Origin of the sequence: Serratia sp. 14-2641, assembly GCF_001692375.1 — a bacterium.
Classification (GTDB): Bacteria; Pseudomonadota; Gammaproteobacteria; order Enterobacterales; family Enterobacteriaceae; genus Chania; species Chania fonticola_C.
Genome location: NZ_LXKR01000001.1, coordinates 346030 through 403700, shown reverse-complemented (window position 1 = coordinate 403700; position 57671 = coordinate 346030). Strand labels below are relative to the sequence as shown.

The following is a 57671-nucleotide window of genomic DNA, read 5'->3' as shown; positions in this document are numbered from 1 at the left end:
CCTGTGTTGCTCCATAATCGCTGCGACCGCAACGGAAACCGGCGGGCACCGGTGCCAAGGTGAAAAATTGCCCCATCTTTCTTATCCTCATGAGTCACGACCATAAAGTTTTGGTTGATCGCGACGAACCTATTTATCTATCCGGCTCGATGTCCGGCCTCGCTTGATGTATGAAACACACGTTGGTAAAACATAATGCAAAAAAAAATAACCGACGCGTTAAAACGTCGGCTATCTGCATTTCGCGTATTTTGCCATAAGATCACAGAAAGACAAGATCCTGAAACCTTCTAATACAAATTCTTTTGCTTAATATCAGGAAAAAGGCCCTTCATTGCCATCAGGGTACCTGAGATCAGGCATTTTTCAGCATCCAGTCGATCTCGGTTTCCGTCACCAATCTCTCAAACTGCATCAGTTCACCCATTTTGCAGGCGTGATAAACCCGTGAAAAGCGTTCACCGAGGTAGTGCTTCAGTTCGTGCTGATGCTCAAATTCGTACAGGGCATCGCTTTGGCGGATCGGGAACGGTAACCCCTCCTGCTCCAAACCGTTGCCGGTCACCGGCTCAGGCAGCGGTAATTCGGTGTCTAGCCCGTACAGCATCCCCGCCAGGATTGTCGCCACCACCAGATAAGGGTTGGCATCGGCACCGGCAACGCGGTACTCCACGCGGTGGTTCTGCGCATCGCCACAGGGAATACGCAACGCCACGGTACGGTTGTTATGCCCCCAGGACGCCTGGATCGGCACATACATCCCCGGCTGGAAACGGCGGAACGCATTCACGTTGGGTGCCAACACCGCCATCGATGCGGGCATCAGGGAGATCATGCCGGCCAATGTCCGCTTAAGCAGCGCCGAGTCTTCGCCATCCGCCTCGGCAAACAGGTTTTTCCCCGCACTGTCTACCACGCTGAGATGGACGTGCATGCCACTCCCCGCGTAATCCTCATAAGGTTTCGCCATAAAGGTGGCATGCATATGGTGATGTTCGGCCACCTGGCGCACCAACCGCTTCAGCGCCAGCGCATGATCGCAGGCTTGCAGCACGTTGTCGGTGTGATTCAGGTTTACTTCGAACTGGCCGGGGGAAGCTTCAGCCACCGCACCATCCGCCGGTAGCCCTTGCATCTGTGCCAGCGTGTCGATGTCGTTGAGCACCCCAGCAAAATGGTTGAGGTTATCCAGCGAATAGACCTGGCTCTGTACGTTGCGCTCCTGGGTGCCTGGTGCACACGGCGGCTGCAGATAACCGGCCGAGTCTCGCTGTCGATCGATGAGATAAAACTCCAGCTCTACCGCTACCACCGGGAACAGTCCGCGCTGGCGCAACGCCTGCCATATTCGGTTCAGTACATTGCGGGGTTCAACGTCAAAGGGAGTACCATCTTCATCCAGCATGGTCAGCAATACCTGGCCAACGTGTTGCGGATCTGCCGCCGACGGCGTCAGCGTACCGGGCACGGGCATACAGATCCGATCCGGCTCGCCCAGTTCCTGGCCCAATCCGGCCTCTTCGACCACGTTGCCCAAAATGTCCATAGCGAACACCGAGGCGGGGAAATAGCAGCCTTTTTCAACTTTTTTCAACCCGGAGACGGGAATGCGTTTACCGCGGAAGGAACCATTGAGATCGGTGAGAAGGATATCGATATACTGCGTGGCAGGATGGCGTTCCAAATAGTGAGCAACCTCACTTTGGAACGCGCTACTTCGCCTTTCTTCATTATGCTGTGCAAAATCTTCTACTACTGCGCTATTGGTTTGCATACATCACCTGCCGTTGTGCTCTTGGGAATGCCTTCGCATCCGCTTGCCGATTGACTTAACACATGGTTTGATTTCTCTGTAGAGTGCGCCACAGGCTGGCGCTCAAAATAACACCCATAATATGAAACATAGCTTTAACATAAATGGTTTGCAAATGTTACAATGGCGTTTGATTATTCGCCAGGGACTGCTAAATTGATAAAATATTGACCGAAAAGGCGTTGTTTGCGCTTTGTTGGTACAGAATTTCTTCCGCCAGACCAGGGGGAAACATGGGCAATATATTTTACAACGACCGCCCAACTACCGATATCATGTGGTTTCGATATCACTCAGACAGGTACCCGGCTCCGGGTGTGATCCCAACCTGTCGCTCCTATCAGAAGGAACTACCGCTATGAGCGAAGTCAGCTTGGCACCAGGCAAGCGCCTGTCGCAGATCCGTCAGCACTTGGGTTTGTCACAGCGCAGGGTCGCCGAACTGTCCGGATTAACCCACAGCGCCATCAGCACCATTGAGCAGGACAAAGTCAGCCCTGCCATTAGTACGCTACAGAAACTGCTGAAGGTCTATGGGCTATCGCTGTCTGAATTTTTTGCTGAACCTGAACGGCCAGATGAACCCAAAGTGGTGATCGAGCCGGACGATCTGATCGAGATCGGCAGCCAAGGCGTTTCGATGAAGCTGGTGCATAACGGCAGCCCTACCCGCAGCCTGGCCATGATGCTGGAGACCTATCAACCGGGCACCACCACCGGTGAGAAGATCAAACATCAGGGCGAAGAGATCGGCACGCTGCTGGAGGGGGAGATTATGCTGACGGTCAACGGCCAGACCTATCTGCTGACCGCTGGCCAGAGCTATGCCATCAACACCGGTATGCCCCACAGCTTCAGCAATACCTCAACGCGCGTTTGCAAGATCGTCAGCGCGCACACCCCAACCACCTTCTGACAAGATCCGCCGGAGGAGTGATGATGGAACATGTTGCCAGCTATTATGCCGCCAGCGCTAACCCCCACGCTCCTTATCCACAGTTGAACGAGGCTATCCGCTGCGATGTCTGTATCGTCGGTGGCGGTTTTAGCGGACTTTCCAGCGCCCTGCACCTGATCGAGGCCGGTTACGATGTGGTAGTGCTGGAAGCCGCCCGCATCGGTTGGGGAGCCAGTGGGCGCAACGGTGGGCAGGTGGTCAACTCCTACAGCCGCGATATCGATGTGATTGAGGCTCGCTACGGCCAGCAGACCGCGGCAATGCTCGGCAGCATGATGTTTGAAGGTGCGGAGATCATTCGCCAGCGAATCGATCGCTACGCCATCGCCTGTGACTATCGCCCCGGCGCAGTTTCCGCCGCCTTAACGACCAAACAATTCAACGCGTTAACAGAGAAAATGGCGCATTGGCAGCGTTATGGCCACACGCAACTGGAACTGCTGGACGGGGAAACCATGCGCCGCACCGTTGCCAGCGAACGCTATGTCGGCGGGCTGCTGGATCGTCAAGGTGGCCATTTGCATCCGTTAAATCTGGCGCTGGGCGAGGCCGAAGCGGTGCGCCGCCACGGCGGGCGGCTATTTGAACAATCGGCAGTCACCCATATCGATTATGGTCAGCCCGCCAAGCTACACACTGCTCTTGGCTCCGTCAGCGCCAGTCTGGTGATCCTGGCAGGCAACGCCTATCTGGGGGAAAAGCTGGAAGCCCGCCTCGGCCGTCTGAGCATGCCTTGCGGGTCACAAATCATTGCCACCGAGCCTTTATCTGCGGATATGGCCCTTTCCCTGTTGCCGGATAATTACTGCGTTGAAGACTGTAACTATCTGCTGGATTACTTTCGCCTGACGGCAGACAACCGTTTGTTATACGGCGGGGGCGTAGTCTATGGCGCACAGGATCCGGCGGATATCGAGGCCAGGATCCGGCCCTTGATGCTCAAAACCTTCCCGCAGTTGAAGAAGGTGCGCATCGATTACCGCTGGACCGGCAATTTCCTGCTGACCCTGTCGCGCATGCCACAGTTTGGCCGCCTGGAAAATAACGTTTACTACCTGCAAGGCGACAGCGGCCACGGCGTGACCTTGACGCATCTGGCAGGCAAACTGATTGCCGAGGTGCTGCGCGGCGACGCGGAACGCTTTGATGCTTTCGCCCAACTTCCCCATTTGCCGTTCTTCGGTGGCCGCCATTTACAGGTGCCATTTACCGCGCTAGGGGCCGCCTACTATGCCCTGCGCGATCGCTTAGGGTTCTGATCCCCCCGCCAAGCCGCTTTTATCGGGTTAAGCGCATTTTGCATGTTGCAAAAATGGCAATTCGTGTTACAAAAGAGTTTCTTTAGCCGTCTATACATCCAAATGAATTTCACGTTGCCGCCACCACGCCGCGATTTGAAACACGAGGGGCGCAACGTCTTCAGCCAAACTATGCCGACCAACACCGCTTCACGCCTGGAGATGCGCAATATCTCCATCGCCTTTGCCGGGTTCAACGCTCTGCAAAACGTCGATTTTACGCTGCAAGGCGGTTCGACCCATGCGCTGGTGGGGGCCAACGGCGCGGGTAAATCCACGCTGATGGGCATTCTCTCCGGCGCGCATAACCATTACCAGGGTGAAATTTTTATCGACGGCCAAAAGGTCGATATTCATTCGCCGCTGCAGGCCCGCCAGCACGGGATCCAGGTGGTGCAGCAGGAAGTGGATGTGGCGCTGATCCCCACGCTGTCCGTCGCGGAAAACATCATGCTGGACTGGCTCAATCAGCCGGGCCATCTGCTGAACTGGCGGCAGTTGCATCGCCAGGCCGCCGCGCTGTTGCAGCAGCTTGGGCTGAATATCAACCCACGCCAACGCCTGGAAGCCTGTACGTTGGCGGAGAAACAGCAGGTGCTGCTGGCCCGGGCGCTATCCCACCGCTGCCGTTTTCTGGTGCTTGATGAGCCGACGGCCCCGCTAGACAGCAATGAGAGCGAACGCCTGTTCCACATCGTGCGCCGCCTGCGCGCCGAAGGTATCGGCATCGTGTTTATTTCCCACCGCATCCACGAATTGAAAACCGTCTGCGACCATTTGACGGTCCTGCGCGACGGTCGTCATGCCGGTGAAGGCAGCATGCAGGGCCTGAGCGGTGAGCAGATCGTCGAAAAAATGCTGGGCCATTCGCTGGACGATATCTTTCCTGCCCCCCGCCCACCGCACGGCTCGCGCCCGTTGCTGCGGGTAGAGGGGTTGCACGATCGCCATAAACTGCGTGACGTCTCTTTAACCCTGCATCAAGGGGAGATCCTAGGCATTGCCGGGCTGGCGGGCGCAGGTAAGACCGAGCTTTGCAAAGCGTTATTCGGTGCAGCCCCCAGTAAATTGACGCAGGGAGAGCTACACGGCAAGCCCTGGGCACCGCATTCGCCACATCTTTCGGTAGAACAAGGCCTGGCGCTGGTGCCGGAAGAGCGCCGCAAGGAAGGCATTTTTATCAACGAAGCCATCCCGATGAACCTCAGCGTCAGCGCCGATGACAGCTTCTCCCGCTGGAGCCTGTTCAGCCGCCGTCGCGAACTGCGCTGGGCGTTAGAGATTATGCAACGGCTTGGCGTGCGGGCCTCAGGCCCACAGCAAAAGCTGGCTCGCCTGTCTGGCGGCAATCAGCAAAAAGTGGCGATCGGCAAATGGTTACGCGGCAACGCCGAGGTGCTGATCTTTGACGAACCCACCAAAGGCGTAGATATCAAGGCCAAACAGGATCTGTTCCGGCTGATCGACGGTTTGGCACGTGACGGCAAAGGCATTATCTATGCTTCCGGCGAGTTTTCCGAGCTGGTGGGCCTGTGCGACCGTATCTGCGTGCTGTGGGATGGCCGCGTGGTGGCAGAACTCAGCGCCGCCGATATTGATGAAGAAACCCTATTACTGTATTCCACCGGAGGAACTCCTGCGTGAGTAAAGAATTATCCCTGAAAACCGTTCTGCCCTGGCGCCACCAGCTGTTTGAGTTTTTGTATAAATGGGGGATGTTGCTCACCGTTGTCGCCTTGATCGCGCTGTTTGGCCTGGCTTCCGACAATTTCCTCGATGCCAACAACATCATCAACATTTTGCGTTCGATCGCCATCGTGACGGTGATTGCCATTGGCGTGTCGATCTCACTTTCGGTGGGCGGCTTCGATCTCTCCGTCGGCTCAACGGCGTCGTTGGCTAATGCGTTGGTGATCTCGCTGTTTGCCTGGTACGGCTTCGGCACTACCGGTGCCATCGTGCTGACGCTGCTGCTGTGCACGCTGGTCGGCCTGTTCAATGCCTTTTTGATCGTGGTGCTGAAGATCCCCGATATGCTCGCCACGCTCGCCAGTCTGTTCGTTATCCAGGGCGTGGCCATGACCTACAGCTACGGCGGCTCCATCACCCAGAATATGGTGCTGCCGAACGGGGATATGGCCGAAGGCGTGATCCCAGAGGTGTTTTCCACGCTGGGCCAGGTGCCGGTGATCGTGCTGATTATGCTGGCGGTGACGGTGATCATGCAGCTTTTCCTGTCGCTGACCAAGCATGGCCGCCGGATGTATGCCATCGGCGGTAACCCGGAGGCCGCCCGGCTTTCCGGTATCCGCACGGTACGTTACAGGGTTACCGCATACGTGCTTTCCTCCCTGCTGGCGGGCCTTGGCGGTATTTTGCTGGCGTCACGTATCGGTTCCTCACAGGTTAACGCTGGTGGCGGTTACCTGATGGATGCGGTAGCAGCAGCCTATATCGGTTTCTCCCTGGCAGGCTCCGGCAAGCCTAATGCTCTGGGCACCCTGGTTGGCGCGATTATCCTGGGCGTATTGCAAAACGGCCTGGTGATGCTCTCCGTGCCCTACTACGCCATGGATATCATTAAAGGGCTGGTGCTGGCATTGGCACTGGCGATCACTTACATCCAGAAACGCTGACCTCCCCCCGGCGCACCACTGCAGTGCGCCGGGCTATCCCCCTCCTTTTCCTCTGGTTTCAATACATTACTGATCAAATATACAAATGATACGAGTTATCATTTGCATTTACATTTCCGATAATTTCCTTACAATGGCCTGACGATTTCCTCACGAAACGGAAATTCTCGCGGCAGCGTGAAAACATATTCTTTTAAATCAAACAACTAACAGGAAAACCTGTTGACCTCGGGACGGGAATATTTAACCCATGGAAAAGCCAAGCTATAACACTTTAACCGCGTTAATCCTCGCATCACTCGCCAGCGGCAGCGCTCTGGCACAAACTGAAGATACCATGGTTGTCACCGCCTCCGGTTTCCAGCAGAGAATTCAAGATTCGCCGGCCACCATTTCGGTGATCCCTCGCCAACAGTTGGAAACCCGCGCCTACCGCGACGTCACCGATGCGTTGAAAGACGTGCCGGGCGTGGTGGTAACCGGCGGTGCCAGCAGCAGCGATATCAGCATTCGTGGTATGTCCTCCAAATACACGCTGATCCTGATCGATGGTAAACGTGTCGATACGCGTGGCACCCGCCCTAACAGCGATAATGCCGGTATCGAGCAAGGTTGGTTGCCGCCATTGCAGGCTATTGAACGTATTGAAGTGGTACGCGGGCCAATGTCTTCACTCTATGGCTCCGATGCCATGGGCGGGGTGATCAACATCATCACGCGTAAAACCTCGACCACTAAAGACTGGGTTGGCTCCCTGCAAGGCGATGCCACCATTCAGGAAGACCGGGATTCCGGTGATATCTACCAGACCAACGCCTACGCCTCCGGCCCGCTGATCGAGGGGCTACTTGGCCTGCGGGTGAATGGTCTGTTCTCCCATCGTGGGGAAGACCACTTCACCAATGGCTTTAACGAACAGCGTATGCGCAGCGGCACGGCGGTATTCAGCCTGACGCCGGATGAAAAGAACGATTTTGATTTCGAAATCGGCCGTTCCCTGCAGGATCGCAACAGCACGCCGGGTAAGTCCGTAGCATTAGAAAACTGCCGCAAAGGCGTCTGTAAACCGAACTCCTCCAGCGACAACCTGTATACCCGTAATAACTACTCGATCACCCATAACGGCTATTACGACTTTGGTAACAGCACCAGCTACATTCAGCGCGAAGAGACCAACAACCCCGGACGTAACATGAAGATGTACAACACCATCTTCAATACCCAGACCCAGTTTGACCTTGGCTCCCACATGCTGAACCTCGGCGGGCAATACCGTTACGAGAAATTGCAAGACGGTGGCAACCAGCTGGAAGCAGCTGACGGTTTAGACCAGTTGACCCGCTGGAGCTGGGCGCTGTTCGCCGAAGACGAATGGGCGCTGACCAACGATTTCAGCCTGACCACCGGGATCCGTATGGATCGCGATCAGAACTACGGCAGCCACTGGACACCGCGCATGTATGGCGTGTGGCACCTGACAGAGATGTGGACCGTGAAAGGCGGGGTTTCTGCGGGTTATCGCTCGCCAGACCTGCGCCAGTCCTCTGCAAACTGGGGTCAGATCACCGGCGGTGGCGTGAGCAACGGCATCATCGTGGGTAACCCGAATCTGAAACCAGAGAAGAGCATCAGTGAAGAGGTTGGCATACTGTGGGATAACCAGGAGGGGCTGAACGCAGGCATCACCCTGTACAACACCGATTTCAAAGACAAGATCACCGAAGTTCGCCGCTGTAATAGTTCAGAGGATCCGGCCTGCACCATCGGTAACACCACTTATGATTTCGTCAGCGACCGCGTCAACGTGGATAAAGCCAATATGCGCGGTGTCGAAGTGACCACCGGCTGGCAGATCACCGAAGACTGGAAGCTGAGCACCAACTACACCTTTACCGAGTCTGAACAAAAGAGCGGTGAGTTCCAGGGCAAGGCGCTGAACCAGATGCCGAAGCACATGATCAATGGCGTGCTGGATTGGCAAGCCACTGAGGATCTCGGCCTGTGGTCACGCGTTAACTTCCGCAGCGAAACCTCGGAATACCTGAGCCGTACCTCAATGGCGGTCAGCACGCCATCCTATACCTTTGTTGATGCCGGGGTGAGTTACCAGGCGCTTAAAAACCTGCAGCTTAGCGGCGGAGTTTACAACATTCTGGATAAAACCGTGGATTACGAACACTACAACACCACGCTGGATGGCCGTCGTTATACCGTGGGCATGACTTACAACTTCTGATTGCCGAGCATAGTTTGTAACAAGGGGCTGCCATCGTGCGGCCCTTTTTTTGATTAGCGCTTAACGGGGGGAATTTTTGCGGGGAGATAACGCGGCGGTAACCCGCCGCGTCTAGTGCTAATCACTTACTTATCAGGGTTCCACTTCGGGAATTCCATTTCGCTGTACTTCACCACTTTGGTTCCGCGCGTCAGCTTATAACCGAACCAGATAATCAGGAACAGTGGAATACCGATGTAGGTTGCCGTCACGCCGTACCAGTCGATACGGTCCGCCAAGAAGGCCTGATAGTTCTGCCCCAGCGTGATGATCAAGCACAGCACGAAGGCAAACATTGGCCCCAACGGGAAGAAACCGGACTGATACGGCAGATCGCTCAGGCTGTGCCCTTGCATCACATAGCCGCGGCGGAAACGGTAGTGGCTGATGGCGATCCCCAACCAGGCGATAAAACCGGTCATGCCCGAGGTATTAAGCAGCCACAGATAAACGGACTGATTACCAAACATCGAGCTAAGGAAGCACAGCGCCGCCACGACGGTGGTGGCATACAGCGCATTACGCGGCACACCGCCTTTTGACAGCTTGGCGAAAATGCGTGGTGCCTTACCTTCCGAAGCCAGCGTGAACAGCATACGGGTTGAGGCATACATCCCGGAGTTACCCGCAGAGAGCACCGCCGTCAGGATCACCGCGTTCATCACCGCCGCCGCAGAGAGCAGGCCAGCATGTTCGAATACCAACGTGAACGGACTGACGCTGATGTCTTTCACGTCATTGCGTAACAGGCTTGGATCGGTATAAGGAATGATCAGGCTGATGATCAGGATCGCAAAGATATAGAACAGCAGAATACGCCAGAACACCTGACGCACTGCACGTGGAATGTTCTTGCCCGGATCTTCCGACTCGCCCGCCGCGATACCGATCAGCTCGGTGCCCTGGAACGAGAATCCGACGATCATCGCCACGCCAATCATGGCCGAGAATCCTCCGGCAAACGGCGCATCGCCGATCGTCCAGTTATGCCAACCGGCATTTTCACCGCCCTTCAAGATACCGAAAATCATCAGTACGCCAAGGCCGATAAAGATAATCACCGTGCTCACCTTGATCAGCGAGAACCAGTATTCCGCTTCACCGAAGCCTTTGACCGAGATGTAGTTAAGCAAGAACATCAGGCCAAGGAACAGGGCGCTCCAGATCCAGCCCGGCGTGTCTGGGAACCAGTAGTTCATCACCAGCTGTGACGCCACCAGGTCGACCGCAATGGTCACCGCCCAGTTGTACCAGTAGTTCCAGCCCAGCGCAAAGCCGAAGCCCTCTTCAACATACTTGGCACCATAGGTGGAAAACGATCCTGAAACCGGCATAAACGCCGCCAGCTCACCCAGGCTGGTCATCAGGAAATACACCATCAGACCAATCAATGCATAGGAGAGTAACGCGCCGCCTGGGCCTGCCTGGGAAACCGTTGCGCCAGAGGCAACAAACAGGCCGGTACCGATGGAACCGCCAATGGCAATCATGGTTAAATGCCGCGCTTTCAGCTCGCGGCGTAATCCGGGTGCTTGCTGCCCCGCTGTTTTTATATCCTGCTGAGCCATTCTTACCCTATCTGCTCGTCAAAAATGAGGGCCGGATTGTAACAAATACCCGCCAGCGAACTAGTAACATTGCCCTGATATAAGATAGCTTCATAATCCGCGGCCAATTATTAGCAGCGGTCCTAATGATGACTTTATGCCACCTTGAGCGGATGTTGCCCAACGCAATAGCTCAAGAAACGCTGTAGCGCATTGGAAATGTGTTTTTGCCGGTGATGGATCAGATACAGCGTGCGCATCAATGGCGGCAGAGGGATACTCAGTTCCACCAAGGCTCCGCTAGCCAGCTGTTCTTCCACAACGCGACGTGACAGGCAACTAATGCCTATACCATGGCGCACCGCGTGCTTGATCGCTTCCGAGTTGCCCAACTCCATCACCAACTGGAAGTTTGGCAGGTGCGCCAATAGCAAATGATCCAGCACTTCCCGCGTGCCAGACCCCCGCTCCCGCAGGATCCAAGGGGCACTGGCCAGCGTTGCCAGGGTCACCGGTTGCTGTAGCAATGGGTTATCCGGCGCGGCAAACACCACCAGCTCATCTTCAAGCCACGGCTGGGTGACCAACTCAGGCATGTGGCACGGCCCTTCGATCAACCCCAAATCAACACGAAAATCGGCTACCGCAACAATCACCTCCTGGCTATTCCCCACGTTCAGTTCCAACGGAGTAGCAGGAAAATCTTTGCGATAGTGGGCAATCATCTCTGGCAGCATATAGTTGCCGATGGTGCTGCTGGCGGCGATACGTAACGCGCCGCTGTCATGCAGGAACAGCTGTTCAATTTCCCCAGCCTGTTCCAGCAGAGCCAGCGCTTTGGGGTATAGCAAGCGGCCATGTTCGTTGATCACCAGACGTTTACCCACGCGATCGAACAACAACACCTTCAGTTGTCCTTCCAGATCGGCCAGCGCCGCGCTGACCGCCGATTGTGATAAAGCCAGTACCACTGAGGCCTGAGTGGTGGATCCGCTTTTCAGCACCTCGGTAAAAACTTCCAGTTGGCGCAAAGTGATATGCATAACAGCCTCGACATAAAGAGAATGGTTATACCCGTCGTCTTTCAAGCTGCAGCGTTGTTACCTGCGCTTGTCCACCCGGTCACTTACAAAAGCAAGCTCTTGAGGATGAACAAGCTTGTCGCCTGTCAGCAACTTGAAATCCATAGGGTAAAAGACAAAACCATTTAAATTAAAACACCAAAAAACAGTCACACGGCGTCGGTAAGCTCACCGCCCTGCCTTATAAGGTTATCACGTTTACAGGATTAGGCTTGGCGACGTAGCCGAACCGTCCAGGTGATAAACCACTTATTCCGATAGGTTATAAATATATAATCAATTTCTCTTTTAGGTCACCTGCTTTTATCATTGCACTCAGGAATTTAGCAGAGGACAGAATAATCATGGCGAGTCACAGCACTCAACCCTATCCCGAACAGCGTTTTCCCCTGTTTGGACTACCACGGTTGATACCAGGCTTACTGCTGACCGGTGCGCTGACCGCGTTTTCGGTCTGGGCGGGCGATGTTCCCTGGATTGCCGGGTTGGGATTAGGCGCCCTGACGCTGGCGATCCTGTTCGGCATCCTGGTTGGCAACACTCTTTATCCCTGGTTGCAGCCTAGCTGCCATACCGGCGTACAGCTGGCTAAACAGCGGCTGCTGCGCCTGGGGATCATTCTTTATGGCTTTCGTTTAACCTTCCAGCAAATTGCCGACGTGGGGGCCAGCGGGATCATTATCGATGCCCTGACCCTGAGCAGCACTTTCTTGCTGGCCTGCTGGTTGGGTAAAAAAGTGTTCGGCCTCGATAGCCAAACCACCATGCTGATCGGTGCCGGTAGCAGCATCTGCGGAGCCGCAGCCGTAATGGCCACCGAGCCGGTGCTGAAGGCGGACTCCAGCAAGGTTGCCGTCGCAGTCTCTACCGTAGTGGTGTTTGGTACGCTGGCGATCTTTGCCTATCCGTGGCTGTATCAACTGAATGAGCACTTCCAGTGGCTGCCGTTGACGCAGGAAACCTTCGGCATCTACGCGGGTTCGACAATCCATGAAGTGGCTCAGGTGGTTGCTGCTGGCCATGCCATCGGCCCGGATGCGGAAAACGCGGCGGTGATCGCCAAGATGATCCGCGTCATGATGCTGGCCCCGTTCCTGCTGTTGCTGTCTGGCTATATCAGCCGCCGGGCCGGTAGCGGCAGCAAGAGTGAAAAATCGGCCATCACCATTCCGTGGTTCGCCGTATTGTTCATCGCCGTTGCCGGGCTGAACTCGTTCAACCTGATCCCGGCCACGCTGGTACAGCATCTGATCACCATCGACACCTGGATGCTGGCCATGGCAATGGCCGCTTTAGGGCTGACCACCCACATTAGCGCGGTACGTCAGGCTGGTGTGAAACCCATCTTGCTGGCGACGCTGCTGTTCGTCTGGCTGATCGTTGGCGGCGGTGCAATCAACCTGTTGGTGCAGCACCTGTTGTGATCCCCCCTCTTCAGGCCCGAGCTTTCGGGCCTGCTTGTTTTGCCCCCGCCATTCAATCCTTCGCTTATCAATGCCATAATGGCAGCGTTAACACAGGAGAATGAAAATGAAGTTTGTCGGTGCACACGTCAGCGCTTCTGGCGGCGTAGATCAGGCCGTGATCCGCGCACACGAATTAGAGGCGACCGCATTCGCCCTGTTCACTAAAAATCAGCGTCAATGGAAGGCCGCCCCGCTGCCTGCCGACGTGATAGACAAGTTTAAAAGTGCCTGCGCACAGTACGGCTACGGCCCAGGGCAGATCCTGCCGCACGACAGCTATCTGATTAACCTCGGCCATCCGGTAACGGAGGCGTTGGAGAAGTCCCGCGAGGCATTTCTTGACGAGATGCAACGCTGTGAGCAACTGGGGCTGACGCTGCTGAACTTCCACCCAGGCAGCCACCTGATGCAGATCGATGAGGATAAATGCCTGGCAAGGATCGCCGAGTCAATCAACATCGTGCTGGATAAAACCCAGGGCGTCACCGCCGTGATCGAGAATACCGCCGGGCAAGGCAGCAATCTGGGGTTCAAATTTGAACATCTGGCGGCGATCATCGACGGTGTAGAAGACAAGAGCCGCGTTGGCGTCTGTATTGATACCTGCCACGCTTTCGCCGCCGGTTACGATCTGCGTAGCGAAGAGGATTGCCAGAAGACGTTTAAAGAGCTGGCCGATGTGGTGGGCTTTAACTACCTGCGCGGTATGCATCTTAACGATGCCAAGAGCGAGTTTGGCAGCCGCGTTGACCGCCACCACAGCCTGGGTGAAGGCAATATCGGTAAGACCGTGTTCAGCTATATCATGCGCGACCCGCGCTTTGATAATATCCCGCTGATCCTGGAGACGGTGAACCCGGATATCTGGGCAGAGGAAATTGCCTGGCTGAAGGCGCAGCAGTAATTTTTCTGCAGACATAAAAAAACCGGCATTTTTCAGATGCCGGTTTTTTATTTTGTGGTTGTCGTTACGCGACCGTGGCTACCGGCGCTTCAGAGCGTTTGAGAACCGCATAGGCTACACCCGCCAGCAGAGTACCCGCCACAATCGCCAGCAGATACAGCAGCACCGGCGAGATAGCACCTGGGATCAACAGCACGAACAGACCACCGTGTGGTGCCATCAGTTTTGCACCGAAGGCCATCGACAGCGCACCGGTCAAAGCACCACCTGCGATACAGCACGGCAGAACGCGCATCGGGTCACGGGCGGCAAACGGAATTGCCCCTTCAGTGATAAAGCACAGGCCCAACACCAACGCGGCTTTGCCCCCTTCCTGCTCGGACTTCTCGAACTTGCGACGAGCCAGAATGGTCGCCAGCCCCATCGCCAGCGGTGGCACCATACCTGCCGCCATAATCGCCGCCATCGGTGCGTAGACCGAAGAACTCAACAACGCCACACCAAAGGCATAAGCCGCCTTGTTAACCGGGCCACCCATATCGGTACACATCATCGCACCGAGGATTGCGCCCAGCAGTACCGCGTTGGCGGTGCCAAGCGATTGCAGCCAGTTGGTCAGGCCAACCATGATCTTGGCGACGGGCGTGCCCACCACGTAAATCATGATCAAACCGGTGATCAGGCTGGCAACCAGCGGAATAATCAGGATCGGCTTGAGCGCTTCCATACTCGGTGGCAAACGCAGCTTGCCGCTGATGGCCTTGGCCACGTAACCCGCCAGGAAACCGGCAATGATACCGCCAAGGAAACCCGCACCGGTGCTGACCGCCAACATACCGCCAATCAGGCCCGGAGTCAGGCCTGGACGATCCGCAATGGAGAACGCAATGTAGCCAGCCAGAACCGGCACCATCAGCGCAAAGGCCGAACCACCACCGATCTGCATCAGCGCAGCAGCCAGCGTACCCTTGACTTCAAACGCCTTGATACCAAACACGAACGACAGCGCGATGCACAGACCGCCCGCCACCACCATCGGCAGCATGTAAGACACGCCGGTCAGCAGGTGGCGATAAGGACCTGCGCTCTCTTTCTTCTTGCCTGAGCTCGCGGTGCTGCCACTTTTTTGCGGCTGGAAGATCTCGGCTTCTACCTGTGCCTTATCCAGTTCCTGCGCGGTTTTCTTCAACGCCAAACCGGTCGAGGTACGGTACATTGGCTTACCGGCAAACTTGTCCAGATCCACTTCGATGTCTGCCGCGACAATCACCAGGTCGGCCGCAGCCACTTCTTCTGGGGTGATTGCATTCCCGGCACCGACGGAGCCACGGGTTTCCACTTTCACCCACCAGCCACGTTTCTTGGCTTCGCTCTCGATGGCTTCGGCCGCCATAAAGGTATGTGCAACGCCGGTCGGGCAAGCGGTAACGGCAACAATGCGTTTCGGACCGGCAGATTTTGCCGGTGCTACCGCCTGGGCCGGAGCCTGATACGGTTTGGCTTGCGCCTGTGCTGTGGCCAGGAAGGCTTCAGGTTCACGCACCGCGTGTTCCACATCACCGATATAAACCTGTTTGCCGTTCAGCTCAGCGTCAGCAGGTGCAGCAACACCCGCTACCACCACCAGTTCAGCCTCGTTGGCCGTGTTAACCAGCGTCAGGCCGGTTTTGGCCGCAGCGGCCTCAAGCATGCGTTTCGCCAGGTGGCTACGAGCCTGCCCGAGCGAACTGTCTATCATCAGCAGCGTTTTCATTCTGACTCCTGCGATTAATTAAAGGGTTTCAGATCGACGCGCGCCATCATCGCGGCCAACTGCGGGCGATCGGTGATGCCAACGTTGCTCTGGCTCACTGCCAGGGCAGCCACGGCAGTGGCCAAGCGCAAGGTATGTTCGCTGGATTCACGCATCAGCAGGCCGTAGATCAGGCCGCCGACCATGGAATCACCGGCACCCACGGTGCTGACCACCTCACAGGCTGGCGGTTTGGCGATCCAGGCGCCAGAGGCGTTAACCCACAGCGCGCCTTCGGCACCCAGTGAGATCACCACGTGGGCAATGCCCTGTTCACGCAGGGCGTGAGCGGCTTCCACCACATCTTCCAACTTCGGCAAGGCTTTGCCTGCCCAGATTTCCAGTTCACGACGGTTAGGTTTTACCAACCACGGCGAGGCTTTCAGCCCGGCCACCAGCGCTTCACGGCTGCTGTCAAAAATGATGCACGGACACTGCGCACGCAGGCGGGTCATCCACTCGGTGAACGCTTCCGGTGCAACCCCGGCAGGCAAGCTACCGCTGACCGCCACCATGTCGAACTGGCCCAGCCAGCTCAGGGAATCCACCACAAAGCGTTCCCAATCCTGCGGCGTCACTTCAAAACCGGAGAAGTTGAAATCGGTCACTTCACCGTCTTTTTCCGTCAGCTTAACGTTGATACGTGTACGCCCAGGGACCACCTGGAAACGGTTGGCAATCCCCAAATCGCTGAACAGCAGTTGGAAACCATCCTGGTTGTCTTTACCAAGGAAACCGCCAACGGTGACGTCGATACCTAAATCTTTCAGTACCTTGGCAACGTTGATCCCTTTACCTGCCGCATGGAGACCGGCAGTTTTTACCAGGTTAACCTCGCCCCGTTCGATCTCCGGGCAAAAGCCCACCAGATCGTAAGCCGGATTCAGGGTTATGGTTGCTACTCTTCTGCTCATGCTGCACCCTCGCCAAGACCTTCACTGATGGCTTCGCCGATGGCTTTCAGCGCGGCTTCAGCATCGTCACCACTAGCGGTAAAGCGCAGGTGATGACCTTTTTTCACTCCCAGTGCCACGACCTTCATCAGGCTGCGGCCGTTAGCCGGTTTACCACTACCGTCGAGATTGGTAACGGTAATTTCACTGGAGAACTGTTTGATTACGTTGACCAGCGCAGTGCCTGGGCGGGCATGCAGGCCATGCTCATTGCGCACGACGTATTCCGCACTCAGAACCGCGCTCTCTTCGGCTACTTCGCTGGTCAGTAACGCCAGCACGCCCACCGCATCGGCGTTCAGCAAGCGTTCAGCTTTTTGGCTCACTAACAGATCGCTTAAGTAGTTCAGCACCGTCAGCGGTTGTTGATCGGCGACGGCGACGGTCAGCAACAGCGCGACCTTTTCGCCTTCTTCATCAAACGCCTGTGCCGGGCGGCTGACGGTGGCGGCGCTAGTCAGGTTGCCTTCGGTGCTGTCACTCAACCAGATCCCCTGCCCCAGATTCAGCGGCTTGCGGGTGATCACATCGCTGACAAACTGGGCGTTAACCGCCCCGATTTTTTGCAGACGGCCCGCGTTCAAAGCTTGCAGCGTCATCAGCGAATCGGCGGCCACATCAAGAGCAATCAGTGAGGCATCAAACTTGAATTCAGCCGCCAGCTTCTCGCCCATCAGCAAACTGCGCAGTTCTTCGGCTGAAGTCGTTTTTGCCAGCTGTTCGGCGACGCTGTCATCACTGAGCACGTGCGTGAGCTGACGCAGTAATGCCAGGTGTTCATCAGAACGCGCAGCAATGCCGATCACCACATAGGCCGTCTGGCCTTCGCCCCACTCGATACCCTGTGGAAACTGGAATACCTGAACACCGGTGTTCAGCACCAGATCGCGGGTATCTGTAGTGCCATGTGGAATGGCGATGCCGTTGCCCAGATAAGTAGAGGTTTGCAGCTCGCGCTGCAGCATGCCGTCAACATAGGCGGCGCTGACGCATCCGGCAGAGGTAAGCGCTGCCGCTACCTGCCGGATGGCTTCCTGTTTGCCGCTAGCGGCAGCTCCCAGGTGAATATCTTGCTGTGACAACTGGAACATGGTTCTCCTCTCCTGCTGAATTGAATCGTTTCAGCCAAGTTAAGAAAAAGGAGCGTTACCCATCGCCTAACCAGGCCATCGATGACGCTGAAACGTTTCAATGAGTGTGTGAGCAGCTATCACCGAAAGCAAGTTTTCTCGATCTCGACGTGATAGTTTTTTGACCTTACGCACACTTTTCTGGCTAAAGCCCCCATGTGAAGGGGAAAATGGCATACTGTGCTGAAACAGTGCTGAAGGAAGATAACAACATGGTTGCCACCGGTATCGGGGTCATAATCGTTAACGCTCAAGGGCAAATCCTGCTGGGGAAACGCTGCAGCACCCATGCCCCTTTTTGGTCGATCCCCGGGGGTCATCTTGACGCGGGGGAAACCTTTGAGCAGTGTGCCCAACGCGAAATCGCCGAAGAGACCGGTTTGCAGATAGCTCCGCCAACCTTTATTGGCATCAGCAATAATCTGCAAACCTGGCGGGCAGAGGGAAAACATACGGTGTCGATCTGTATGCTGGTTCAGCATCCAGGTGGGGAAGCTGAACTAAAAGAGCCGGAAAAATGTGCCGAATGGCGCTGGTGCTCCCCGCTCGACCTGCCGGAGCCCCATTTTGAAGCGAGCAAAACGGCGATCCACCTATGGTTAAGCCAACAGGTATATCTGCCTATATTGTGACGTTATTCCCTGTCATTTCTCCTCAGTTCATCTCAAACAGAGCATTATATAAATTAGAATATAACGCTACTTTATTGCTCAATCACTCTACTTTTCACTGTAAATACCCCTAAGGTATTAGGTTTCTTTTGCGAAAATACCTATACTTATCCAGGTGTTTTTGACCTGGTGTCGAAACCTTTTTGGCAAGTTTTTCCTTGGTATTTCATAACTATAAGTGGGTTCAATATGAGCAAAAAACAAGCTGGCTTTGAAAAGCGACGCCGGTGGGGATGGCTTTGGATTTTGGTGATCGGGATTATTCTCGGTGCCGCACTGCTGGCAGGGACCGCAACGGTCTTCCATAAAACCAGCGATACCGCCTTCTGTGTCTCCTGCCACACCATGCAACAACCTCTGGCCGAATATCAAGGCAGTGTCCACTTCCAGAACGCCAAGGGGATCCGCGCTGAATGCGCCGATTGCCACGTCCCTCATGAGCCGCTCGATTACCTGTGGACCAAGATCCGCGCGGTGAAAGACATTTACGGCGAAATGACCGGTAAAATCGACACTCCGGAAAAATACGAAGCCCATAAGCTGGCCATGGCGCAATCGGTGTGGAAAACGCTGAAAGAAAACGATTCGGCCACCTGCCGTTCTTGCCATAGCTTCGATGCCATGGATATTACTGCCCAGCGTCCTGAAGCCCGAATTCAACACCCGGTGGCCATCAAGCAAGGCGAAACCTGTATCGACTGCCACAAGGGCGTTGCGCATATCCTGCCGGATATGAGCGGTGCCGCACAGGCCGGCGCTGCCGAACTGGCGAAAGCCGCGGCGGAAACCTCTCCAACAGCGACCACGCTGTTTACCATCGCTACCGAACCGTTCTTCCTGAAAGCCGACGATACGCATAATGCCGGTAACCTGATGCCTTCAACCGAAGTTCACGTCGTGAAACAGGAAGGTGACAAGGTGTTGGTTGACGTCAGCGGCTGGCAACAGGATGGCGTCAGCGAAGTATTCTACGCTGCGCAAGGTAAACGTATCCTTAGCGTCCTGCTGGGCGAAGACGCGCGCAAACTGCTGAAAACCGGCAGCACGATGACCGACGCCGAAACGGGCCTGGTCTGGCATCAGGTTTCATTGCAAGTGTGGTTGCCACGTAAGCAACTGATCGACGATCAGCAGAAAATCTGGCGTTACACCGCCGATATGATGTCCGCCAACTGTACCGGCTGCCACGGCCTGACCGCCCTTGATCGCTTCAACGCCAACCAGTGGATCGGCGTGATTAAAGGTATGGCTCCTCGCACCTCGCTGTCACAAGAACAACTGCGCGTTCTGACGCAGTACGTTCAGAAACATGCCAGCGATATGCAACCTGCCACACCGGCCAAAAGTTAAGGGAGAAGCGAAATGAGCAAGTACCAACAACAACCATTGGCCATGAGCCGCCGTCGTTTCCTGACCGGTGCCAGCGCCCTGGCCGCCGTGCCTCTATTTGCGGGTCTGTGGCCTAAATCGGCGTTGGCGGAAGCCATCAGCCAGGCATTGCCACAATTTGTGGCCTTACGTCAGGCGCAGAAAGGCATCCTGACCGGGGCGCACTGGGGCGCATTTGAAGCCATCGTGCAAGACGGAAAAATGGTCGGCGTGTTGCCGGTCAAAGACGATCCTTACCCGAACGATCTGATCACCATGGCCCCCCACCAGGTGCATGCGGAAAACCGTATCAAGTACCCAATGGTACGTAAAAGCTGGTTGGAAGGCGGCCCAGGCAGCCGCACCGAGCTGCGCGGCAACGATGAATGGGTGCGCGTCAGTTGGGAAAAAGCGATCGATCTGGTCGGTAACGAAATCGTCCGTTTGCAAAAAGATCACGGCCCGCAGTCGATCTATGCCGGTTCTTACGGCTGGAAAAGCGTGGGCATGCTGCACAACAGCCGTACCCTGCTGCAACGCCTGATGAACCTGAGCGGCGGCTTCCTCGGCTACGCTGGTGACTATTCTACCGGTGCTGCACAGGTGATCATGTCGCACGTGATGGGGTCAATGGAGGTTTACGAACAGCAAACCGCCTGGCCAAACGTCATCGACAACAGCCAACTGGTGATCCTGTGGGGCTGTAACCCGATGGTTACGCTGAAAAACAGCTGGAACGTACCCGACCACGTCGGCCAGACCGGCTTTGAGGCGCTGAAGAAGAAAGGCACCCGCATCATCAGCATCGATCCGGTGCACAGCGACAGTGCCAAATATGTCGGCGCACAGTGGATCGCTCCGCGTCCGTACACCGACAGCGCGATGCTGATCGGTATCGCCCACACCCTGTTGACCGAAAAGCTGCATAACCCGGACTTCCTGAAAACCTACACCGTAGGCTTCGACAAGTTCCAGGCCTATCTGCTGGGTGAAACCGACGGTACGTCGAAAACTGCCGAGTGGGCTGCCGATATCAGCGGCGTCGATGCCGAAGTGCTGCGCCAGTTGGCGCGCGATATGGCGAAACAGCGCACCATGATCATGGGCGGCTGGGGGATCCAGCGTCAGCATCACGGTGAGCAACAGCACTGGTTACTGGTGACCGTGGCGGCCATGCTTGGCCAGATCGGCCTGCCAGGCGGCGGCTTTGGCTTCAGCTATCACTACTCTTCCGGCGGCAGCCCAACGGCCAAAGGCGGCATCCTCTCCGGTATCTCTGCGGGGAATGCACCGAAAAATTCACCAACGCCAATCCCGGTGGCTCGTATCGCCGAATGCCTGACCAACCCAGGCAAGACCATTCACTTCAATGGGACCGATGTCACTTACCCAGACGTGAAGATGGTGTACGTGGCCGGTGGTAATACCTTCCACCAGCATCAGGACACCAACAATCTGGTCAAAGCCTGGCAGCGCCCGGAAACCATCGTGGTTAACGAACCGTACTGGACGGCGACCGCCAAGCATGCGGATATCGTGCTGCCCGCGACCACCAGCTATGAGCGTAACGATCTGGAGATGGGCGGTGACTACTCGCAGCTGTACGTCTTCCCGATGCATCAGTGCGTGCCGCCGCAGCATGAGTCACGCAACGACTTCGACATCTTCGCCGCTTTGGCCGCCAAGCTCGGCGTGCTGGATGCCTTTACCGAAGGCAAAGACGAAACCCAGTGGCTGAAAGGCATGTACGACGACATGAAGTTGCAGGCCCGCGCCGCCCGCGTTGCCCTGCCGCCGTTTGACATGTTCTGGGAGTCGAACAACTACATTCGTTTCCCGATCCCGCAGGAAAACAAACAGTGGGTACGTTTCGCCGATTATCGTGAAAACCCGCTGCTTAATCCGTTGGGGACTCCTTCCGGCAAGATTGAGATCTACTCCGATGCCATCTCGAAGATGGAGTATCTTGATTGCAAAGGTATTCCAACCTGGATGCCGCCACATGAATGGTATCGTGGCCCAGAGGCAGCCAAATACCCGCTGTCACTGAATACCGCGCACCCGACCAACCGCCTGCACTCACAGCTCGACAACACGCCGCTGCGTAAGAAGTATGCGGTGGCCGACCGTGAAGCGATCTTGATCCATCCAGAGGATGCCAAATCGCGCAATATCACCAACGGCGACCTGGTGCGGGCGTTTAACGACCGTGGGCAGATCCTGGTTGGTGCCATTGTCAGTGAAGACGTGCGCCCAGGTGCGGTGCGGATCAGCGAAGGGGCCTGGTACGATCCGGCCGATCCGTCAACGCCGGGGTCGATCTGTAAGAACGGCAACGTTAACTGCCTGACTTTCGATATTGGCTCATCCAACCTGGCACAGGGCAACTGCGGCCAGATGGCACAGCTGGAAATTGAGAAATATCAGGGCGAAGTGCTGAAGAACACCGCGCACGACGTTCCTGCTGGCGCATAACCACTAGCCACCAGAGCAGGGTGATGGTGACATCACCCTGCTCTTTTCTGCCGACAGATACCATCTAGTTACCCATTCCTTGATTGAAACAGGTTTTTGTTTTTTTTAAACGAGCGTATTATGCGCGCGTCTCCCTTCTCTTTGGCTATTCATTCAGCTTATGCGTACTTCAACTGCGGCGACACGACGCTTGCCCGATTTAACTTCGTTGGCATTTCTGGTCGTGGCTTTTCTCACCGGGATTGCCGGTGCCTTACAGACGCCCACGCTGAGTCTGTTCCTCTCCACCGAAGTGAACGTACGGCCAACGATGGTCGGGCTGTTCTTTACCGGCAGCGCGGTGATCGGCATTTTGGTCAGCCAGTTTCTGGCCAGCCGCTCAGATAAGAGGGGCGATCGCAAATCACTGATCTTTCTCTGCTGCATGTTGGGTGCCTTGGCTTGTGCGCTGTTCGCCTGGAACCGTAACTATTACCTGCTGCTGTTCGTCGGCGTGTTGCTGAGCAGCTTCGGCTCGACCGCCAACCCACAGATGTTTGCCCTGGCACGAGAACATGCCGAGCACACCGGCCGGGGAACGGTGATGTTCAGTTCTATACTGCGTGCTCAGGTTTCGCTGGCCTGGGTGATTGGCCCACCGATCGCCTTTGCCCTGGCCTTGGGGTTTGGTTTTAAGGTGATGTATCTGGCCGCCGCTGCAGCCTTTATTCTCTGCGGAGCGCTGGTATGGAAGATGTTGCCCTCCATGCCAAAAGTGCAGAGTACCGGCGGGGCGACGCTGGAAGCCCCCCGCCAGAACCGCCAGGATACGTTATTGTTGTTTATGGCCTGCACGTTAATGTGGACGGCCAACAGCATGTATTTGATCAATATGCCGCTGTACATGGTGCGGGAACTGCAGTTACCGGAAAAACTGACGGGAATACTGATGGGTACCGCTGCCGGGCTGGAAATCCCGACCATGTTGCTCGCAGGCATGGTGGCCCAACGCTTTGGCAAGCGCTTCCTGATGCGTTGTGCGGTGATTGCCGGTGTGCTGTTCTATGCCGGGCTACTGTTTATAACCGGTACTTGGCAACTGATCGCCCTGCAACTGCTGAATGCGCTGTTTATCGGGGTGCTGGCGGGGATTGGTATGCTCTATTTTCAGGATTTGATGCCCGGCCAGGCCGGGGCGGCCACCACGCTGTTTACCAATACCACCCGCGTTGGCTGGATTATTGCCGGTTCGATCGCCGGGGTCGTGGCTGAAATGTGGAGTTATCACGCGGTATTTTACTTTGCGTTGGCGATGGTCCTGGGTGCGGTGCTATGCCTGTGGCGGCTGAAGGACGTTCAAGGCGCGGTATCCGCCTCCAACTTGGCAAGATAGATCAGCGCCTCATCACGGCGATCGTGGCACATTTCACGGCTGGCCTGCAGGCTGCCGCAAACTTTGGGCCTCAGCGGCGAATGAAATATTCCACAACGCAGTTGCTGGTCCAGATGGATGCAACGGGTATTGGCCGGTTTGCCGTTGGGCATACCAGGGATCGGGCTGGAAATCGAAGGTGCGATACAGCAGGCACCACAGTCGGCACGGCAGTCCATCTGCGATCCTATAGGGGCTGATTATGTGGCTGAGACAATAGCAGAACGCCGCATTAAGTTATACTCATTCACAATGCTTACCAATAGTGCTAGAGTTTATTTTTCAATGGAGTGGAAAGCTTAGAACTATCAATGGAGTGAGATCATGTCAGATAAAAATTTCAACCCAAGTTGGGAAGGCTACATGGGGGATTTCCTGAAAGGTAATGTCGGGATCAACCAGCTAAAACCCCAACATGAGTTTCTTGACTCTATCGGCTTAGAGAAAGCATTAAGCGATAGATTACCAAGACATAATATGATAGTTGTTAAGCATTTAACGAGATTGGCATTGGCATCAATTCTTTTTAGTTTACCGGTTTCCTTGTATGTAAACTACAAACTTAAACATGATGGCTACTTGACCTGTGACAGAATTTCCTGGATGTCACCAACGACTTATGTGAAAGATTTATCACTTTGTCGATGAGTGGCATTTCCCGCTATACCCGCCAATTAGACAAAAAATACATCAGGATACGTAAAGTGACGCCCCTCACCCTAACCCTCACCCCAACCCTCTCCCACAGTGAGGGGACTGAATGTGCTACAAATTAACGTCAGTAACTGGCCTCGGCACCGCAATAACTCCATCTCGCATAGGGCAGATTTTAATGTGCCACTGATAAACTCCAGCACCGGACTACAGCCCCCTTATTATCAGTCACCAAGCATGCAGCAGACAGACTTCTGCCCCTGACCACAACGCTATTGCATCCCCTCACCCCGTGGGAGAGGGCTGGGGTGAGGGGAAAACCACCAAAATAACGCCCTAAGCGCTGAAGATTGCACCAATCCCACCAAATATCCGCTTTACATGCACACATCGCGCACGTACCATTGAGCTAGTACAAAAGAACTCAAGGCCAACGGCCAATCAGGAGCAATAATGTCTGCGGACACCATCCAGAAGCTTTCCCGCCCTTCCGTCCTCGGTGGCGCGATGATCATTGCCGGCACCGCCGTAGGTGCTGGTATGTTCTCTATCCCTATCGTAACTTCTGGCGTGTGGTTCAGCGGCTCCGTGGCGCTGCTGATTTATACCTGGTTCTGTATGCTGATCTCCGGGCTGATGATCCTGGAAGCCACCATGAATTATCCGGCGGGAGCCAGCTTCCACACCGTGGTCAAAGATCTGCTCGGCAAAGGCTGGAATACCCTTAACGGCCTGTCGATCACTTTCGTACTCTATATTCTGACCTATGCCTATATCTCGGCGGGCGGTTCGATCATCGCCCATACGCTCGAAGGCGTCTTCGGGGCCAACCAAACCCTGTCTGGATTGGTGTTTGCCATCGTTGTGGCCTTTATCGTCTGGTTATCCACCCGTGCCGTGGATCGCCTTAGCACCATTCTGATCGGCGGCATGGTGATCACCTTTGTATTGTCCGTCGGTGATATGTTCACCCACGTGCAGCCTGCCGTATTGTTCAACCAGGGCGGCAGCGACGCCAACTACCTACCCTATGCGCTCGCGGCATTGCCTTACCTGCTGACCTCGTTCGGCTACCACGGCAACGTACCTGGTCTGGTGAAGTATTATCAAAAAGACAGCGGGGCCGTGGTGCGCAGCCTGGTATACGGCACCTTGCTGGCGCTGGCGATCTATATCCTGTGGCAGTATGTGATCCAGGGCAATATCGCCCGTGATGCCTTCAAGCAGGTGATCGCCGAAGGGGGCAACATCGGCAGCCTGCTCAAGCAGATGGGTAACGTTTCCAGTAGCTATGCCGTAGGCCAACTGCTTAACGCCTTCTCTTATATGGCGCTGGCCAGTTCATTCCTGGGGGTGTCGCTGGGGCTGTTTGATTTTCTCGCCGACTTCTTCAAGTTCAAGGATAACCAGGCAGGCCGTACCAAATCGGCACTGGTGACTTTCGTCCCGCCAACCCTGGCCGCGTTACTGTTCCCGAACGGTTTCCTTTACGCCATCGGCTTTGCTGGCCTGGCCGCCACCATTTGGGCGGTGATCGTTCCTGCCATGATGGCACGCGCCAGCCGCCGCCGTTTCCCACAGGCCAGCTACCGTGCTCCCGGCGGCCAAGGCATGATCCTGTTCATCATCCTGTTTGGGGCGATTAACGCCGTGGCCCACGTGCTGACGCTATTAGATCTGCTGCCGGTGTTCAAATAAGCCTCAGGGGCGGCCACGGCCGCCCGTTTTCCCCACTCTTTTTGCGCGCGGCTCTTGCCTGAAAAGCACGGCGCGAGTAACTTGTCGCAACTTCCTAAAATCTATGTTGACAGGGTATTCCAATGGCAAGAGCGAACGAAATCAAGCGCGGTATGGCGATCAATTACAACGGCAAACTGCTGCTGGTAAAGGACATCGATGTCCAGAGCCCAAGCGCCCGTGGTGCCAGCACGCTGTATAAAATGCGCTTCTCCGACGTCCGTACCGGGCTGAAGGTAGAAGAGCGTTTTAAAGGCGATGATATTCTGGACACCATCAGCCTGTCCCGCCGCAAGGTAAACTTCTCCTATATTGACGGCGAAGAGTATGTTTTCATGGACGATGAAGACTACACCCCTTATATCTTCAAGAAAGATCAGATCGAAGATGAGCTGCTGTTCATCCCTGAAGCGGGCTTGCCGGGTATGCAGGTACTGACGCTGGATGGCCAGGTGTTGGCGTTGGAGCTGCCGCAGACCGTGGATATGGAAATTGTTGAAACCGCTCCGGGCATCAAAGGAGCTTCTGCCAGTGCGCGTAACAAACCGGCCACCATGGCGACCGGCCTGACCATTCTGGTACCGGAGTACCTGAGCAGCGGTGATAAAATCCGCATTCATATTGCAGAACGCCGCTATATGAGCCGCGCAGACTAGTCAACGGTAGGGGCGCAACCTGAGTGCGCCCTGCTTTTACTAGAGTAATTCCGGGAAAAACCGCCGCTTTAACGCCAGCTCGACCCCACGAACCTCCGCCAAACCTTTCAACCGACCGATGGCCGAATAGCCCGGATTGGTTTTCTTCTTCAGATCGTCCAGCATCTGGTGACCATGGTCTGGTCGCATTGGGATAGGCCGCAGATCGCCCGCTTTATGACGGCGCTGTTCTTCTGCCAGAATAGCTTCAACCACCGCTACCATATCCACATCCCCTTGCAAGTGCGCCCCTTCATGGAAGGTTTTAGGGTTTTGCTCACGGCAGGTGGCGCGTAGGTGCGTGAAGTGAATACGATCGCCAAAGGTTTCAATCATCCGCACCAGATCGTTGTCCGCACGCACCCCGTAAGAACCGGTACACATGGTGAAGCCGTTATAGATGCTATCTACCGTCTCTTTCAGCCACTGCATATCTTCGATGGTGGAAACAATACGTGGCAAGCCTAGGATTGGGCGAGGTGGATCATCGGGATGCACTGCTAACCTGACACCCACCTCTTCCGCTACCGGCACGATAGCGCGTAGGAAGACGGCCATATTTTCGCGCAACTGCGCCTTATTGATATGATCGTACTCCGCCAGCCTAGCGCGGAACTGATCGAGCGTGTATCCCTCTTCCGCCCCAGGTAACCCGGCAATGATGTTACCGGTCAGCTTGGCAATATCTGCCGTACTCATCGCCTTGAAATAGCTTTGTGCCTGGGCTTGCTCTTCGTCGGTGTAATCTTTTTCCGCCCCACGACGGCACAGGATATGCAGATCGAAGGCTGCAAAGGCGATCTGATCAAAGCGTAAGGCCTTGGAACCGTCCGGCAGTGGGTATTCCAGATCGGTACGCGTCCAGTCGAGGATCGGCATAAAGTTGTAGCACACGGTATCAATGCCACATTCCGCCAGGTTGCGCAGCGATTGTTGATAGTTGGCGATATGACGTTGGTAGTTGCCGCTGTGGGTTTTAATTTCCTCGTGCACCGGGATACTTTCCACCACCGACCACACCAGACCTTTTTCCGCCAACAGAGCCTGCCGCGCCTTGATCTGTTCAACCGGCCACACTTCACCATTAGGGATATGGTGTAACGCGGTCACTACACCGGTAGCACCAGCCTGACGTACATCATCCAGCGAAACCGGATCGTTCGGCCCATACCAACGCCATGTTTGTTCCATTGATTTATCCTTGTAAAAGTCGCTCTGTCATCGTTGAAGCGGTATCGGTGGTGAGGTAGATCGCAAAATCAAATCAATCCTGTTATACCACATTGCAGTAGATATCATTCATCTTTAACCTTACTGATTAGCGGCGTGCTGTCAAAACAGAAACGTCGATTGATTGATCCAACTCACGATCCTGGGATATTTTGGACTGACCAATTTCATTCACCTCTCTACCGCCCTACACTGGCGGTTGTTAACAGATACGCGAGAGCCGGGCATACACCTGCGGCTTACTGGTCTGATAGCTTTATACCAGCGATCAACCGGCCCTTGCTCTCGTCATGGAGCCATTAATGAAAACTATCGCCAACTCACCGTTGCCCGCCAAGACACAACTGCCCCAGTACGATCGCCAAAACCTGCGCAGCAGAATTGTTCACCTGGGCTTTGGGGCTTTTCACCGCGCTCACCAGGCATTGCTGACCGACAGAGTACTCAACCGTAACGGCGGTGATTGGGGGATTTGCGAGATCAGCCTGTTCGGCGGCGATAAGCTATTCCAGACCCTGCGCGAACAGGATCATCTTTACACCGTGTTAGAAAAGGGCGCGGCGGGCGATCAGGCCATCGTGGTGGGGACCGTTCATGAAAGCGTACATCGCAAATTGGAAGGCATCGACGCCGTGCTGGAAAAGCTGGCCGAGCCACAGGTGGCAATCGTCTCCATGACCATTACGGAGAAAGGCTACTGCATCGAACCGGGTAGCGGCCAATTGGACCTGCAACACGACGCGATCAAAGCCGATTTGGCTAATCCGACCCAACCCACCACGGTGCCGGGGATCCTCGTGGAAGCACTACGCCGGCGTCGAGAGCGCCATCTCCCCGCCTTTAGCGTGTTGTCCTGCGACAACATTCCAGAGAACGGCCACGTGGTACGCAATGCGGTGACCGGGCTGGCCAAAGCGCGCGATCCACTGTTAGCCGAGTGGATCGCACAACACGTCACCTTCCCCAGCACCATGGTCGATCGCATCGTTCCGGCCGCTACGCCAGAAACGCTGGATGAAATTGCCGCAGCCCTGGGTGGCGTGCGTGATGAATGCGCTATCGCCTGTGAACCCTTCATTCAATGGGTGGTGGAAGATAATTTTGTCGCTGGCCGCCCACGCTGGGAGGATGCCGGTGTGCAACTGGTGGACGATGTTCTGCCGTTCGAGCAGATGAAACTGCGGATGCTCAACGGCAGCCACTCCTTCCTGGCCTACCTGGGCTATCTGGCAGGTTACCAATACATTGTTGACTGCATGGCGGATGAGCATTATCGCCGCGCCGCGCATCATTTGATGTTGAACGAGCAGGCTCCGACGCTGCAGGTCGCTGGCATCGATCTGGCCGCCTACGCCGAGCAGTTGATCGAGCGTTACAGCAACCCGGCACTGCAACACCGCACTTGGCAGATCGCTATGGATGGCACGCAAAAGTTGCCTCAGCGCCTGCTGGAGTCGATCCGTTGGCATCGGCAATATGGTGGCAGCCATGCGGGGCTTGCGCTTGGCGTAGCAGGCTGGATGCGTTATGTCGGAGGGATTGATGATGCCGGGCAACCGATTGATATCCGCGACCCGATGCTGGCCACGTTGCAGCAGGCCGTTAGCAGCTCACAGGACGGTGAACCCCGCGTGGCTGCATTGCTGGCGTTGAAAAGCGTGTTTGGCGAGCAGTTGCCAGCGGATAGTGCGTTTGTCGCGGAGGTAACACGGGCCTATCTGTCATTGCGCGATCGAGGAGCGCGCCAGACGGTAAAAGATTGGGTAACCACCCAGTTGAATTGATCTCTATCGGCCGCCATGCCAATCAACCAGGCATGACGGCCGTTTGACTGAATGTGGATTAACGGTATTCCACCGTCATTATTCCGAGTTTTTTCTGCTGATCCAACCACTTGATCTCGCTCTTGCCGAGATTCATTGGCAGCTCTTTACTACCGCTCTCCAGACTCGCTAACTGATGTTTGCTGGTATAGTCTTGCCCGTCGCGATAGCATTGCGTTTGTGCCGTTGAGTCAGCGACTTCCACCGTGCAAGGGCCTTCGACAATGGCGCCATAGAAGTGGATCACGCCACCGGTAGCGGCATTGGCCACGCCTGCTGCCAGCCATGAAAACACCATTCCTGCGATCAAAAACAACCGTAAGCTTTTCATGGTCACCTCACTTGTTATTAAGCCAATATAAACCTGAAAAAAGTTCTTGGATTAAGCGCAAGTTAGAGAGGTTTCATCTATTTATCATCAAGTTAGATTGGACTCCACCTCTCTGGCGGCGCATAATTTATTGCCGCAAAATACAGATTTCAAGTCGGAAAAGTCTTAATTTGATACCCAGCAACGGCCAGTTGGCAGACGGCTTACCGTGCGCAATCCTGGTCAGTCGGTTGGGCAATGAAAGGTGTGGATAAAACGAAACAAAGTGCGGGATCTGGGGATGTCATGCCGAGCCCCACTCGGCATGACAGAGGACTTAACGATAAATTACCGTCATTATTGCGAGTTTTTTCTGCGGGTCTACCCACCGCATTTCGGTGGTACCGATATTCAGCGGAAGCTCTTTACTGCTGGCATCAAAACTTGCCAGCCTTTGCGTGCCTGTGTAGTTATGCCCGTTACGATAGCATTGGGTATTCGCCGTTGAGTTACTAACATCTACCGTACAAGGCCCTTCGACAATGGCACCCACGAAGTTGATAACGCCACCTGTGGAACCCGCATGACTTGCTGCCATCCATGAAAACAACGCTCCTGCGATCATAATTAACCGTAAGCTATTCATGGCAACCTCACTTTTGTTAAGCCACTTTAAAGATAGGTTATTTTTTTAGGAATAATCGCAAGGATAGGCGGTTTTTTTCATGGTTAATCGGTGCATTAAGGTCGTGGAAACAATACGGTACGGTACAATTGACTTTGTTAATGCCACGTTTTTTATGGGAAAAGTCCTAACTTTTTAGCGAAAAAAAAACGCCAAAAATGGGCGGTTTTCATGTTTAAATTTGTGATCTGCCCCTCCTATTGGCCAATAGCGATAAAAAAGCCAATAATTGCCCACTTTTAATCAATTGAAAACATCATTAACGGGAATTTCCAAATGACAAAAACCAATCTGATAACCGGCTTTCTCGGTAGCGGGAAAACCACCACCATTCGACACCTGTTGGCCAATAAGCCGGAAAATGAGCGTTGGGCCGTGCTGGTCAACGAGTTTGGCGAGATTGGTATCGATGGTGCCCTGCTGGCCGATAGCGGAGCGGTATTGAAAGAGATCCCCGGTGGCTGCATGTGCTGCGTTAACGGGCTACCTATGCAGGTAGGGTTGAATATGTTGCTGCAACAGGCCAAACCCGATCGGTTACTGATTGAACCTACTGGATTAGGTCACCCCAAGCAGATCCTGGCGCTGTTGACCCAGGAAACCTATGGCGGATGGATCGATTTGCTGGCAACGATCTGTGTGCTTGATCCCCGCCAACTCGGCGAATCTCGCTATAGCGAAAATGAAAATTTCCGCGATCAGTTGGCCGCAGCCGACGTCATCATCGCCAATAAAATGGATACCTGGCAGCCGCAAGATGCCCAGGCACTGGAAGCCTGGCAAACGCTGCATGGCCAGCAGCGGCCGGTCTTTTCCATCGAGCAAGGGCGCATGGATATCACGCTGTTGGATCAACCACGCACCAATTGCACAGAATTGCCGGACGCACAGCATCATCATAGCCACGCCAAGACCCAAGGATTGGCGGCGTTGCGTTTGCCTGAAAACTCCCGCTGGCGCCGCGCTCTTAATCAAGGCCAAGGATTCACCAGCTGCGGCTGGATTTTCGATGGGGAAACCGTCTTTGATACCGTCGGCATGATGGAATGGATCAGGTTAGCTCCGGTTGATCGGGCCAAGGCGGTAGTACGCATTGCCGAAGGCAGTTTGCTGATCAACCGCCAAGGGCAGGATCTCAGTATCGAGACGCGGCCCGCCGCTCCACTCGACAGCCGTATCGAATTGATCCACAGCGACGAGGCCAACTGGAATGCTTTGCAATCGGCCTTGTTTAACATTCGTTTAAGTTAATGCTTTTAACGTTGGCATTATTTTTTTGATTTTTACAGGTTAGCCATGACACGCCGCAATTTACCCTTCATCCTCATGCTCAACGTTTTGGGCATCGTGCTATTTCTTTCCTGGTATTTACCCACGGATCACGGGTTCTGGTTCAAGATTGACTCAGCAATCTTTTTCTTCTTCAACCAACATCTGGCCAGCGATGCCTGGTTTCTGAGAATGGTGGCGATCACCAACAATCGGATATTCGACGTCATTTCGCTCATCGCCATGGGGCTGCTGTACCTTTACTTCTACCTCAAGCAGGATGCCTTTGGCCGCCGCCGTCTGATCGTTACCGGCGTCGTGATGTTGTTAACGGGAGTGGTGCTCAACCAGTTTGGTCACCTGCTGCCGGTAAAACACGCCAGCCCTACCCTGACCTTTGACAATATCAACCGGGTCAGCGAACTCACCGGGATCCCAACCAAAGACGCCTCCAGCGACAGCTTCCCTGGCGATCATGGCATGATGCTGATGATTTTCTCCTGCTTTATGCTGCGCTACTTTAATCGCACGGCATTTGCCATCGCGCTGCTGATCACCCTGGTCTTCTGCCTGCCACGCATCATGATCGGCGCACATTGGTTTACCGATATTGCCGTCGGCTCGCTGTCGGTGGTGATGGTCGGTACCAGTTGGTGGCTGATGACACCGGCCAGCGATGTTGTGATCCACTGGTTGAACTGCCGATTACCCGGTAAGTATCGTCCAACGCAGCCATAACTTTAGATTATGATAGCCGGGAGGCCAGCGCCTCTCGGTGATTTACCTGTCGCATCTTGGTTACTCAACAACCACACCGTTAACATGCCTACCCCATTAATTAACCTCAATCCAACATAACCGCCAAACCGCGTTTTTTTATATGAAGATTTACATTATGTTACATCACAATTTCATATAAAGAATGTCGGAAAAAGGCTCGCAATCCTCACGTCATTCCGGTACTCTCGGATGCGTTTGTGCCTGGTTTGGCTTGGCTCGTTAGTAAAAATCCGAAAACTGTGCGTTCCTGCACATTTCCGATGCTAACTGATTGTCCTTCCTGCCAGTGCCAACTAGTCTCGTTCCGTTTGGTATTTTTCAGATAACGACTTGCGTCGTTAAGGACTTCAAGGGAAAACAATTACAATGGTCAAATCTCAACCTTTTCTGAGATATTTTTTGCGGGTATTACCTGCAATTGCGGCAGCCTTGGTGCTCTCCGCCTGTAGCTCAACAAACACTTCGAAGTTAGATAGATCACAAACTGAGATGCATGCAGTTAATGACAAAAATGGTCTTTTACTGCAAGCCTCTCAGGATGAATTCGAAGCGATGGTGCGTAACGTTGACGTCAAGTCAAAGATTATGGACCAGTATGCTGATTGGAAAGGCGTCCGCTACCGTTTAGGCGGTGAAAGCAAGCGCGGTATTGATTGCTCGGCGTTTGTGCAACGTACCTTCCGCGAACAGTTTGGTATGGATCTGCCCCGCTCAACCTATGAGCAAGAAGATATGGGCAAGCAAATCCAACGCGCCAAACTGCGCCCAGGTGATTTAGTGCTGTTCCGCGCCGGTTCTACTGGCCGCCACGTCGGCATCTATCTGGGTAACGACAAATTCGTTCATGCCTCTACCAGCAGTGGTGTGACAATCTCTAGCCTTTCGGATAACTATTGGGATAAACGTTATCGTGAAGGCCGCCGGTTACTGGGTAAAAGTTCCAGCTAACGGCGTAGTATCTGAATCTGGTCCTGAAAGCCAAACAAACGAGACGAGAACGCTGCCCCAGGGCAGCGTTTTTTTTCACGGTAACGCTGGCGCCGAACAAACCCGCATCGTTATTTTCGATTATCACTGTGCCATAAACCACGCAACGGTTGAAAAAATAGCCTATTATCGTCAAGTGACAGGCCATTTCGTAACGCGCTATTTACGCTGTGCCTAAACAGACAGCCTTAGTGCAAGCCAAACGAATAATGACGCAGGCAGGATTGGTGGGATATATTAATCACCAGCAATATAACAATAATATTTTTATGCTGCGCTCAGGGGGCGAGTGATGGGATTGAAGGGAGCATTTGCACGCCATGCATCCAACACCAGGCGTAGCCTGACTAAAAGCTGTATTGTCGCGGTCGTTTTCTTCATTGTTTTTACCTCTGTCACCTTATTTCTGATCAATCATCAACGCTCGCAATATCAGCATAAAATCGAAAACCGTACGCAAAAATTTGCCGTTAATTATCTCGATCATCTGCAAGAAATGATGCAACAAATCATGCCGCTTACCGGTAAACCCTGCGAACAGGCCCAGTCCGATCTGACCTATCGCGCCGCTTTTACCGCCGGCGTACGCACCTTTGTTCTGGTAAAAGACGGTTTTGCCTATTGCTCCTCGGCAACCGGTAACATGATGCTGCGGATGAGCCATATTTATTCCGAGATCGACTGGCATAAACCACTGGATATGGCATTACAACAAGGCACACCGATGGTGCCTGGAAAACCGGCGATTGCCGTGTGGTTGCGCCAACCAGGGCCAGGCAACACCGGCATATTAGCCACGCTGGATCTCACCTTGGCCCCCTACCTGCTACTCAGTTCACGTGATAGAGATACTCCCGGATTTGCCATCGTGATTGGGGGGCATGCGGTAACCACCTTCAGTTCGAATATGCTGCCACTGGCGCAATTACCTAAAAGCCACGCCAGCCAGCTAGCCGTCCCGGGCTATCCACTGAGTATGATCTTCTATCACCAATCCCTGACGGCTAATGATATCCGTTTGACCGTGTTGGGTAGCCTGGTGCTTTCCCTGATGGTAGGCGTGCTGTATTACTACATGCAGATACTGCGTCAAAGCCCCGAACGCGCGCTGATGAGAGGCATCAAACACAATGAGATCTTTGTTGAATATCAACCAGTGTTCCACTCCGCAACCAACACCATCGCCGGTCTTGAGGCATTGATCCGCTGGCAGCATCCCACCGAGGGGCGTATTCCACCCGATCTGTTTATCCCCTATGCCGAAAGCGAAGGGTTGATCGTGGCGTTGACCCGCCACCTGTTCCGTAGGATCGTGGCCGATATCCCGCAATTGGTACAAGCTCTGCCACGGGGCGCCAAACTGGGCATCAATCTTGCCCCTTCTCACCTTAATGCGCCTTCTTTCCATGACGATATCACCGAACTGCTGGCGAAATTGCCAACCGACTATTTCACCGTGGTGTTTGAAATCACCGAGCGCGGCATGGTGGAAGAACAAAACGCCTTGGAAGAGTTTGAGTGGCTGCACCGCCAAGGCGTTGAGATCGCCGTGGATGACTTTGGTACCGGCCACAGCGCCTTAATCTATCTACAACGCTTCACCCTGGATTACCTCAAGATCGACCGCGGTTTTGTCAATACCATCGGCCAGGATACGGCGACCGCTCCCGTCCTGGACGCAGTGATCTCGCTGTCTAAAAAACTGAACATGCTGACCGTGGCCGAAGGAGTTGAAACTGCCGAACAGGTGAGTTTTCTACAAGAACGCGACGTTAATTTTATGCAGGGCTATTATTTCAGTAAGCCACTGGGTATTGAGGAGTTTGTGGCCTTTTGCCAGAATAAGGCCGTTTTTGATTATCGGGCCGCAGTTAATCCCTGATATTTAAACTTCTTTACTCAGAAAACCAGCCTGAAATGCTATGCTATCGGCTGGATTAATTGACTTATATCCGACGCATTCCAAGTCTTGGTTTGAAAGGCGACGGGTATAGATAGCAGGAGCTTACCGTAGAGATGTCCGTACGCATTTTTGCTGCCTTGGTGCTTTCGGCACTCAGTTTTAGCATGCAGGCCGAAACCCTTAATGAAAGCTACGCTTTCGCCACGCTCGGTGAGCCGAAATATTCCACCGACTTTAGCCATTTTGACTACGTGAACCCCGCTGCCCCCAAGGGTGGCGATGTTCGGCTGGCAGCCATCGGCACCTATGATAACTTCAACCGTTTCGCTTCGCGCGGCGTACCCGGTGAAAGAACCGGGGAACTCTACGATACACTGTTCACCAGCTCGGACGATGAGCCTTCCAGCTATTATCCGCTGATTGCGGAATCGGCTCGTTACCCGGCAGATATGCGTTGGATGGAGCTGGATATCAACCCGCGTGCACGCTTCCATGATGGTAGCCCGATCACCGCCGCCGACGTGGCCTTCACCTTCAACAAATTTATGACCGAAGGGGTGCCGCAATACCGTTCCTATTACAAAGGCGTGAGCGTAAAAGCTCTCTCACGCCTGACCGTGCGTATTGAACTGCCCGAGCCAGATAAAGAAAAAATGCTCAGTCTGCTGAGCACTAGAGTGTTACCCCAAAGCTTCTGGAAAGATCACAAACTTAATGAGCCACTAAACACTCCGCCCCTCGGTAGTGGCCCCTATAAGATCGGCAGCTACCGTTTGGGCCAATATATTACCTATGAGCGCGTACGTGACTATTGGGCCGCCAATCTGCCGGTGAATCGTGGGCGCTATAACTTCGATACGCTGCGCTATGACTATTATCTGGACGATAAGGTGGCGCTGGAAGCCTTTAAGGCCGGGGCTTACGATTTCCGCGTCGAAGGCTCGCCAAAAAGCTGGGCCACCCAGTATCAGGGCGGCAACTTCGCGCGCAACTACATCATTAAACAGGATGAAACCAATCAGGCGGCACAGAATGCCCGCTGGTTAGCGTTCAATATCCAGCGCCCGATTTTCGCCGATCGCCGGGTGCGGGAAGCCATTACCCTGGCCTTCGACTTCGACTGGATGAACAAGGCGCTGTATTACGATGCCTATCAGCGCGCCAACAGCTATTTCCAGAATACAGAATATGCGGCCACCGGCTACCCAGACGCTGCGGAACTGGCCTGGCTGGCCCCGCTGAAAGGCAAAGTGCCAGCAGAAGTGTTTACCTCAATCTATCAGCCTCCAACATCCGACGGCAGCGGCAATGACCGGGCAAACCTGCTGAAAGCCACCGAATTGCTTAAGCAAGCTGGCTGGGAAGTGAAAAACCAGCAGTTGGTTAACAGTCAAACCGGTAAACCCTTTACCTTTGAACTGATGCTGTGGAGCGGTAGCAATTTTCAGTACGTACTGCCTTTCCAGCACAATCTGAAGCGGTTGGGTATCGATATGCAAATCCGTGAGATTGACGTCAGCCAATTCACCCGCCGCATGCGCGAACGTGACTTTGATATGATGCCAACGGTCTACCCCGCTATGCCATTCCCCAGCGCCGATCTGCAGATTGTCTGGGGCTCCCAATACATGGACTCCAGCTACAACAGCCCTGGCGTCAGCGATCCGGCTGTCGATGCCCTGATAGAACAGATCATGAAGCATCAAGGGGATGAAAAAGCGTTACTGTCCCTTGGCCGTGCGCTGGATCGGGTGTTGACCTGGAACATGTATATGCTGCCGATGTGGTACTCCAATCACGACCGTTACGCCTATTGGGACAAATTCTCTTCGCCAGCGGTACGCCCGGCCTATTCGATCGGGTTCGACAACTGGTGGTTCGACGTCAACAAGGCGGCACGCTTGCCGGCGCAACGGCAATAAGGAGCCTCAGGTGGCCGCTTATCTGATACGCAGATTACTGTTGGTGATCCCCACGCTGTGGGCGATCATCACCATTAACTTTTTCATCGTGCAAATCGCCCCCGGTGGGCCGGTCGATCAGGCCATTGCCTCTATTGAGATGGGGCAAACCAGCGGATTTGGCGGCGGAGGCGCGGGTGAAGGCCTTGGGCACATGAAGGCTGGCGCGGGCAACGTGGCCGAAGGCCAATACCGTGGCTCACGTGGCCTGGATCCCGAAGTGATCGCCGAGATCACCAAGCGTTACGGCTTCGACAAGCCGCTCCACGAACGCTATTTCACCATGCTGTGGAACTATATGCGCCTAGATTTCGGCGAAAGCCTGTTCCGCGGTGCCTCGGTGATGCAGCTGATTGGCCAGAGTCTGCCGGTTTCCGCGACCCTGGGGCTATGGAGTACACTGATCATCTATCTGGTGTCGATCCCGCTGGGTATCCGTAAGGCCATCCACAACGGCAGCGCCTTTGACACCTGGAGCAGCACGCTGATTATCATCGGCTACGCCATTCCGGCATTCCTGTTCGCCATCCTGATGATTGTGCTATTCGCCGGTGGCAGCTATCTGGACTGGTTCCCGCTGCGCGGGCTGGTTTCCAGCAACTTCGACACGCTGCCGTGGTACGGGAAAATCTCCGATTATCTGTGGCACATTACCCTGCCAGTGCTGGCAACGGTGATCGGCGGCTTTGCCGCCCTGACCATGCTGACCAAAAACTCGTTTCTTGATGAGATCCGCAAACAGTACGTGGTCACCGCCCGCGCCAAAGGGCTGGACGAGAAGAAAATCCTTTACCGTCACGTGTTCCGTAACGCCATGCTGCTGGTGATCGCCGGTTTCCCGGCCACCTTTATCAGCATGTTTTTCACCGGTTCGTTGTTAATCGAAGTGATGTTCTCGCTCAACGGCCTCGGGCTGCTGGGCTACGATGCCACCCTGCAACGCGACTATCCGGTGATGTTCGGAACGCTTTACATATTTACCCTGATCGGCCTGCTGTTGAATATCGTCAGCGATATCACCTATACCCTGGTCGATCCGCGCATTGATTTCGAGGGCCGTCAATGAGCCGCTTAAGCCCCATCAATCAGGCCCGCTGGGCACGTTTTCGCAGCAACCGCCGTGGTTACTGGTCGCTGTGGATTTTTCTGGCTGCCTTTGCACTCAGCCTGGCCGCCAACCTGATCGCTAACGACCGGCCGTTGCTGGTGCGTTATGAAGGCCGGCTGTATGTGCCCTTTATGGTCAACTACAGCGAAACGACCTTCGGCGGGGAACTGAATACCACTACCGATTTTCAGGATCCCTTTGTTATCAAGCAGATTGAGCAACACGGCTGGGCCATCTGGGCCCCGATCCGCTTTAGCTACAACACCATCAACTTTGCCACCGAAGTGCCCTTCCCATCGCCTCCGTCACGCCAAAACCTACTTGGCACCGACAGTAATGGCAGCGATGTGCTAGCCCGGGTGCTGTACGGTTTCCGTATCTCAATGCTGTTCGGGCTGGCGCTAACGCTGTGTTCCAGCGTGATTGGTATCTGTGCGGGAGCGACGCAGGGCTATTACGGCGGCCGATTCGATCTTTGGGGGCAACGGCTGATAGAGGTTTGGTCGGGGATGCCGACGCTGTTCCTGATCATCCTGCTGTCCAGCATCATCCAACCCAATTTCTGGTGGCTGTTGGGCATCACCATTCTGTTTGGCTGGATGAGCCTGGTGGGCGTGGTGCGTGCTGAATTCCTGAGAACCCGTAATTACGACTACATTCGTGCCGCCAGAGCGATGGGCGTACCGGATCGCGTGATTATGTATCGCCATATGCTGCCTAACGCCATGGTGGCCACGCTGACCTTCCTGCCGTTTATTCTGTGTGGTTCAATCACCACCCTCACCTCTCTCGATTTCCTCGGCTTCGGCTTGCCACTCGGTTCGCCTTCGTTGGGTGAGCTCCTTTTACAGGGCAAAAACAACCTGCAAGCACCGTGGTTGGGCATTACCGCCTTCCTGGTGCTGGCGGTGCTGCTCTCACTGTTAATCTTTATCGGCGAAGCGGTGCGCGACGCCTTCGACCCAAGCAAGGCGCATTAATATGACCACTCCTCTGCTCGCTATTCAGGATCTCAGCATCGCCTTCCGCCAGGGAGGCAGCTTGAATCAGGTGGTCAACGGCGTCTCGTTACAGGTGGAACAAGGGGAAACGCTGGCGTTGGTGGGTGAATCCGGCTCAGGCAAAAGCGTCACCGCTCTCTCCGTGCTGCGGTTGTTGCCTTCCCCGCCGGTGGTATATCCCGGTGGGGATATTCTGTTTAACGGCAACTCACTGTTACATGCATCGGAAGCCGAACTGCGCAAAGTGCGTGGCAACCAGATCTCGATGATTTTCCAAGAACCAATGGTGTCGCTCAACCCGCTGCACACCATCGAAAAGCAACTGGCCGAAGTGCTGATGCTCCACATGGGCATGCGCCGTGACAGCGCCCGCGCCGAAATCATTCAGTGCCTGGATCGGGTGGGTATACGCAATGCCAAAGGGCGCTTGAAGGATTACCCGCATCAACTCTCCGGCGGAGAACGTCAGCGCGTGATGATCGCCATGGCGGTGTTGACTAAGCCCAAGCTGTTGATTGCCGATGAACCTACCACCGCGCTAGACGTGACCATTCAAGCGCAGATCCTGATGCTGCTGAAAGAGTTAAAGCAGGAGCTGGGGATGGGATTGCTGTTTATCACCCACAACCTGAACATCGTGCGCCGGTTGGCGGATAACGTGGCGGTAATGCGCCAAGGGTTGTGCGTAGAACAAAATAGCCGTGACGGCCTGTTTAGCGCCCCACAACATGCCTATACCCGTCAGTTATTGGCTGCGGAGGACGTGGGCAAGCCTCTGCCGCTACCGGCCAGTGATAAGCCTATGCCGCTGCTCAAAGTGGAAAACCTGCAGGTCAGTTTCCCGATCAAACGTGGCCTGTTACGGCGCATTGTCGATCAGAACTACGCGCTGAAAGATCTGAGCTTCGAAATACAGCCTGGGGAAAGCGTGGGGCTGGTGGGTGAGTCGGGTTCAGGCAAGAGCACGACTGGCCTGGCACTACTGCGCCTGTTGAGCTCCAAAGGTGCGATCTGGTTTGATGGCCAACCGCTGCATCAATTTAATAACCAGCAGATGTTGCCTTACCGCAGCCGGATGCAGATCGTGTTCCAGGATCCCTATTCCGCGCTGAATCCACGCCTGAACGTGCTGCAAATCATCGCCGAAGGGCTGGAGATCCACCAGCAACTGACCGCAGAGCAACGCGAACAGCGGGTGATTAAGGCGTTGGAGGAAGTCGGATTGGATCCGGCTCTGCGCTATCGTTATCCCACAGAGTTTTCGGGTGGGCAGCGCCAGCGTATCGCTATTGCCCGCGCGCTGATCCTGCAACCACAGCTGTTGATCCTGGATGAACCGACGTCCTCGCTGGATAAATCAGTGCAGGCCCAGATCCTGACGCTGCTGAAGTCGCTTCAGCTTCGTCACCGGCTGGCCTATCTGTTTATCAGCCACGATTTGCAGGTGGTACGATCGTTGTGCCATCAGGTGATCGTACTGCGTCAGGGAGAAGTCGTAGAGCAGGGTGACTGCCAAACGATTTTCAACGCACCTGCTGCTGCCTATACACAGCAGTTATTGCAGTTGGTTGATTAGAGGCATCATTCAGAAGGGGTACTGCGCGCTGAGCTGCTCGGCAATCGCCGCACCGACGTTTTTCAAGCGGCACATGGCGGCACTTTCATCACATTGATGAACGAACAGGCAAGGCTCGCCTTCCCATTCAACGATGGAGCAGTTGACCTGGATCTCTTGCAGAGACAGGTTGAGCTGCTGCATGACCCGCCAGGCTTCACGCCCGTCATGGCTGAGCAGCTTGAGGCCGATCAGATCGTTATCTTCGTCTATGCCGCTAAGCGGAATAGGTTCAACCTTGCTGCCGGTAAAACCTGATAGCCAACGATAACTTTGCGGCAAGCGATGCACTACCGAAAGCTGGAAACTATCCACATGAAATCCCTAGTATGAAAAGAAGAAACACTTTTTACATCACAGGATGACTTAGTTATAGCCGGGATCATCCGACTTTGCCGCCCACAAATGTTATTTTTAAGTAAAATTTGCAACAAACAATTAACCACATCCTGCGCTTGCTGATATCACTCAGTTTTTCTCCACCGTAAAAGGTTCTCTCACGGCGTTTTGCGACTCAGCTCGCATTTTTGCGTTATATGTAACCCTTTCCCGCCGCGATCTCAACATTTTTTTCTTGCAATGCGGTTACTTTACAATCGGTATAATTTTACATTGTGCAAACATCTCGCTCAAATGCCTAAGGCTGGTTAAATCAATAATATTTTGATTTAAAACAATATTAGTCCGATTAACCGCCAAGGAAACGCCCCATCAGCCAACGGGTTGCACCTCTGGCTACTTGAGAAAATAAAGCTGCTATATTTAACAAAAAAACTACAGTTTGTTTGACCGCCGTTTAGTTAGCCTGCATATATTTAGCAACAAACTTAAAATTGCAAGCGGGTAGATTAGGGTCTAATTGCCTTTGATCTCCCTCACCCCAAGGAGAGGAAGCTGGGCCGGAGCTGTAATCAAGTGCAGAAGTCAGTCTGTGGCTCGTCCAGTAACATCAAGGGCTGAAATCAGATGCAGGGCTTAACCTGAGACACAATCGGTCCCCTCTCCCTATGGGAGAGGGTTCGTGTGAGGGGCAAATCAGGCAGGATTATTGCGCGGACGGCTGGCATAAAAATAGAACAACACCGCCACGATGCTGCACAGGGCCATAGATGAAACCATCGGCCAAGCGCTCTTACCTGGGGCCAAGGACAGTATTGCCCCGACCAGCGCGCCAATGCTGAAGCGCAACGTCCCAGCCAGCGAAGAGGCAGTTCCCGCCATATGAGGGAAATCGTCCAGGATCACCGCCATCGCGTTAGACGAGATCATGGCGATACAGCCGAGATAAACCGCCACCCCGAGCACCAAAGCCCAGAACCCCAGTCCGCCAGCGGTGACGGCCAGCAACCATACGCCCATCGTCAATTGCACAAATAGACCAAGGCGGAACATTTTGACCGCCCCCAGGCGGCGCACGTTGCGGCTATTGATCAGGGTCGTCAGGAACAGAAACACGATGTTCAGCGCAAAGTAATAACCAAAATGCTGCGGTGAAACGTTATTCAGCTCGATATAGACAAACGGCCCGGCGCTGAGGAAAGAAAACATCCCGGCAAACGAGAAAGCACTGGCCAGCATATAGCTCAGCACGCGCTTGTGGCGGAACAACGAGCCGAAGTTCCTCAGCGTGGTGCGCAGATGGAATTTTTGCCGCCGCTCCTTGGGCAACGTTTCCTTGATAAAGAACGCCACCAGTACCGACCCCAACAGCGCCGCTGCCCCCATGGTCCAGAAGATGGCATGCCAGCTGAACCATAGCAGCAGCACGCCACCGATCATCGGAGCCAGCAATGGCGCAATGGTCATCACCAGGATCACGAACGACATCATGCGTGAGAACTCGTCCTTGGTGAACATGTCACGCATCAGGGCGTTGATCACCACGCTTGCCGCCGCCGCGGCCAGCCCGTGCAGGAAACGCAAGTTGATCAGTTGCTCCACCGATTGGGCCATCGCACAGGCCCCTCCGGCGATAGCAAAAATCAGCGTGCCCCACAGGATCACCGGTTTGCGACCAATGCTGTCAGACATCGGCCCATAGAACAGTTGGCCAACGGCAAAGCCCAGCATGTAGGCGCTGAGCGTCATCTGCACCCGGCCCGACTCCACGCCAAACTCCTGGGCGATTATCGGCATGCTGGGCAAGTACATGTCGATCGCCAACGGCATCAGCATGGACAGCAGGCCCAGAATAAAGATCAAACCGAGGTGAGAGGTCCGGTTCTGTTGCACGTTCAACGACTCCTTGGTCGGTCGCAAAAATTAATCCAGCAGGTGCGGAGCGCCTACGCTGGCAATCTCTTCTTCGGTCAGCGGGCGATATTCTCCCGGTGCCAAATCGTCATCCAACACAATGGCACCAATGCGCTCACGGTGTAATTCGATGACCCGGTTACCCACGGCTGCAAACATGCGCTTCACCTGATGATAACGCCCTTCACTGATGGTCAGGCGCACCAGGGTATCTTCGATTTTTTCCAACTTCGCGGGCTTGGTCAGATCTTTTTCGTTATGCAGCTGCACGCCTTGCTCGAACTGCTGAGCGGTATCGGCGGCCAACGGATGTTCCAACGTCACCAGATAGGTTTTCTCACACTGGTGACGCGGTGAGGTGATGCGGTGCGACCACTGACCGTCATCGGTCATCAGTACCAGGCCGGTGGTATCAATATCCAGCCGCCCTGCCGCATGCAGCTTGTACGCGACGGGTTCATCCAGGAAATAGAGCACGGTTGGATGATCCGGGTCGTCGGTAGAGCACACATAACCCTGTGGCTTATTGAGCATGAAGTAACGTGGCCCGTTCAGCTGTGACAACACGTTGCCATCAAACCGCACTTCCTGTTCCGGAGCCAGTTTAAGAGCCCCGCTCTTGACCACTTCACCGTCTACGGTGACACGTTTTGCACGGAGTTCACGCGCTACCAGCGCACGGCTGATACCCAACTGCTGAGATAAAAACTTGTCCAGTCGCATTGAATCTGCTTTGCCTGTCGTTGTTATGATCGCATTGATCTGGTTGCTAAATATGACGCCCCGTTGTCGCACCAGGTGCAAAAAACAGGTTCGAAGAGGATGTTCGCGTAGGGAAGCCGCTTAGTATAGCGACGGAAACGATGCCATAACAGGAGTAATTTCCATGCTTCTCGCACTGCGTAGCCGCAGAGGGCATAATAATAGAAATTTTTCCGCCGTCTGAGGAGCAAAATGTCACAATTTCAGTGGAATGTTACAGCCCACTTCAGCGAGCGGTACTAACGCATGGCTTTTACCCTACGCCCCTATCAGTTGGAAGCGGTCGACGCCACCATCAAGCATTTCCGCCAGCATCCTGAACCGGCTCTGATCGTGCTGCCAACCGGCGCAGGCAAAAGCCTGGTGATCGCCGAGTTGGCAAAACGCGCCCGTGGCCGGGTGTTAGTGCTAGCCCACGTTAAAGAGCTGGTGGCGCAAAACCATAGCAAATACTGCGCTTACGGCCTGGAGGCTGACATCTTCGCCGCCGGGCTACAGCAAAAAGAGAGCAGCGGTAAGGTGGTGTTTGGCAGCGTGCAATCGGTAGCACGTAATTTGTCGCTGTTCGACGGCGCATTTTCCTTGCTGATCGTCGACGAATGTCACCGCATCAGCGACGATGACGACAGCCAATACCAACAGATTATTCAACACCTGCAAAAAACCAACCCGCAGCTGCGCCTGCTTGGCCTGACGGCCACCCCTTACCGGCTGGGCAAAGGTTGGATCTATCAATATCACTACCACGGCATCACCCGTGGCGACGGCAACAGCCTGTTTCGCGACTGCATTTATGAACTGCCGTTGCGTTATATGATTAAACACGGCTTCCTGGTGCCGCCAGAACGGCTGGATATGCCGATCGTGCAGTACGATTTCAGCCGCCTGGAGGCCAGAAGCAACGGCCTGTTCAGCGAAGTGGATCTTAACCGCGAGCTGAAACAGCAAAACCGCATCACGCCGCACATCATCAGCCAGATCGTCGAATACGCCGAAACCCGTAAAGGCGTGATGATTTTCGCCTCCACGGTGGAACATGCTCGTGAAGTGCATGGTCTATTGCCAAGTGGGGAGGCGGCTCTGGTCAGTGCCGAAACACCGCCAGGCGAGCGTGACGCGCTAATCGAAGCCTTTAAGCAACAGCAGTTGCGCTACCTGGTTAACGTGGCGGTGCTGACGACGGGTTTCGATGCACCGCATGTCGATCTGATCGCTATTTTGCGCCCTACCGAGTCCGTCAGCCTGTATCAGCAGATCGTCGGGCGCGGTTTACGGCTGGCCCCGGGCAAGACCGACTGCCTGATCCTGGACTACGCAGGCAATCCCCACGATTTGTTCACGCCGGAAGTCGGCGTCAGCAAACCCCACTCAGACAGCCAACCGGTGCAGGTCTTTTGCCCTGGCTGCGGTTTTGCCAACCTGTTTTGGGGCAAATGCACCGAGAACGGCGACATCATCGAGCACTACGGCCGCCGCTGTCAGGGCTGGCTGGAAGATGATGAGGGGCATCGCGAGCAATGTGACTACCGCTTCCGTTTCAAATGCTGCCCGCACTGCGGAGCAGAGAACGATATCGCGGCACGCCGCTGCCATCAGTGCCAGGAGGTTCTGGTCGATCCGGACGATATGCTGAAAGCCGCGCTGAAACTGAAGGATGCGCTAGTCCTGCGCTGTGGCGGAATGGAACTGCAAAGCGGCAAGGACGACAAAGGGGAATGGCTGAAAGCCACCTATTATGACGAAGATGGCACCAGCACTAGCGAACGGTTCCGCCTGCAAACGCCCGCACAACGCAAAGCCTTCGAGATGCTGTTCCTGCGCCCGCACCAACGGGCACCTGGCGTCCCCTTCGGTTGGCAAAACGCGGCGGACATTCTGGCGCAGCAGGCGCTGCTGCGCCATCCAGACTTCGTCGTCGCGCGCAAACGCGGCCAGTTCTGGCAGATACGTGAAAAAGTTTTTGATTATCAGGGCCGCTTTCGCCGTGCCAATGAGCTGTATTAGCCCCGTGCGGCAGGTTTTCATTGCCCAGCGGGCGGCTTTCCGTTAAAATGCCGCCCGCTTTACCTGGGTTCGCCCAGTGTGAAAGCAGGTTATCGAGCCTGTTACTGGGTCGCCTGTAGCAGGGTAAATTTTCTTTTAAGAGAAAAAACAATGTTCACTATCAACGTACAAGTACGTAAAGACCAGGGTAAGGGTGCGAGCCGCCGCCTGCGTGCAGCAAACAAATTCCCAGCTATCATCTATGGTGGCGAAGAAGCTGCGATTGCTATCGAACTAGACCATGATTCTGTAAAGAACATGGAAGTTAAACCAGAATTCTACAGCGAAGCAGTAGTTTTGGTTGTCGACGGTAAAGAAACCAAAGTTAAGGTTCAGGCTGTACAGCGTCACCCGTTCAAGCCAAAACTGGCTCACATCGACTTCGTTCGCGTTTAATCGCCACGTTATCGATTTTCGGGACGCCGAAGTGAAAAACGCCGCAATTGCGGCGTTTTTTATTGGCTGTCATTCAGCGATGCTTACTTGCCACCCGTGCGACGTTGTAACTGATCGCGCAGATTCGGTGGCGTACCTCTGATCGTCAGGGTATCGGTGGCCGCATCCCAGAAAATGCGCTCCCCCAGCAGCATCGCATCAAAGTTCAGGCTGATACCGCCGCCGCTGCCGGCAAATTTGGTCAATTGGCGTAACGTGCCGCGATCCGCCGGGAAGCTATCTTCCAGCTCGTAGCCCTGTTCGCTGGAAAACTGCAGGAAATCCTTCTCGCCCACCGGGGCTATCTCTTTCGACAGCTCCTGCAGCTCGATCTCTTCACCGGCCTGCAACTGCTCATTACAGTAGCTGTAAACCTGCTGACGTACCGTCTGGCGTTCGTGTTTGCCTAGTTGAGCATCGGCACAGTAATCATCCACCGCCTGTAACAAGCCACGGTTTTGCGCTTTGGTATCCAGCCCTTCCGACGCCGCCAGGAAATCCATAAAGAAATCGGAGACCTTGCGCCCTACCCGTCCTTTGAGGAATGTCAGATAGCGCGTTGATTGCGGGTTGGTTTCCCATTCGGTCAGATCGATACGCGCCACAATGTCCGCGTGGTTGATATCCAGATAGTGGGTGGTGCGGATATCCAACTCTTCATTGACACGCGTACTGTTGCAGCTGTTCAGCACCGTGATCAGCAAGTATTCCACCGCCAGATAGCGATAATGGGCGAACAGCACCACGCCACCGTCGGCAAACGGATATTTGGCCAGTTCGTCGCGCAGACGGCCGGTGGCAGCACGGCTAAATGCGAGGAAGTCGTCATCACCCTTACGGCAGTTACGCAACGCGTCCGCCAGTTCGCTCTGCTCGTTGAACAGGCCGTAAGCCTTACTCTTGGCGCTGTAAACGCGATGCAGCTCTGCCATCATCTCTTCCACCGCCGCGTTGGTGGTAAGAAGGGAATCGCGCAACACCACTTCCAGCGTCTGCTCATCGCGTTTTACCAACTGGTGCAGTGCAATCTGCTCGATATCCAGACTCATGATCAATCCTCCTGTTCTTTGAGCGCGTATTCAAGCACTGAAGAAGCCGAAAGACAACGGGCATGGCAATGCCTTAACGATCTTCACGCTATAAAAGAGCGGAAAATCACGGCCCCATACGGTAAGATATGGGACTTTGTCGAGCTTTGAGCACAATATTTATGCCACAATCATCTCGTTATAGTGACGAACACGTTGAACAACTGCTCTCTGAGCTGGTCAACGTTCTGGAAAAACACCATACTCCCACCGATCTCTCTTTGATGGTATTGGGCAACATGGTAACCAATTTGATCAACACCAGTATTGCTCCCGCACAGCGGAAGACACTGGGCAGATCGTTTGCTGAAGCCCTGCAGGCTTCTATCCGTGAAGATAAAGCGCATTAATAATTACTTATGGTGACAAACCGTCAGCGTTATCGTGAAAAAGTCTCCCAGATGATTAGCTGGGGGCACTGGTTCGCCTTATTTAATATTCTGCTCAGTATCGGGTTGGGCAGCCGCTACCTGTTTGTTACCGACTGGCCGTCCTCACTGCTGGGGCGAGTCTATGCGTTGGTCAGCCTGATTGGGCAGTTCAGCTTTATTGTCTTTGCCGCCTACCTGCTGATCATCTTCCCGCTCACCTTTGTGGTGATGTCGCAGCGCCTGCTGCGATTTATTTCCGCGACGTTGGCCACCACTGGGCTGACGTTGCTGCTGGTCGACAGCGAAGTCTTTACCCACTTTCACCTGCACCTTAATCCGGTGGTGTGGGAGTTGGTCATCAACCCGGACCAAAGTGAGCTGGCGCGCGACTGGCAACTGGTGTTTATCGCCGTACCGGTGATATTCCTGATCGAAATGCTGTTTGCCACCTGGAGCTGGCAGAAACTGCGCAGCCTGAACCGGCGCAACTTCGGTAAGCCGCTGGCGGTGTTGTTCATCTGTTCGTTCTTTGCTTCGCACCTGATTTATATCTGGGCGGATGCCAATTTCTATCGGCCGATCACCATGCAGCGCGCCAACCTGCCACTCTCTTACCCAATGACTGCGCGTAAGTTCCTGGAAAAACACGGCCTGCTCGATCAGCAAGAATATGAGCGCCGCCTGATGCAACAGGGCAATCCAGAAGCGGCGGCCGTTGAATACCCGCTCAATAGCCTGAACTACAGCGATAAAGGCAGCGGCTACAACCTGCTGATGATCGTGGTGAACGGCGTGCGTACCCAGGATCTGGCGCAAGACATGCCGGGCCTGAGCCGCTTTGCCCAGGAAAACATCCGCTTCAGCGACCATTACAGCTCCGGTAACCATGCGGACACCGGCCTGTTTGGCCTGTTCTACGGGATTTCACCTACCTATCTGGATGGCATTCTGGCCGGGCGTAAACCGGCCGCATTGATTAGCGCACTGAGCGATCAAGGCTATCAATTCGGCCTGTTCTCTTCAGACGGTTTCAACGCCACGCTTTACCGCCAGGCGCTATTGACCGATTTCTCGCTCCCGCCGGAACCGTTCGTGCAGAGCGATGCTGCCACCACGCATCAGTGGCAGAGCTGGTTGGCCACTCAAAGCGGAAATAGCCCTTGGTTCTCCTATATCAATTTCAGCGGTGCAAAGTTCCCAGAAGGCGACAATAAGCTCTCGCCGGAAGCCTTTACCCAGCTCTATCGTACAGGCGCGAAAGACGTCGATGCACAGATTGAGCAGGTGCTGGCAACGCTGAAAGAAAAAGGCCTGCTGGATAAAACTGTGGTGGTGATCACCGCCGAGCACGGCATAGAGTTCAACGATACCGGCAAAGGCAACTGGGGAGCGGGCAGCAGCTTTAACCGCAGTCAGTTGCAGGTTCCGTTGGTTATTCACTGGCCAGGCACGCCAGCACAAACCATCAATAAGCTGACCAATCATAACGATGTGATGCGTACGCTGATGCAACGTCTGCTGCATGTGAAAACACCGGCTAACGACTACTCTCAGGGCGAAGACCTGTTTGCCGCACAGCGAAAAAACAATTGGCTCGCCACCGGTGACGGCAGCCAGTTGGTGATCACCACGCCAACACAGACGCTGACATTGGATGGCAATGGCAACTACCGTGCCTACGATCAAGACGATAACGAGATCAAAGACGAGAAACCCCAGCTAGCGCTGCTGTTACAGGTGCTGACCGATGTAAAACGCTTTATCGCCAACTAACTGCTTAAATCTAGAGCAATCGGTGAGGTAGCTGCTTGAATTTACATCTGAAAACGGTAGTATAGGGTTCTGCGTCGGCATGTAGCGCAGCCTGGTAGCGCACCGTCATGGGGTGTCGGGGGTCGGAGGTTCGAATCCTCTCATGCCGACCAACTATTTATAAAAAAACCAACCAGTTACGGTTGGTTTTTTTATGCCTGGAATTTGGCCATGGTACCGCCCCTTCAACAGGCCATACCAATGTGTCATCTCAGGTCGTTCGCCAGATTGTGTCTCTCAATGGATAGCGTGACTGTTCACAAACACACCACTAATCAGAGACCACCAGCGATTAATAAGCCCACGAGTTTCAGCTCTGCGGGCAGGCGACCAGATAGAGATCGTGGACGGGCATACTCGCATCAAAACCACGTATTCTCTCTGGATCATCAATAGCCGGGTCAGCAAGCTGCTTGGCTACGTCGTCTACACTGACATCTTCAACATAAAAAGTCGCATCAGTCATTTTATTGCAGTTAAAATAGGTCCCCATTAATACCATTTTCCCAGGGGTCGTATAGCTCTCCTGTTTATTAACCAGTGCAACAACACCATCCGCTCGTTTAGCGACGACAGCATAGCTTTCCTCAGAACGGTCAAAAACATAGGCATCATTTTCTGGATAAGTCGACCATATAGTAGACTTTTCAGCAAACAACTCTGCCAAATTAATCGCTGGCTTTAGTGCATTTTTGTTATCAGCATCTTGGGCAACTGCCGAAGTCACCACGCCGATGGTGCCAACCGACAGCATACCTAAAAAGAGTAGTGTTTTTTTCATGGTATTAATTCCGTTTTGAAAAAGTTTTAAATACAACAGATTAAATAATAACCTTATGACATGTAAAAGAAATATTGCACAACCGATCATCTTTGCACTCAATTATGATGGGTGCATTCAAACGGACGCGCAAAGATCAATATGCATAATAAAAACCAACGGTTCATACCTTGACAATTAGTGTATAACGGCAATAGCAAGCTGCCACAGCCCACTCGGTTGCGCTGACGTACAACGCGCCATGCCGTGCCTGACGCACAAGTAACTAAAAATCAAACACCTATGTGCTCGATTTTGATGGACGGTGCACTTCACGCCCCTCTTCGGAGATACCCCACCGTCGCAAACAGGCAAAGCGAATAGCCAAATAGCTCACAGCCCTCTTCCACCATATTCTTCACCACGCGGTTATACCCATCGAGCATCAGGTCATGCCATAGCAGTTGCATACCAAACAGACGTGAAAATACTAATATGCATAACAACCCGGAAAACATCATGCCGTAACTTGGGTGACTGAAGAAATGTGCTAGTCCACGTAGCGTAGCGGGCAGCTCTTTGAGTGCATAAAGCACACAGATCAGCGTTACGGCTAAGGCAAACCACACCCAGGCACCATGCCTCAGCATATCGAACACAAAGTCCATCTCGCGGATCAGCATACATAGGAAGAAGCCACCGATTAATACCCTGGCATACCGATGCTCCGCCTGACGATAAGCGGAGATAAAGAAGCTGAGGGCTATCGCCACCAGTATGATCTCTTGGGTTACCTCGGTGAGCGACGTCTCGGAGACAAAGTTATGCAGCCAATGAACGTCAATGAAGATAAGGCCTATCAACAATGCTAGACAGATACCTGATAGAAGGAAGACACACAGCTTTCTAATAATTATGGATAAATCTTGTTGCATATTAAGAATGATTATCAATTTCAAGGTGGCTCTATACTATTAATCTCAGCCAAGGATACCGTGGCAAATAGTGCGTAATGGCGATGTTGGCAACTCTATAGAGCACACATTCCCCAAAATAGACCATGATAAAATTTTCCCCTCCCCCTCTTGCACTCACCCCGCCCCTTCGGTCAGAATAACTGTATACATAAACAGTAACGTTAGGGTTGGGCTATGTTCGTTGAATTGGTGTTTGATAAGCGTAATGTCGCAGGGATCCCCGGTGCCGATGAAATCATCAAGGCCGAGCTGACGAAACGGGTACATCGCATCTTCCCGGATGCAGAGGTGAAGGTAAAACCCATGCAGGCCAACGGTCTTAACTCGGACGCCAGCAAAAGTGACCGCGAGAAGTTAAACCGTATGCTGGAAGAGATGTTCGAAGAGTCTGACCAATGGCTGGCCACCGACATTTAAAGGGTCATAGGGCGCGGTCATTGACTGCGCCGCAGTATGGATGCCCAAATACAAAAAACCCCAGCATTTCTGCTGGGGTTTCTTATATGGTGCCGGCTACCGGAATCGAACTGGTGACCTACTGATTACAAGTCAGTTGCTCTACCTACTGAGCTAAGCCGGCGAAATCTGTCGGAAGGGGTACTGTTTCCGTGGAGCGCAATATAATACAGCCAGACTGGAACAATCAAGCGTAATCAACAGATTATTTATCTTGTCGATTAAAAAACGGCTTATATGCCGAATTTCTCACCGATGGCCCGTTCTTCGCGACTTAATGTCTGATTAATATAGTCCACAAACAGCTCCAAAGCCGTGCTCCGCTGCCTCCCCAGTGGTAATTGCAGCTGCAAGGTCCGCGGGCTTTGCTGCTCGACAGCAAAAGATTTCAGGATCAATCCTTGCGGCTGCAACAACGGCATCGCGGTAAACTGGCTACAGATGGTCACCGCCAGCGGGGAGCCTTGTAAAAAATAGTACAGCGTTGAGAAGTTATCACAAGTTAGCACTGGTTCAATGAAGGTGCCATTCATCTGGCAAGAGATATCAAACAGCTGACGTACGGTGGAGCCCGGCTCTGGCAGACACACCGGATACTGACAGAGATCCGCCAGAACCACCTGTCTGTTGATGCCGCGCGCGATAAATGTGAGGTAAAAAGCGAGATATTTGAAGGGAGAGAACTTTTCACCTGCTAAAAAGGAATTACAGAAATGTGAGGCCAACGATGTGCCATCCATGGCACTAATGCTCAACTAATCTGCGTTACCTGAAGATTACTTAGTGTTGTGTACTTCAGCGAATAGATATGTCCGCCTGTTACTACTACTTGTGATGCCCCATTAACCGTCCCTGTCGGTACCTTGATTGTCGCTGCCAAGCTACCAACCAGTACCTCAATGGAAAACTGCCAGAAAAGGTTACGCGAGCTAGGACTAGGGAAATACATATCAGCAGCAGCAGTAAACGAAATACCGATGTAATCAAAAGTATCAGGCATTTGCCACCCCCCAGCACCTTTCGGGTTAACAAGCATCCTCCTGCCAATAACCGAACCATACGCACCATTCAACCGGACCAAGCCATCATTCGCGGGGAAGAAGGCGGGATGACCATCAAGCACATCAAAACCAGTTGAGTTTTCATCCACAATAACATTTGAGATTCTGTTTCGAGCCCGAAAGTTGAAGCCTCGTTGTATATTGACTTCAGGATGATCATTATAAATACGCACGTTCGAGTATGATGAGGCACCACCATTTACCGCATATTTAACTTCAGATGCGCCTTTACCGTTACTATAGATAGAAAGGTTGCTAAGTGACTGCTCGCCACCTTCTTGTAACGTAACTCCATGGCCGCCGTTTAGTCCTATATTGCCACTAATTACAAGTGATTTGCTTCCCGACAAGTCTGTGAAGCCATCTGCACCGTTGCTTTCAATCACGTCATTAAATGAGGCGGCATGCTGTAGCAGAGGGTAACCAAAAGCGAACAATGAGCCACAATTGAACGTAACTCCTCGGCCCCCATTATTGGAGTAGTGGTTACCTGATGATGTGATTTTATGGGCTGCTGCTTCAAACCTGGCTCCATCCAACACGTTATATCTAAAGTTATTGTTAAGGATATTATGATTATCTATAGCGGTGTGTGCCATCAGCCCATGCATTCTAGCGTTAAAACCATTACAGTTTTGAATCCAGATGTTCCGGAGCCTATTGTTCAGACCGCCTGCACCTGCAACAGACTCAGTATGATAATTATGCCCGACTGTTGCAATCGCGACCCTTCCGTTTGCGGCCTCTGTTGAACCAGAAAATTGCACCTCACAATCTACAATTCTGATAGTGTCACCAGTGATGGGTACAATACCTGATTGCCAACAGTGCCTAACATTCTTGATTGTCAGTGTTATATCATACGGAATGCCTTCATCAAGAGACGAAACACCATCCTGTATATAGTGTCGAATGACAACCCCATGCCCAGGGTAATGATCTATCCCATTCCCCAATACTTTAAGGTGCTTACAGTTTGCACCAATACGAACAGCGCAATCATCAATGTAACCTGATGCCATCGTCGTATTTTGCATATTTCCGACTATCTTGGGTAAAATGAAGGTGCCTTCAGAGTTAACGAATACAATAGCAGTAATACGAGGGACGCCCGCAGGCACAACAAAAGTAGCCTTGCTAAAGTCTGCATATCCCCGGAACCCATCTATTAATAACACGTAATTGTATGTCATCCATGACTCATAACCCGCTGATGGTCGGTTAAAGTTTTTTAACAAATATGTACCAGTAGCCGGTGCCATTTCCACCTTTGCATCAAAAAGCCTTTGCAATGCATCTGTATCTACATCTTCATCGCCCCCCAGCGCGCCAAAATCTTCAGGGGTAAAGCTTTTTTTCAGCGATTTTACCCGTGCTCCATTCTTTGCTATGACAACAGAACCGCCATTATCCTGACTGGATGTGTCATCAGCATCATAGTAAAAGTGACCATGTTTCGTATCAAACCATGAGTAGTAGTTTGATACGAAAATCAATTGATTGTCGAACTCGAACTCTGTTTCACGTAAGGCATCAATTGATGGGCACTGCCCGATATACTTATAGCCATCGGGTTCTGAAAGCTTTCCGAACTGTTTCGTAACCTGTTCGAGGACATAATTTTTAGATGCAATAACAATGTCATCATTTAAAATTAACTCAAGCACTGCGGCATTATCGACATCCAGAATTGCCTGGATAAAAATCTGCTTTCCTATGCCAGATGACAGAGGGGATTTGAAGGTGTCATCCATACTACCCACGGCAATTAACACACCATCTTTGTTATGAACGCCCCATTCGCGAATAAACCACCCTCCAACGTTGGTAGGAATAATTCCTTCGATAACGATTTGTGAGGAGTTGTCGGGGTTGCTGTAAATATCATTGATAGTGCCGCGCCATTTTTCGCCTTTCAGCGATGTTTGCTCAGGCGCTGGATCATATTGCTCCCCACCACCATCACCAACGGCTATTTTAAATTCTGCGCCAACGATAGCAGTACCATCAATGACGGCTTGAGCAAAGTAGGCTTCACCCGCTGCCGTCAAAATTGAATAATGTTGAGTGTCCATAGCTGCTATCTCACTTTCTGTTTTGGATAAATAGTAATAAATTCGCCATTCAGAGAGGCGGTGTTATAAACAATACCTGTTTGCGTAGTCACTTCAGCTTCTACCGGTGCAATACTCGTTATGCGACCAAAACGGCCTAACTCATCGTCTGCTGGTCTTGCTGAGTCCAACATTAAAACGGCGTTTGTTTCCAGTCCAGCCAATGATGTGCTGTTGTTAATCAACGCCATTGCAGAAATCGGATCAAACTCCAGCTTATAAAGCTCGACTAATACCGGAATGCCGTTCTCGGCCAGATTGATACCCTCATAACGTAATGCTAGCTGTTCTGGTTTTTTCGTGTACAACGCCGTATTGATATTACCTGCATAGGTATAAAATACGGATAAAGGCTGCACCGTAGGTGTTATCAAGAACTCTATGGTGCCAAATAGCGTATCAAGCGTGTAATCAATACCGGCGTTCAACCCGTCAATCACCAGACGGCGGATATTAGGATAGCGCAATGAATAACGCCCTCCCGCAATGACATTCTTTAAGGTTTCTGTCTCACGGCCAGCCTCAGCTGTAACAACATTACCTTGCAATATTACGGAAAGATTTTCTGGACTGTGCTCATGCCAAACAGCAGACACAGTACCTGATTGTTCGATAATGTAGTATTCGGATACCGCCAGTTGACCGCCATAAGATTGCTTTTTAGTTTTGCGATCAACGACCAAAGATACAGTGAGTTCGGAAACATCACCGGCCCAGCGCCAATTTAATGACGAGCCATCATTGAGCCTACGGGCTAAATACACTTTACCCTGGCCATAATAGTACGTTTCATTCATGGCTCGTCCTCTGGCTCTGGCGGCTCAACCGGAACGACGGGAATATACCAACCACGCGGTAGAATAGCCTGGTAACGATACAGCGATTCTATGCCATCTCGTGTACTACTGAGCGTTAGGATATGCACAGCAGCACCGATGGCAATAATACCGGCTGATTCATACGGCAGTTCAACGCTCGCTTCTGTTGTCTCCAATGACCAAACGACCTCTGACGAGTCCTGGTGAGTGAGCGTAATGGTGTATGCCACGCCAGGCTCAGGACCAATACTTCCTTCAGTACAATCAAATAACCGATCTGCCTGTAATACACGGTCACGGTGCGCATACGAAAGTACGTAGATGCCTGCCCGTTCAACAACTGAAGGATAGCTAACGCCGTTCACCCGAATATCACCGGGTATATAGGGGCGAAATTGACGCTGGTTCATCTGCACACTGGATATTGGAGCCAGCGAAGCATCCAGTGTTGCAATACTGGTTCGCGTCAGCAGGCGCACGTCGACCGATTCGCCAGGCATATACTCTTGACCATCAGTTTCAACAATACTCCCCAGGAACCGCAGATGTGTATCTGCAGCATGCCAGCGCGGCAAGGTATCCGCACAGCCACGGCCAACCATCAGTTTGCCAGAGACCAGGTCAACGGCATCAACCCTGACGACCTCATTACCGATGATGATCCCGCCACCAACTACGGGTGGGAACGTCATTGAGACATGCAGCTCGGTGTCCAAGGGGCCTACCTCAGTGAGCAAGGTCGCGGACGTCGTCCAGTCGCCACGCCCCCGATCAGCAAACTTAGCACCGGCAGCGCGAGACTGCAGATGATAGTTGACTGAGAACGATGTCGGCGCGGTGGCCATCACCCCCAGATAACACGCCTCTGGACTGACGAACGACAGGTCAGCAGCACTCAGTGTTGCCGCCAGGCTGAAATACGGCAGCTCGACCAACTGCATATCGGTGACCGGTACTGCGGTTTTATCTGGCGGCGTCCAACCACTGCCTTGCTGGCCGCTGCTGTAGGATGTGGCCGGAAGCCCGAAGACATCTTGCACTGCCGTGATGGTCAATGCCCCAGTGTCGGCCTCGTCAATCTTGCTGACGCGCAGCACCATATTGACGATGTTGCGGTCGGGCAGCGACACCCGGAAACAGCTTGCCGGTGTCAGTTGGCCACCGCGCCGGTCAAACTGAATAAC

Annotated in this window: 48 protein-coding genes and 2 tRNA genes (1 of these 50 running past the window's edge); 29 read left to right on the top strand and 21 right to left on the bottom strand. The window is 53.7% G+C overall.

Going from position 1 to position 57671, the window contains the following annotated elements:
• Window positions 1-355: 355 nt before the first annotated feature.
• Window positions 356-1774 carry a glutamine synthetase family protein gene (locus A6U95_RS01855; RefSeq protein WP_065683226.1) on the bottom strand — a complete coding sequence of 473 codons (1419 nt, stop codon included), beginning with the start codon at window positions 1772-1774 and terminating at the stop codon, window positions 356-358.
• Between the two features lie 397 nt (window positions 1775-2171).
• Here A6U95_RS01855 and puuR point away from each other — a divergent pair, with 397 nt between their 5' ends.
• The 5 genes from puuR to A6U95_RS01830 all read left to right on the top strand — a co-directional run bounded on the left by puuR (window position 2172) and on the right by A6U95_RS01830 (window position 8941).
• Window positions 2172-2729 (top strand): HTH-type transcriptional regulator PuuR, encoded by a 558-nt coding sequence (gene puuR / locus A6U95_RS01850; protein ID WP_021805845.1) that lies wholly within the window; start codon window positions 2172-2174, stop codon window positions 2727-2729.
• A gap of 20 nt (window positions 2730-2749) precedes the next feature.
• Window positions 2750-4030, top strand: a complete 1281-nt coding sequence (locus tag A6U95_RS01845; protein WP_065683225.1) for an FAD-binding oxidoreductase — start codon at window positions 2750-2752, stop codon at window positions 4028-4030.
• A gap of 171 nt (window positions 4031-4201) precedes the next feature.
• Window positions 4202-5713, top strand: coding sequence for a sugar ABC transporter ATP-binding protein (locus tag A6U95_RS01840; RefSeq protein WP_065683380.1), 1512 nt, complete (start codon window positions 4202-4204; stop codon window positions 5711-5713).
• A complete protein-coding gene (locus A6U95_RS01835; protein ID WP_065683224.1) occupies window positions 5710-6705 on the top strand; it encodes an ABC transporter permease in 996 nt (331 codons plus the stop codon). Before A6U95_RS01840 ends, A6U95_RS01835 begins: the two co-directional genes overlap by 4 nt.
• A 250-nt stretch (window positions 6706-6955) precedes the next feature.
• Window positions 6956-8941 carry a ligand-gated channel protein gene (locus A6U95_RS01830; RefSeq protein ID WP_065683223.1) on the top strand — a complete coding sequence of 662 codons (1986 nt, stop codon included), beginning with the start codon at window positions 6956-6958 and terminating at the stop codon, window positions 8939-8941.
• Between the two features lie 125 nt (window positions 8942-9066).
• Here the strand turns inward: A6U95_RS01830 and A6U95_RS01825 are convergent, their stop codons facing one another.
• Both A6U95_RS01825 and yieE read right to left on the bottom strand, forming a co-directional pair.
• Complete coding sequence (locus A6U95_RS01825) at window positions 9067-10548, bottom strand: amino acid permease (protein WP_024484976.1); 1482 nt, start codon at window positions 10546-10548, stop codon at window positions 9067-9069.
• 134 nt (window positions 10549-10682) lie between these two features.
• Window positions 10683-11570 carry a DNA-binding transcriptional regulator YeiE gene (gene yieE, locus A6U95_RS01820; protein WP_065683222.1) on the bottom strand — a complete coding sequence of 296 codons (888 nt, stop codon included), beginning with the start codon at window positions 11568-11570 and terminating at the stop codon, window positions 10683-10685.
• A 383-nt stretch (window positions 11571-11953) separates the two neighbouring features.
• On the opposite strand from yieE, the gene A6U95_RS01815 reads away from it, so the two are divergent.
• Both A6U95_RS01815 and nfo read left to right on the top strand, forming a co-directional pair.
• A complete protein-coding gene (locus tag A6U95_RS01815; protein ID WP_024528062.1) occupies window positions 11954-13033 on the top strand; it encodes a YeiH family protein in 1080 nt (359 codons plus the stop codon).
• Window positions 13034-13139: 106 nt separating this feature from the next.
• The gene (gene nfo / locus A6U95_RS01810) at window positions 13140-13979 is read left to right on the top strand and encodes a deoxyribonuclease IV (RefSeq protein ID WP_065683221.1); all 840 of its coding nucleotides are present in this window, start codon (window positions 13140-13142) and stop codon (window positions 13977-13979) included.
• Window positions 13980-14043: 64 nt separating this feature from the next.
• Here the strand turns inward: nfo and fruA are convergent, their stop codons facing one another.
• The 3 genes from fruA to fruB are packed head-to-tail and all read right to left on the bottom strand — an operon-like array spanning window position 14044 to window position 17815.
• Entirely contained in the window at window positions 14044-15732 is a 1689-nt protein-coding gene (fruA, locus tag A6U95_RS01805; RefSeq protein ID WP_065683220.1) for a PTS fructose transporter subunit IIBC, read from the bottom strand.
• Between the two features lie 14 nt (window positions 15733-15746).
• The gene (gene fruK, locus A6U95_RS01800) at window positions 15747-16685 is read right to left on the bottom strand and encodes a 1-phosphofructokinase (protein WP_065683219.1); all 939 of its coding nucleotides are present in this window, start codon (window positions 16683-16685) and stop codon (window positions 15747-15749) included.
• Window positions 16682-17815 carry a fused PTS fructose transporter subunit IIA/HPr protein gene (gene fruB / locus A6U95_RS01795; protein ID WP_024484971.1) on the bottom strand — a complete coding sequence of 378 codons (1134 nt, stop codon included), beginning with the start codon at window positions 17813-17815 and terminating at the stop codon, window positions 16682-16684. The genes fruK and fruB overlap by 4 nt, the downstream gene beginning before the upstream one ends.
• A gap of 251 nt (window positions 17816-18066) precedes the next feature.
• Here fruB and A6U95_RS01790 point away from each other — a divergent pair, with 251 nt between their 5' ends.
• The 4 genes from A6U95_RS01790 (at window position 18067) to A6U95_RS01775 (ending at window position 23740) form a co-directional block, all read left to right on the top strand.
• Window positions 18067-18486, top strand: a complete 420-nt coding sequence (locus tag A6U95_RS01790; RefSeq protein ID WP_065683379.1) for an NUDIX domain-containing protein — start codon at window positions 18067-18069, stop codon at window positions 18484-18486.
• Between the two features lie 228 nt (window positions 18487-18714).
• Window positions 18715-19875 carry a NapC/NirT family cytochrome c gene (locus A6U95_RS01785; RefSeq protein WP_024528057.1) on the top strand — a complete coding sequence of 387 codons (1161 nt, stop codon included), beginning with the start codon at window positions 18715-18717 and terminating at the stop codon, window positions 19873-19875.
• 12 nt (window positions 19876-19887) lie between these two features.
• Window positions 19888-22368: a trimethylamine-N-oxide reductase TorA gene (torA, locus tag A6U95_RS01780; RefSeq protein WP_065683218.1), complete on the top strand. Its 2481-nt coding sequence runs from the start codon at window positions 19888-19890 to the stop codon at window positions 22366-22368.
• A gap of 160 nt (window positions 22369-22528) precedes the next feature.
• Entirely contained in the window at window positions 22529-23740 is a 1212-nt protein-coding gene (locus tag A6U95_RS01775; protein ID WP_065683217.1) for a sugar efflux transporter, read from the top strand.
• Here A6U95_RS01775 and A6U95_RS01770 read toward each other — a convergent pair.
• Window positions 23704-23958, bottom strand: coding sequence for a YkgJ family cysteine cluster protein (locus A6U95_RS01770; RefSeq protein WP_024484966.1), 255 nt, complete (start codon window positions 23956-23958; stop codon window positions 23704-23706). The two genes, A6U95_RS01775 and A6U95_RS01770, sit on opposite strands and share 37 nt — an antisense overlap.
• Window positions 23959-24103: 145 nt before the next feature.
• Here A6U95_RS01770 and A6U95_RS01765 point away from each other — a divergent pair, with 145 nt between their 5' ends.
• From A6U95_RS01765 to yeiP, 3 genes are all read left to right on the top strand, one after another.
• Complete coding sequence (locus A6U95_RS01765; protein WP_083196287.1) at window positions 24104-24427, top strand: DUF1240 domain-containing protein; 324 nt, start codon at window positions 24104-24106, stop codon at window positions 24425-24427.
• 459 nt (window positions 24428-24886) lie between these two features.
• Window positions 24887-26131, top strand: coding sequence for a tryptophan permease (gene mtr, locus A6U95_RS01760; RefSeq protein WP_065683216.1), 1245 nt, complete (start codon window positions 24887-24889; stop codon window positions 26129-26131).
• 122 nt (window positions 26132-26253) lie between these two features.
• On the top strand, window positions 26254-26826 hold the full coding sequence (gene yeiP / locus A6U95_RS01755; protein WP_021805861.1) for an elongation factor P-like protein YeiP: 573 nt from the start codon (window positions 26254-26256) through the stop codon (window positions 26824-26826).
• A 39-nt stretch (window positions 26827-26865) separates the two neighbouring features.
• Here yeiP and uxuA read toward each other — a convergent pair whose 3' ends face one another.
• Entirely contained in the window at window positions 26866-28056 is a 1191-nt protein-coding gene (gene uxuA, locus A6U95_RS01750; protein ID WP_024528053.1) for a mannonate dehydratase, read from the bottom strand.
• Window positions 28057-28397: 341 nt separating this feature from the next.
• Between uxuA and A6U95_RS01745 the strand changes: the two genes are divergently transcribed.
• Window positions 28398-29879 carry a fructuronate reductase gene (locus A6U95_RS01745; protein WP_065683215.1) on the top strand — a complete coding sequence of 494 codons (1482 nt, stop codon included), beginning with the start codon at window positions 28398-28400 and terminating at the stop codon, window positions 29877-29879.
• Between the two features lie 58 nt (window positions 29880-29937).
• Here the strand turns inward: A6U95_RS01745 and A6U95_RS01740 are convergent, their stop codons facing one another.
• Both A6U95_RS01740 and A6U95_RS01735 read right to left on the bottom strand, forming a co-directional pair.
• A complete protein-coding gene (locus tag A6U95_RS01740) occupies window positions 29938-30249 on the bottom strand; it encodes a type 1 fimbrial protein (RefSeq protein ID WP_065683214.1) in 312 nt (103 codons plus the stop codon).
• Window positions 30250-30565: 316 nt separating this feature from the next.
• A complete protein-coding gene (locus tag A6U95_RS01735; protein ID WP_065683213.1) occupies window positions 30566-30874 on the bottom strand; it encodes a type 1 fimbrial protein in 309 nt (102 codons plus the stop codon).
• Between the two features lie 315 nt (window positions 30875-31189).
• On the opposite strand from A6U95_RS01735, the gene A6U95_RS01730 reads away from it, so the two are divergent.
• The 8 genes from A6U95_RS01730 to yejF all read left to right on the top strand — a co-directional run bounded on the left by A6U95_RS01730 (window position 31190) and on the right by yejF (window position 41498).
• Window positions 31190-32164 carry a GTP-binding protein gene (locus A6U95_RS01730; protein ID WP_065683212.1) on the top strand — a complete coding sequence of 325 codons (975 nt, stop codon included), beginning with the start codon at window positions 31190-31192 and terminating at the stop codon, window positions 32162-32164.
• A 45-nt stretch (window positions 32165-32209) separates the two neighbouring features.
• Window positions 32210-32920: a phosphatase PAP2 family protein gene (locus tag A6U95_RS01725; RefSeq protein WP_065683211.1), complete on the top strand. Its 711-nt coding sequence runs from the start codon at window positions 32210-32212 to the stop codon at window positions 32918-32920.
• 408 nt (window positions 32921-33328) lie between these two features.
• Window positions 33329-33910, top strand: coding sequence for a bifunctional murein DD-endopeptidase/murein LD-carboxypeptidase (mepS, locus tag A6U95_RS01720; RefSeq protein ID WP_024528047.1), 582 nt, complete (start codon window positions 33329-33331; stop codon window positions 33908-33910).
• Between the two features lie 331 nt (window positions 33911-34241).
• On the top strand, window positions 34242-35831 hold the full coding sequence (locus tag A6U95_RS01715; protein ID WP_065683210.1) for a cyclic di-GMP phosphodiesterase: 1590 nt from the start codon (window positions 34242-34244) through the stop codon (window positions 35829-35831).
• A 134-nt stretch (window positions 35832-35965) separates the two neighbouring features.
• Entirely contained in the window at window positions 35966-37774 is a 1809-nt protein-coding gene (locus tag A6U95_RS01710; RefSeq protein WP_065683209.1) for an extracellular solute-binding protein, read from the top strand.
• 10 nt (window positions 37775-37784) lie between these two features.
• Window positions 37785-38879, top strand: coding sequence for a microcin C ABC transporter permease YejB (locus A6U95_RS01705; RefSeq protein ID WP_065683208.1), 1095 nt, complete (start codon window positions 37785-37787; stop codon window positions 38877-38879).
• Window positions 38876-39901 (top strand): microcin C ABC transporter permease, encoded by a 1026-nt coding sequence (locus A6U95_RS01700; protein WP_024486916.1) that lies wholly within the window; start codon window positions 38876-38878, stop codon window positions 39899-39901. Before A6U95_RS01705 ends, A6U95_RS01700 begins: the two co-directional genes overlap by 4 nt.
• 1 nt (window position 39902) lies before the next feature.
• Window positions 39903-41498, top strand: coding sequence for a microcin C ABC transporter ATP-binding protein YejF (gene yejF / locus A6U95_RS01695; protein ID WP_065683207.1), 1596 nt, complete (start codon window positions 39903-39905; stop codon window positions 41496-41498).
• Window positions 41499-41507: 9 nt separating this feature from the next.
• Here the strand turns inward: yejF and A6U95_RS01690 are convergent, their stop codons facing one another.
• The 3 genes from A6U95_RS01690 to rsuA form a co-directional block, all read right to left on the bottom strand.
• The gene (locus tag A6U95_RS01690) at window positions 41508-41852 is read right to left on the bottom strand and encodes a YejG family protein (RefSeq protein WP_021805874.1); all 345 of its coding nucleotides are present in this window, start codon (window positions 41850-41852) and stop codon (window positions 41508-41510) included.
• A 720-nt stretch (window positions 41853-42572) separates the two neighbouring features.
• The gene (locus A6U95_RS01685) at window positions 42573-43769 is read right to left on the bottom strand and encodes a Bcr/CflA family multidrug efflux MFS transporter (protein WP_065683206.1); all 1197 of its coding nucleotides are present in this window, start codon (window positions 43767-43769) and stop codon (window positions 42573-42575) included.
• A 30-nt stretch (window positions 43770-43799) separates the two neighbouring features.
• The gene (rsuA, locus tag A6U95_RS01680) at window positions 43800-44513 is read right to left on the bottom strand and encodes a 16S rRNA pseudouridine(516) synthase RsuA (protein ID WP_065683205.1); all 714 of its coding nucleotides are present in this window, start codon (window positions 44511-44513) and stop codon (window positions 43800-43802) included.
• A gap of 285 nt (window positions 44514-44798) precedes the next feature.
• Here rsuA and A6U95_RS01675 point away from each other — a divergent pair, with 285 nt between their 5' ends.
• Together A6U95_RS01675 and rplY are read left to right on the top strand one after the other, a co-directional pair.
• Window positions 44799-46556 carry a DEAD/DEAH box helicase gene (locus A6U95_RS01675; protein WP_024530606.1) on the top strand — a complete coding sequence of 586 codons (1758 nt, stop codon included), beginning with the start codon at window positions 44799-44801 and terminating at the stop codon, window positions 46554-46556.
• Window positions 46557-46706: 150 nt separating this feature from the next.
• Window positions 46707-46991, top strand: a complete 285-nt coding sequence (gene rplY, locus A6U95_RS01670) for a 50S ribosomal protein L25 (protein ID WP_024486231.1) — start codon at window positions 46707-46709, stop codon at window positions 46989-46991.
• An 83-nt stretch (window positions 46992-47074) separates the two neighbouring features.
• On the opposite strand, the gene yejK is transcribed toward rplY, so the two are convergent.
• The gene (gene yejK / locus A6U95_RS01665; RefSeq protein WP_024486230.1) at window positions 47075-48079 is read right to left on the bottom strand and encodes a nucleoid-associated protein YejK; all 1005 of its coding nucleotides are present in this window, start codon (window positions 48077-48079) and stop codon (window positions 47075-47077) included.
• A 161-nt stretch (window positions 48080-48240) separates the two neighbouring features.
• Between yejK and A6U95_RS01660 the strand changes: the two genes are divergently transcribed.
• The 3 genes from A6U95_RS01660 (at window position 48241) to A6U95_RS01650 (ending at window position 50414) form a co-directional block, all read left to right on the top strand.
• On the top strand, window positions 48241-48468 hold the full coding sequence (locus A6U95_RS01660) for a YejL family protein (RefSeq protein WP_065683204.1): 228 nt from the start codon (window positions 48241-48243) through the stop codon (window positions 48466-48468).
• Between the two features lie 9 nt (window positions 48469-48477).
• Window positions 48478-50262 (top strand): LPS biosynthesis-modulating metalloenzyme YejM, encoded by a 1785-nt coding sequence (gene yejM / locus A6U95_RS01655; protein ID WP_065683203.1) that lies wholly within the window; start codon window positions 48478-48480, stop codon window positions 50260-50262.
• A gap of 75 nt (window positions 50263-50337) precedes the next feature.
• A tRNA-Pro gene (locus A6U95_RS01650) sits at window positions 50338-50414 on the top strand.
• A gap of 197 nt (window positions 50415-50611) precedes the next feature.
• Here A6U95_RS01650 and A6U95_RS01645 read toward each other — a convergent pair.
• Together A6U95_RS01645 and A6U95_RS01640 are read right to left on the bottom strand one after the other, a co-directional pair.
• A complete protein-coding gene (locus A6U95_RS01645) occupies window positions 50612-51082 on the bottom strand; it encodes a hypothetical protein (RefSeq protein ID WP_139102303.1) in 471 nt (156 codons plus the stop codon).
• A gap of 311 nt (window positions 51083-51393) precedes the next feature.
• Window positions 51394-51996 carry a hypothetical protein gene (locus A6U95_RS01640; protein WP_065683377.1) on the bottom strand — a complete coding sequence of 201 codons (603 nt, stop codon included), beginning with the start codon at window positions 51994-51996 and terminating at the stop codon, window positions 51394-51396.
• Between the two features lie 216 nt (window positions 51997-52212).
• Here A6U95_RS01640 and A6U95_RS01635 point away from each other — a divergent pair, with 216 nt between their 5' ends.
• Entirely contained in the window at window positions 52213-52455 is a 243-nt protein-coding gene (locus A6U95_RS01635; RefSeq protein WP_021178442.1) for a DinI family protein, read from the top strand.
• Window positions 52456-52542: 87 nt separating this feature from the next.
• On the opposite strand, the gene A6U95_RS01630 is transcribed toward A6U95_RS01635, so the two are convergent.
• The 5 genes from A6U95_RS01630 to A6U95_RS01610 all read right to left on the bottom strand — a co-directional run.
• A tRNA-Thr gene (locus tag A6U95_RS01630) sits at window positions 52543-52618 on the bottom strand.
• A gap of 109 nt (window positions 52619-52727) precedes the next feature.
• On the bottom strand, window positions 52728-53234 hold the full coding sequence (locus tag A6U95_RS01625; protein ID WP_083196286.1) for a LysR substrate-binding domain-containing protein: 507 nt from the start codon (window positions 53232-53234) through the stop codon (window positions 52728-52730).
• An 11-nt stretch (window positions 53235-53245) separates the two neighbouring features.
• Window positions 53246-55630 (bottom strand): phage tail protein, encoded by a 2385-nt coding sequence (locus A6U95_RS01620; RefSeq protein WP_065683201.1) that lies wholly within the window; start codon window positions 55628-55630, stop codon window positions 53246-53248.
• 5 nt (window positions 55631-55635) lie between these two features.
• Entirely contained in the window at window positions 55636-56466 is an 831-nt protein-coding gene (locus A6U95_RS01615) for a hypothetical protein (RefSeq protein WP_065683200.1), read from the bottom strand.
• On the bottom strand, window positions 56463-57671 hold the 3' portion of the coding sequence (locus A6U95_RS01610; protein WP_065683199.1) for a phage tail protein. It continues 1083 nt past the right edge of the window; 1209 of the gene's 2292 nt are visible here — the last part of the coding sequence; its start codon lies beyond the right edge, outside the window; its stop codon occupies window positions 56463-56465. Before A6U95_RS01610 ends, A6U95_RS01615 begins: the two co-directional genes overlap by 4 nt.

What these genes read in the sequence shown, in the direction of transcription:
- A6U95_RS01855 (WP_065683226.1), bottom strand. Translation starts at nt 1,774, where the DNA reads ATGCAAACCAATAGCGCAGTAGTAGAAGATTTTGCACAGCATAATGAA.
- puuR (WP_021805845.1), top strand. Translation starts at nt 2,172, where the DNA reads ATGAGCGAAGTCAGCTTGGCACCAGGCAAGCGCCTGTCGCAGATCCGT.
- A6U95_RS01845 (WP_065683225.1), top strand. Translation starts at nt 2,750, where the DNA reads ATGATGGAACATGTTGCCAGCTATTATGCCGCCAGCGCTAACCCCCAC.
- A6U95_RS01840 (WP_065683380.1), top strand. Translation starts at nt 4,202, where the DNA reads ATGCCGACCAACACCGCTTCACGCCTGGAGATGCGCAATATCTCCATC.
- A6U95_RS01830 (WP_065683223.1), top strand. Translation starts at nt 6,956, where the DNA reads ATGGAAAAGCCAAGCTATAACACTTTAACCGCGTTAATCCTCGCATCA.
- A6U95_RS01825 (WP_024484976.1), bottom strand. Translation starts at nt 10,548, where the DNA reads ATGGCTCAGCAGGATATAAAAACAGCGGGGCAGCAAGCACCCGGATTA.
- yieE (WP_065683222.1), bottom strand. Translation starts at nt 11,570, where the DNA reads ATGCATATCACTTTGCGCCAACTGGAAGTTTTTACCGAGGTGCTGAAA.
- A6U95_RS01815 (WP_024528062.1), top strand. Translation starts at nt 11,954, where the DNA reads ATGGCGAGTCACAGCACTCAACCCTATCCCGAACAGCGTTTTCCCCTG.
- nfo (WP_065683221.1), top strand. Translation starts at nt 13,140, where the DNA reads ATGAAGTTTGTCGGTGCACACGTCAGCGCTTCTGGCGGCGTAGATCAG.
- fruA (WP_065683220.1), bottom strand. Translation starts at nt 15,732, where the DNA reads ATGAAAACGCTGCTGATGATAGACAGTTCGCTCGGGCAGGCTCGTAGC.
- fruK (WP_065683219.1), bottom strand. Translation starts at nt 16,685, where the DNA reads ATGAGCAGAAGAGTAGCAACCATAACCCTGAATCCGGCTTACGATCTG.
- fruB (WP_024484971.1), bottom strand. Translation starts at nt 17,815, where the DNA reads ATGTTCCAGTTGTCACAGCAAGATATTCACCTGGGAGCTGCCGCTAGC.
- A6U95_RS01790 (WP_065683379.1), top strand. Translation starts at nt 18,067, where the DNA reads ATGGTTGCCACCGGTATCGGGGTCATAATCGTTAACGCTCAAGGGCAA.
- A6U95_RS01785 (WP_024528057.1), top strand. Translation starts at nt 18,715, where the DNA reads ATGAGCAAAAAACAAGCTGGCTTTGAAAAGCGACGCCGGTGGGGATGG.
- torA (WP_065683218.1), top strand. Translation starts at nt 19,888, where the DNA reads ATGAGCAAGTACCAACAACAACCATTGGCCATGAGCCGCCGTCGTTTC.
- A6U95_RS01775 (WP_065683217.1), top strand. Translation starts at nt 22,529, where the DNA reads ATGCGTACTTCAACTGCGGCGACACGACGCTTGCCCGATTTAACTTCG.
- A6U95_RS01770 (WP_024484966.1), bottom strand. Translation starts at nt 23,958, where the DNA reads ATGGACTGCCGTGCCGACTGTGGTGCCTGCTGTATCGCACCTTCGATT.
- A6U95_RS01765 (WP_083196287.1), top strand. Translation starts at nt 24,104, where the DNA reads ATGTCAGATAAAAATTTCAACCCAAGTTGGGAAGGCTACATGGGGGAT.
- mtr (WP_065683216.1), top strand. Translation starts at nt 24,887, where the DNA reads ATGTCTGCGGACACCATCCAGAAGCTTTCCCGCCCTTCCGTCCTCGGT.
- yeiP (WP_021805861.1), top strand. Translation starts at nt 26,254, where the DNA reads ATGGCAAGAGCGAACGAAATCAAGCGCGGTATGGCGATCAATTACAAC.
- uxuA (WP_024528053.1), bottom strand. Translation starts at nt 28,056, where the DNA reads ATGGAACAAACATGGCGTTGGTATGGGCCGAACGATCCGGTTTCGCTG.
- A6U95_RS01745 (WP_065683215.1), top strand. Translation starts at nt 28,398, where the DNA reads ATGAAAACTATCGCCAACTCACCGTTGCCCGCCAAGACACAACTGCCC.
- A6U95_RS01740 (WP_065683214.1), bottom strand. Translation starts at nt 30,249, where the DNA reads ATGAAAAGCTTACGGTTGTTTTTGATCGCAGGAATGGTGTTTTCATGG.
- A6U95_RS01735 (WP_065683213.1), bottom strand. Translation starts at nt 30,874, where the DNA reads ATGAATAGCTTACGGTTAATTATGATCGCAGGAGCGTTGTTTTCATGG.
- A6U95_RS01730 (WP_065683212.1), top strand. Translation starts at nt 31,190, where the DNA reads ATGACAAAAACCAATCTGATAACCGGCTTTCTCGGTAGCGGGAAAACC.
- A6U95_RS01725 (WP_065683211.1), top strand. Translation starts at nt 32,210, where the DNA reads ATGACACGCCGCAATTTACCCTTCATCCTCATGCTCAACGTTTTGGGC.
- mepS (WP_024528047.1), top strand. Translation starts at nt 33,329, where the DNA reads ATGGTCAAATCTCAACCTTTTCTGAGATATTTTTTGCGGGTATTACCT.
- A6U95_RS01715 (WP_065683210.1), top strand. Translation starts at nt 34,242, where the DNA reads ATGGGATTGAAGGGAGCATTTGCACGCCATGCATCCAACACCAGGCGT.
- A6U95_RS01710 (WP_065683209.1), top strand. Translation starts at nt 35,966, where the DNA reads ATGTCCGTACGCATTTTTGCTGCCTTGGTGCTTTCGGCACTCAGTTTT.
- A6U95_RS01700 (WP_024486916.1), top strand. Translation starts at nt 38,876, where the DNA reads ATGAGCCGCTTAAGCCCCATCAATCAGGCCCGCTGGGCACGTTTTCGC.
- yejF (WP_065683207.1), top strand. Translation starts at nt 39,903, where the DNA reads ATGACCACTCCTCTGCTCGCTATTCAGGATCTCAGCATCGCCTTCCGC.
- rsuA (WP_065683205.1), bottom strand. Translation starts at nt 44,513, where the DNA reads ATGCGACTGGACAAGTTTTTATCTCAGCAGTTGGGTATCAGCCGTGCG.
- A6U95_RS01675 (WP_024530606.1), top strand. Translation starts at nt 44,799, where the DNA reads ATGGCTTTTACCCTACGCCCCTATCAGTTGGAAGCGGTCGACGCCACC.
- rplY (WP_024486231.1), top strand. Translation starts at nt 46,707, where the DNA reads ATGTTCACTATCAACGTACAAGTACGTAAAGACCAGGGTAAGGGTGCG.
- yejK (WP_024486230.1), bottom strand. Translation starts at nt 48,079, where the DNA reads ATGAGTCTGGATATCGAGCAGATTGCACTGCACCAGTTGGTAAAACGC.
- A6U95_RS01660 (WP_065683204.1), top strand. Translation starts at nt 48,241, where the DNA reads ATGCCACAATCATCTCGTTATAGTGACGAACACGTTGAACAACTGCTC.
- yejM (WP_065683203.1), top strand. Translation starts at nt 48,478, where the DNA reads ATGGTGACAAACCGTCAGCGTTATCGTGAAAAAGTCTCCCAGATGATT.
- A6U95_RS01645 (WP_139102303.1), bottom strand. Translation starts at nt 51,082, where the DNA reads ATGAAAAAAACACTACTCTTTTTAGGTATGCTGTCGGTTGGCACCATC.
- A6U95_RS01640 (WP_065683377.1), bottom strand. Translation starts at nt 51,996, where the DNA reads ATGCAACAAGATTTATCCATAATTATTAGAAAGCTGTGTGTCTTCCTT.
- A6U95_RS01635 (WP_021178442.1), top strand. Translation starts at nt 52,213, where the DNA reads ATGTTCGTTGAATTGGTGTTTGATAAGCGTAATGTCGCAGGGATCCCC.
- A6U95_RS01625 (WP_083196286.1), bottom strand. Translation starts at nt 53,234, where the DNA reads ATGGATGGCACATCGTTGGCCTCACATTTCTGTAATTCCTTTTTAGCA.
- A6U95_RS01620 (WP_065683201.1), bottom strand. Translation starts at nt 55,630, where the DNA reads ATGGACACTCAACATTATTCAATTTTGACGGCAGCGGGTGAAGCCTAC.
- A6U95_RS01615 (WP_065683200.1), bottom strand. Translation starts at nt 56,466, where the DNA reads ATGAATGAAACGTACTATTATGGCCAGGGTAAAGTGTATTTAGCCCGT.